Here is a 57,671-nt window from a genome sequence, read left to right on the forward strand (position 1 = left end):
TAGATGATGACTTTAATACCTGTGACAGTGTGACAAAAATGCTTATGAGGGTCGGAATGCGTTCGGAATGGACACTTTCCGGCAGGGAGGCGGTTCTCCGTGCACGGCAGTCAGTGGAACTGGGAGATGCGTTCCATGCTTATATCATTGACTGGCGTCTGCCGGATATGAATGGCATTGAAGTCACCCGCCAGATCCGCAGCCTTGGAGATGATACACCGATCATAATCCTGACGGCTTATGACTGGTCTGATATCGAAGCAGAAGCCAAGGCAGCAGGAGTGACTGCATTCTGCGCAAAGCCTTTGTTCATGTCAGATATCAGAGAGACTTTGATGACTGCTATCGGTCAGAGCCAGTTCGAGTCAGAGGATTCAATTCTTCCGGAAGCAGGTTCGGATTTCAGAGGCAGATGTATATTACTTGTGGAAGACAATGAACTGAACAGTGAAATTGCGGTGGAGCTCCTTAATGAATATGGCTTTCTGGTTGACACTGCCGAAAATGGAGCAGAGGCCGTGGAGAAAGTTAAGAATTCGAAGCCGGGGAATTATGATCTGGTGCTGATGGATGTGCAGATGCCGATAATGAATGGATACGAGGCCACCAGGCAGATCCGTGCGCTGGATGATCCGGCACTGGCGGGAATTACCATCCTTGCCATGACTGCCAATGCTTTTGATGAGGACAGAAAGGAAGCACTGGAATGTGGTATGGATGGGTTCTTATCCAAACCGATAGATATAGAGGAATTGATCAGTATCTTACACGCACATTTGCTGGATTAGGCAGCAGATGTGCGTTACAATAATGATTATTATCGGAGATGGATGAAAGTAGCTATTACCATGAAGTACAGAGACTTTCAAATTTTAAAGAGAGGGTAGCGTATGGATGATTTTAAAAAACTCACAGAACAACTTTTGAAAATATATATTAATGACGGATCAGTAAATAATCTTGGTATAGAAAATTATTTTGATGAAAATATCAGTCTGATTGGAACTGGGAAACATGAGTTATTCACGAATCTGCATGAGTTTTTAGAATCATTCAAATTTGATGTAAAACGAAGAGGAAAAATCAGACTCGAAGTAAGAAATTTACATCAGGAAGAAGAAAGACTTGATGATGACCATGTTCTTGCACATGGAACAGTAGATTTTACTGGTCTGTTTAAAGATGGTTCAATCTGTTTTAAAATGGAGACAAGATTTACGATTATCTATAAGTGGACGAATGGAAAATGGCTGGTTCAGCATCTGCATCATTCAACACCGGATCTGGAACAGATGGACGGTGAAGAGTTCCCTCTCGCATTGGGGAAGCAGGTCAAAAAAACCCGGCAGGCCCTTCATGCATTAGGTACTGCTTATTATCATATCTCAAGGCTGAACTTAAAAACAAAGAAGATAGAACTTGTCAAAAGATCTCGAGAAATGGATATGGGTATTAAAGAGAATACTGCAGATTGGGATCCTCAGTTCAAGATTATCGAAGATATTATAGCAGAACCATTTGTGCAGAAGTATATGGAATTTTTTGACATACAAACCATGGCGGTACGTCTTCATAATAAAGAATCTATGTCTTCCGAATTCAAAAAGAAGGATGGATCATGGTTTCTTTCCATGGTTGTTCCTCAGAGTTATGATAAAAATGGAAATGTGACATCCGTGTTGTTTGCAAATAGAGATGTGACAGATGAAAAATTGAGGGAATTAAAACAAGAGGAAGAATTGCGGGAAGCTAAATTAAAAGCGGAATGTGCAAACAAAGCAAAATCATCATTTCTGTTAAATATGTCTCATGATATCAGAACTCCTATGAATGCAATCATTGGTTATGCAGAACTGGCATCCAGACATTTGCAGGAAACAGATAAGCTTGGCAGATATCTTGAAGAAATCCAAATATGCGGAAAAGAACTTTTGTCGATGCTTGGTAATGTTTTAGATCTTGCAAGAATTGAGAATAATAAGGTTGAGATGGAATACACTGTTTCAAATGTCCATGAGTGCTTTGAAAATTGTGTCATTATGTTCCAACAACAGGCAGAAAGTAAAAATCAGACGATCTCTTTGACAGAACAAATCATGTATCCGTATGTGTATATGGATGAACCTCACTTGTCAGAAGTCTGTCTTAATATAATAAGCAATGCAATAAAGTATACAAATACAGGAGGTTGGATATCCTGTAATGTTGTACAGAAATCCTGTGAAAAAGAAGACTGGTGCAATATGATCATTAGTATTACCGATAATGGAATTGGTATGTCTGAAGAATTCCAAAAGCGTGTTTTTGAAACTTTTGAAAGAGAACGTAACACTACATCCAGTCATATTGAGGGCAGCGGCATCGGAATGGGCATTACAAAAAAGCTTGTAGAGCTCATGGATGGCACAATAGAAGTGAAAAGTAAGCAGGGTAAAGGTTCCACATTTACAGTAACTATTCCTTGCAGAAAAGCGTCAGAAGACGATTCTCTGGTAAAGAAAAACAGTAATTTGCGCAATAAGAATTGTTTGAACGGTGTTCGGATCTTACTGGTCGAAGATAATGAGATCAACACTGAAATCGCAACGGAATTATTGACGGAAGAAGGATGTATTGTTGAGACTGCCAATGATGGTGTTGCATGTATTGACATGATTGAAAAGGCTGATGCTGATTATTACAAGATGATCCTTATGGATATCCAGATGCCGGTTATGAATGGATATGATGCTACATTAGCTATCCGAAAGATGAAGGATACGAAAAAAGCCAGGATCCCTATTATTGCGATGACTGCCAATGCTTTCGCAGAAGATGCACAAAAGGGTCTTTCTGTTGGAATGAATGCTCATGTTGCAAAGCCTGTTGATATGAATATTCTTGTCCCAACCATGCTGAAATTTTTGGGTTTGTGACGTGTAATAATCTGGTGATTTAAGGAGAAAAGAACAATGTACAAAAGTAGAAAAAAATCAGACGTACTATTTGCAGGTATATTTGTGATTTTAGGAATGTGGATGATATTATCAGTACACTGCCGGGCCGCTGAAAAGAATAATGATGAAAAACAGTCACAGATCGTCCGTATCGGATCCTTTGAAGATACCTTTGATTATATCGATAAAAACGGTGTCAGACGAGGATATGGGTATGAACTCCTGCAGGCTCTGGCAGGCTATACCGGATGGAAATTTGAGTACGTGAAATGTGACTGGTCCAACTGCTTTGATAAGCTTGAAAATGGTGAGATTGATATCATGGGCGATATCTCTTATACCGATGAACGTGAACAAAGGATGCTTTTTTCAGATGAAGCGATGGGTGAAGAAAAATATATTCTTTATGCTGATTTGTCAAACATGGATCTGGGAATGTCCGATTTCAAATCTATGGACGGGAAACGAGTAGGTGTGCTCATGGATACAGAACCGGAAATTATGCTGACAGAATGGGAAAATAAGAATGGCATACATACAGAGCATGTAAATGTGAATAATAACGATGATGTCGAAAAGAAATTAGCGAATCATGAGATTGATGCTTTTGTATCTTTGGAGGAATCCGTCTGGTCTGAACAGGGAATATCATCTGTTACCACGATTGGCAAATCAGGCATATATTTTGCAATAAATAAAGAGCGCAGCGATATCAAGACGGAGCTGGACTGGGCAATGCGCAAGCTAGATCAAGATAGTCCATTTTTTAAGGCAGATTTGTATAAGAAGTATTTTACGCTTGAATATAGTCAGATTCTTACAGGTGAAGAAAAGTCCTGGGTGGAAGAACATGGTAACATCCGGATCGGATTTCAGAGCAATGATCCGGCGGTATTTTCCATGGACGAAGAAACTGGAAAACTTACCGGAATGCTGGCAGAATATGTATCCTATGCCAAAGGCTGTCTGGGGAATCAGATACTGGAATTTAATATACATGAATACAATGATTATGACGAAATGATTCAGGCTTTACAAGAGCATGAGATTGACATGATTTTTTATGCCGGCAGAAATCCCAGTTTTGCAGAAGAAAAAGGATATGCACTTACAAACACAGCTTGGACTTACAGTCTGATGGCGGTAACTGATGAGAAAAATTTTGATGAGTATAATGTGTATACAGTAGCTGTGCCAAAGGAAAAAGAAGCCTTAAAGCAGCATATTGCTTTCAGTTATCCACAATGGAAGCTGGTAGATTGTGATTCGCTTGATGATGCGGCAGATATGGTCTTGAATGAAAAGGCAGACTGTTTCCTCATGGGAGCAAGCCAGGCGATGATATATGATAACAGTCGAAATTTCAAGAGTGTTCCACTTACAAAAACAATGGAGGCATGCTTTGCAGTAAGAGGTGGAGAGGGTAGTCTTTTATCAATACTGAATAAAACCTTAAAGGCCATGCCGTCTGACATGCTTACAAGTGCACTTGCTATCTATGACAGTACGGCAGATAAGGTAAACTTTTCGGACTTTGTAAAAGACAATATGCTTGCTTTTTTTCTCGCCGCAGGATTCTCTGCATTTAGCATTATTGTTATTATCCTCGTACTTTTGCGGAAGGCAAGAAAAGCAGAAACTGTTGCAAAGCTTGCAGCAAATAATACACAAAAACTCAATAATAAACTGGAGATTGCTCTGGAAAAAGCAGAGGATGCCAGTCTCGCAAAGACTCGTTTCCTTAACAATATGTCACATGACATCCGTACTCCTATGAATGTAATTCTGGGCTATGCACAGCTTATGGAGAATGAACTGAAAGAAAAAGACATGCCTGAAACCTTAGAACATTTGGAAAAACTGCAGCAGTCGGGGAATCTTCTCCTGTCAATCATAAATAATGTACTGGATATGGCCCGGATCGAGAGTGGAAGGATGGAACTTGATGAGAATTACTGCCGGATTGAAGATGTCAGGAAGTCTTTGTTTGCAGTATTTGATGAGAAAGCAAGGAAAAAGAATATTGCGCTTCATTACACGATGAATGTAGAACATGAGCATGTACTGACAGATGTTACCAAGGTGAAAGAAATATTTGTCAACATCCTGAGCAATGCTATAAAATATACTCCGTCCGGTGGTTCTGTTATGATGAACGTAGATGAATTGCCATGCGACAAGCCAGGGTACATGATCGTGAGGAACAGAGTGAGTGATACAGGAATTGGCATGAGTCAGGATTATATGACGAAGATTTTCGACGCATTCACACGTGAACAGAACACTACAAAGAGCAAAATCGCAGGAACCGGACTGGGAATGTCGATAGTCCGGAAATATGTTGATCTGCTTGGTGGAACAATAGATGTAGAGAGTGAACTTGGAAAGGGCAGCACCATTACAGTTACACTTAAACATAAGATAGCCGATGAAAGCTATTATGTAAAAAAACATATTGAAGAGTCTGGAACAGGCAGCGAAATCCTTGAAGGCAGGAATATCCTTCTGGCAGAGGATAATGATCTGAATGCAGAGATCGCAGAAGCAATCCTTGAGCGTGCCGGCCTTAAAACAGAACGTGTGGAGGATGGCATTCAATGTGTAAATATGATAGAAAAGATGCCGGCAGGTACATATGATATGATCCTGATGGATATTCAGATGCCGAAAATGAACGGTTATAAAGCAACACAGGCAATCAGACGCCTGCCGGATAAGGATAAAGCATGCATACCTATCATTGCAATGACAGCAAATGCATTTGAAGAAGATAAGAGAGATGCTCTTGCGGTTGGTATGAATGGTCATATCGCAAAACCCATTGAGCTTGATAAACTGCTGTCGATGTTAGCGGAAGTAATAAGGCAACAAGAAAATTGCTAATTTCATGGCACGGGAGAAAGAAGGCAGATGAGGAATTATAGATGCAGAGAAACGACAGAAGCTCCATCCTCAAGGCTGCCGACTAAGATTTACCTTTTTCACCGGAGTAGCCGGATGCGATGAGGACGGAAGATTGTTGGGTTTATTTTTCAGTGCCGTAGAAGCTTTTGAGTTTGTCCATTCGGGCACTCATGTTGGTGAAGAGCAGATCGAGGATCGTGATTGCGGCCATGGATTCTACGACTACGACGGCGCGTGGGACGATGACCGGGTCGTGACGTCCTTTAATGATCATTTCGGTGTTTTCTCCATCTTTGGTGACGGTGGACTGTGGCTGTGAAATGGACGGAGTCGGCTTTACTGCCGCGCGGAAGATGATCTTGCTTCCGTCACTCATACCGCCGAGGACACCGCCTGCATGGTTGGTGTCTTTGGTGATCCTTCCATCTTTTGTATGGAAGGAATCATTGTTGATACTTCCTTTTGTATCTGCAGCTTTAAAGCCGTCACCGATCTCAAAGCCTTTGACTGCTCCGATGGACAGCATTGCTTTGGCAAGATTGGCGTCCAGTTTTTCAAATACGGTATCACCGATTCCTACCGGCATACCGGTAACAACACATTCAATGATGCCTCCTGAAGAATCCTGATTTTTAATACATTCTTCCAGATAGGCAGATGCTTTTTGGGCATATGCGTTGCTTGGCATATAAATCGGGTTCTGGAAAATCTCTTCCGGATGGTATTCATTTTCCGGAACAGATACCGGACCGATTGCTTTCGTATAAGCATGTACTTCAATGCCAAGTTCTTTCAAAATCTTAGCAGCAACTGCACCTGCTGCAACTCTGGCAGTAGTTTCTCTTCCGGAAGAGCGTCCCCCTCCTCTGTAATCACGGAAACCATACTTTTCATCAAATGTATAATCTGCGTGTCCCGGCCTGTATGTGTTCATAATATTTCCGTAATCACGGGAACGCTGATCCTGGTTCTGTACGAGAATTGAAATCGGAGTTCCGGTCGTCCGGCCTTCAAATACGCCGGACCAGATCTGTGCCATATCACTTTCCTTACGTCCGGTTGTAAACTGGCTTTGTCCGGGTTTTCTTCTATCCAGATAAACCTGGATATCCCCCTCTGAAAGAGAAAGCCCTGCCGGACACCCGTCGATCACAACACCGATCCCCTTTCCGTGCGATTCCCCCCATGTAGAAATCTGAAACAATCTTCCATAAATAGATCCTGCCATACTATATACCATCCTTTCTGTAAGCTTTTATTTATAAAGAATTAATTTGTGAATCAGTCAAAACGAAAAAACGAACAATAAAGCAGAAGAACACTTGCGCGATGGGATTTGAAACATTTCGTTTATTCTATTTGTCATCACAACGCAAATCATTCATTTCCCCAAAATCACCTCATTATTATAATAGAAGATTCTCATCCCAACAAGTGATAAAAATATGAAAGTTAAAGTTATGTATTGTATTTACACGCCCCTTCGTATTATAATGACTACATATTGAGTGAAAAAAGGAAGTCAATAGTATAAATGAGTGAAAAGAGTATGAATGAAAAAAACGAAAGAAATCTTGACAGCACAGTAGATGAAATCATGGAAGAGATCAGAGAGCAGACTGTAAGTGAGGTGAAGGACATCAATGAAAAAGAACAGAAAAGCGAAGAAAGACCGCGGAAAAAGAAAGTCACTAAAACAAAACGTCCTTCAGGCCATCACGTATCTGGCGATGGTGTGGATCATAAAGCAGCCTCAGGCGAAGATCGACCGGTTAAGAAAAAGGCTCCGCGCCGGAAAAAGAAAGTAGTTCGTGAAGAGACCGGGCTTCTGGATCTGGATGGAGCAGAAGAATGGCGGGATGAAGAAGAGACAGCAGTACCACCGGTTATTAAAAGTGCAGATATTTTAAGCAGTGGAGATGCAGAAGCATTCAATCCGGATGAGGAAGAAATTTTTGATGATTCTTTCTTTGATGAAGAAGAGGAAAAGCCGCATAGAAGAACTAAACGGAAGAAAAAGCAAGGCTCTGAAAAGTCCGGTAAAGTGGTTAAAATTATAGTTGGCGCTGTGGTTGGAGTGGCAGCGGTTGTTTATCTTGGATTTTCCGTATATTTCATGAATCATTTCTATTTTAATACGAAGATCAATGGTGTGAACTTTTCCGGAAAATCAGTTTCGGCAGTAGAGTCATACATGAAGAGTCAGGTAGATGGATATGTTCTCACGATGAAGGAATCAGACGGAACAGAAGAGAAGATTGCCGGAACAGATATTTCTCTTGCGTACAAAGCAGGAGATGAACTGCAGAAGCTCGTAAAAGAGCAGAATGCATTTCTGTGGCCGGTCTGCCTTGGAAAGACACAGACAATTACGGCATCAGTCGGTGTTACATATGACGAAAACCAGCTGGATACCCTGATTAACGGTCTCGAGTGTATGCAGGCAGATCAGCAGGTTGAACCGGTAAATGCACATCCGGAGTATGACGGCAATTCGTATGTAGTCAAAGCCGGGGAGACCGGAAGTAAGATTGATACCGAGAATTTCAAAAAGGTAGTGAAAGAATCAATCGAAGGTTTCAAAAGCGAGATTGATATGACCGCTGAAGACTGCTATGTAGAACCAAAATACACAATCGAGTCAGAAGAAGTGAAGAAAGCATGTGACGATATGAATAAGTATCTGAAGGCAAGTATCACTTATACCTTTGGTTCGAATACAGAAGTTGTAGATAAAGATCTGATTTCCCAGTGGGTAACGGTAGATGATAACATGGCAGTTACCTTTAACAGTGATGCAGTTGTAAAATATGTACAGCAGCTGGAGAGTAAGTATGACACTTACCAGACAAAGAGAACATTTACAACCGGAGGCGGCAACAGTGCAACGGTTGAAGGTGGAGACTATGGATGGATCATTGATGAAGCTGCCGAGATTGCAGCCCTTGAAGCGAATATCCGCAATGGAGAGACTGTAACGAGAGAGGCGAATTATTCACAGACTGCAGCAAGTCATGACGGAGCAGACTGGGGGAATACTTATGTTGAAGTCGATCTGACAAACCAGTATCTGTATCTTTTTGTAAATGGTGCAATTGTGACACAGGGACCGATCGTTACCGGTAAGCCAAGCAGAGGAGATGCTACACCGCAGGGAGTATATATTCTGAAATACAAAGAAAAAGATACAACCCTTCGTGGACCAAAGAAGGAAGATGGAAGTTACGAATGGGAATCACCGGTTACTTACTGGATGCCGTTTAACGGTGGAATCGGACTGCACGATGCACCGTGGCAGACGAATTTTGGCGGGGACTGGTACCTGGAACATGGGTCACGCGGATGTGTCAACTTGCAGTATGATGTTGCAGAGACGGTGTTCAACAATGTAGATTCCGGAACACCGGTTGTATGTCATTACTAAATTTATGAGAGAGGTTATTTTTATGTATGAACTGATAAAAAGGGACGGTCGCGCCAAGCGCGGCCGCTTCCATACCGTACACGGAGTGATCGAGACTCCTGTATTTATGAATGTAGGAACAATTGCAGCGATTAAAGGGGCTGTTTCTACCGCAGATCTTGAAGAAATCGGAACACAGGTGGAACTGTCTAATACTTATCATTTGCATGTGCGTCCGGGAGATCAGGTAGTGAAAAAGCTTGGCGGGCTGCACAAATTTATGGCCTGGGACAAGCCGATCCTTACTGATTCCGGTGGATTCCAGGTGTTTTCTCTTGCCGGACTCAGAAAGATTAAGGAAGAGGGTGTATACTTCAATTCCCATATTGACGGAAGAAAGATTTTTATGGGACCGGAAGAGAGTATGCAGATTCAGTCGAATCTGGCGTCTACGATCGCGATGGCATTTGATGAATGTCCGTCCAGTGTAGCAGAAAGGAAATATATGCAGGCATCGGTAGAGCGTACAACGAGATGGCTCGCAAGATGTAAAGAAGAGATGGCAAGACTCAATTCTCTTGATGATACGATCAACAAACATCAGATGCTTTTCGGAATCAATCAGGGGGGTGTCTATGAAGATATCCGTATAGAGCATGCACAGCAGATTGCAGAGATGGATCTGGATGGATACGCAGTCGGCGGACTCGCAGTTGGTGAGACACATGAAGAGATGTACCGGATCCTGGATGCAGTAGTTCCTTGTCTTCCGGTTGCCAAACCGACTTATCTGATGGGAGTCGGAACGCCGGCGAATATTCTGGAAGCGGTAGACAGAGGTGTGGATTTCTTTGACTGCGTATATCCAAGCCGTAACGGAAGACATGGTCATGTTTATACAAAGCATGGTAAGTTGAATCTGTTCAATGCAAAATTCGAACTGGATGAACGCCCGATCGAAGAAGGCTGTCAGTGCCCGGCCTGCCGCCGTTATTCAAGAGCTTATATCCGGCATCTGCTGAAAGCAAAAGAGATGCTTGGAATGCGGCTTTGCGTTCTCCACAATTTATATTATTATAATCATCTTATGGAAGATATCAGAGGAGCGATCGAAGAGGGAAGATATGCTCAGTTTAAGAAAGAGACACTGGCAAAAATGGAAGAAAAAGAAGATTAGGATAAAAAAATTCTAAAATGTCTTGATGAATGTCCTATTATTGTGTATGATGGTAACAGTGTCTATTTTAGCAGGAGGAAAGAAAAATGAATAATCCAATCGTACTTATTTTATTTTACGTTGTAATTATCGGAGGATTCTGGTGGTTACTGATGAGACCACAGAAAAAGGAACAGAAGAGAGTACAGCTTATGTTATCTGAACTGGCTGTAGGAGATACTGTTCTTACAACAAGCGGTTTTTATGGAGTTGTTATTGATATTACAGATGAAGACGTAATCGTTGAATTCGGAAGCAACAAGAATTGCCGTATCCCGATGCAGAAGTCTGCGATCATGCAGGTTGAAAAGCCGGAGAACAACTAAATCAATTTTTTTAAAAAAGTTGAAAAAAAGCATTGCATTTTATGTGCAATGCTTTTATAATACAATTATTGGAAACGTTACCGATACCGATACCGAAACCGTTACCGTAGAAAGATGTGAGGTGCATATTATGAGAACAAGCGGTGTATTACTGCCGGTGGCAAGTCTGCCATCAAAATATGGAATAGGTGCTTTTTCGAAAGAAGCATACGAGTTTGTAGATACACTTGAGAAGGCAGGTCAGAGCTACTGGCAGATCCTTCCGTTAGGTCCGACAGGGTATGGAGATTCGCCGTATCAGTCTTTCTCAACTTTTGCAGGAAATCCGTATTTTATAGACCTGGAAAAGCTGATAAAAAAGGGCTGGATTACAAAAGATGAATGTAAGGCATATGACTTTGGTGATAATGCGGGATATGTGGATTATGAAAAGATTTACAACTGCAGGTATGAGATCTTAAGAAAAGCATATGAAAGAAGCCGGATCGCAGATGATGCAGATTTTCAGAAGTTCTGTAAGGCGAATAAAGAATGGCTGGATGATTATGCGCTTTATACGGAGATCAAAGCTGCGAATGGTGGGAAAAGCTGGAGCGAATGGGAAGATGAATATCGTCTGAGAGATGAGCTTGCGCTGGAAAAATTCGCCAAAGAGAATCAGGAAGGGATCCTGTTCCAGAAGTTTATGCAGTATGAATTCGCAACACAGTGGAGTGCACTGAAAGCATATGCGAATGAAAAAGGGATTGAGATCATTGGTGATATCCCGATTTATGTAGCATTTGACAGCGCAGACAGCTGGTCGCATCCGGAACTGTTCCAGTTTGATGAGAACGGACTTCCGACTGGTGTTGCAGGGTGTCCGCCAGATGCATTTAGTGCAACCGGACAGCTTTGGGGCAATCCGCTTTATAAGTGGGAATATCATAAGGAGACCGGATATGCATGGTGGATGAAGAGAATCCGTCATTGTGTAGAACTTTATGACGTGATCCGAATTGATCATTTCCGTGGATTCGATGAATATTATTCCATTCCATACGGAGATCTGACAGCGGAATTCGGACATTGGGAAAAAGGACCGGGAATGGATATTTTCCGGACGGTAAAAGAGTCTCTGGGTGATGTGAAAATTATTGCAGAGGATCTTGGATTCCTGACAGACAGTGTGATCCGGATGGTGGAAGAGTCCGGATATCCGGGAATGAAAGTTCTGGAGTTTGCATTTGATTCCAGAGAGCCTAGCAATTATCTGCCGCACAATTATGATAAGAACTGCGTAGTATACACAGGAACCCATGACAATGAAACACTGGCAGGATGGTACAGAGAATTAAAAAAAGAAGATAAGAAGTTTGCGCTTCGCTATATGGGAAGAAAGAAACTCAGTATCAATGAAGCAGTATGGGAAATCATCCGTCTTGCGCAGTCGAGCGTGGCGGATACCTGTATCATTCCGATTCAGGATTATCTCTGCCTCGGTAATGAAGCGAGGATCAATCATCCGTCAACTCTTGGCGGCAACTGGATCTGGAGACTTCATAAGGATGAGATTTCAAAAAAACTCGTGAAGAAGATCCGTAGGATGACAGAACTTTATTGCAGAATCCCGGAGAAGACCGAAATGACCCTTAAGGCTGAAGATGCAGAGGACTTAGGAGAAGAAAAGAAATAAAATGGGAATGACGATTAAAGATATTGCGAAGAAGTGCGGGGTCGGAGTCAGCACCGTGTCCCGTGCGCTGAACAATCATCCGGATATCAATCCTGAAACCAAAAAGATGATTTTAAAGACGGTTGAAGAATCAAATTTTGTGCCAAATAACAGTGCAAGGAATCTGAAACGGACCGATTCGAAATCCATTGCGATTCTGGTAAAGGAGATTGATAATCCATTTTTCGCAACGATGATGCGGGTAATGGAAAAAAAGATCCGCAAACAGAAATATTCCTTTTTTATCCAGCATATGGGAAAGGATCAGGATGAGGTCGATACCGCACTGGAGCTGATCAAAGAAAAAAAGCTCAGAGGGATTATTTTCCTGGGTGGGGATTTCAGGAAGAACAAAGAGCGGATTGCAAAGATAAAGGTTCCGTTTGTTGTTAGTACGTCAGCATTTGATAAACTGCCGGAGAAATGTATCGCATCCTATGTATCGATCGACGACCGCGCGGAAAGCCGTAAGATTGTAGATCATCTGTGTGAGACCGGACACAAAAAGATTGCAATCCTTGCCTCGGATAAGAAAGATGAGAACATTGGAAAACTCAGACTGGAAGGTTACAGGGAAGCACTAAAAGCACATGGTCTGGAAGTCGATGAGGAAAGAATCTGTTATCTGGATGAAGAAGATACCACATATTCGATGGAAAACGGATATCGGATGATGAAAAAACTGCTGAAAAAAGAAACAGAATTTACCGCAGTATTTGCAATTTCCGATCTGATGGTGATTGGTGCATGCAAGGCGCTTCTGGAAGAAGGAAAAAGGATTCCGGAGGATGTGGCGGTTGCGGGATTTGACGGACTTGACTATACCGGATTTTATCAGCCGGCGATTACTACGATGGCGCAGCCGGTCGAAGAGATCGCGAGACAGTCTGTCGGGATTCTGTTTGACATGATAGAAACAAAGAAAAGCCAGGAAGGAAAATATCTTCCGGCAACACTGAAAGAAAGAGAATCAACTACAGGAGGTAGAAGAACATGGAAGCAAGACTGACAGAGATTTTACAGGAGAAATTCCAGACAGGACTTGAACAGGCAACGAATGAACAGGTATATTATGCGCTGCTTACACTGACAAAGGAACGGATCAAAGAAGGACCGAAGAACGAAGGAAAGAGAAAACTCTATTATATTTCCGCAGAATTCCTGATCGGAAAGCTTTTATCCAACAACCTGATCAACCTTGGAATTTATGATGAGACAGCAGAGGTGCTGAAAAAGCATGGGAAAAATCTTGCAGAGATCGAAGAAGTTGAACCGGAACCGTCTCTTGGAAATGGTGGACTTGGACGATTGGCAGCCTGCTTCCTGGATTCCATTGCAACACTCGGACTTCCGGGAGACGGAATCGGGCTGAACTATCATATGGGTCTGTTCAAACAGGTATTTACCGACCACAAACAGGATGAACAGAAGAATCCGTGGATTGAAAAAGACAGCTGGCTCAATGATACCGGTATTTCATTTGAAGTCCCGTTCAAGGATTTCAGTCTTCGTTCCCATCTGTATGATATTGATGTAACCGGATACGAAGGCGGAAGCAACAAACTTCATCTTTTTGATGTAGAGACGGTAAATGATGCAATCGTTGGAAACGGAATCAATTTTGATAAGAACGATATCCGTGAAAACCTGACGTTGTTCCTCTATCCGGATGACAGCGACAAGGCAGGAAATCTGCTCCGTATTTATCAGCAATATTTTATGGTCTCCAATGCAGCACAGTACATCATCCGCGAGTGTGAAGAAAAGGGATATGATCTCAGAAAGCTTCATGAGCATGTGGCGATTCAGATCAACGATACACATCCTTCTATGGTTATTCCGGAGCTGATCCGTCTTCTTGTTCAGAAACAGATCGACTTCAATGAGGCGATTGAGATCGTACAGAAGACCTGCGCGTATACCAATCACACCATCCTCGCAGAGGCACTGGAAAAATGGCCGGTTGATTATCTGGAGCAGGTTGCACCACAGATCGTTCCGATCATCCGTGATCTGGATGCAAGAATTAAGGGAAGATATAAAGATCCGAGAGTCCATATTATCGATGACCAGAATCGTGTACACATGGCTCATATGGACATCCATTATGGATACAGTGTCAACGGAGTTGCTTATCTTCATACAGAGATCCTGAAAAATGAAGAGCTGAAACCGTTCTACGACATTTACCCACAGAAATTCAACAACAAGACTAATGGTATTACGTTCAGAAGATGGCTGTTGCACTGCAACCATGAACTGACTGCATGGCTGGATGAGAAGATCGGACCGGATTACCGAAAAGATGCAACAAAGCTTGAAAAACTGCTTGATTATGTAAATGATGAGGAAACTTTAAAGAGCCTTCTTGTAGTAAAACAGAAAAAGAAAGAGGATCTGGCAGCTTACTTAAAAGAAACACAGGGACTGGAAATCAATCCAAATTCAATTTTTGATATTCAGGTAAAACGTCTGCATGAATACAAGCGTCAGCAGATGAATGCATTATATGTGATCTACAAATATCTGGAGATCAAGAGTGGAAAGAAACCGGAGACTCCGATCACGGTAATCTTTGGAGCCAAGGCTGCACCGGCTTATATTATTGCAAAGGATATCATTCATCTGATCCTCTGCCTGCAGGAACTGATTGATAACGATCCGGAAGTTGCACCGTATCTGAAAGTGGTTATGGTAGAAAACTACAATGTGACACTGGCAGAAAAGCTGATTCCGTCCTGTGATATTTCTGAACAGATTTCTCTTGCATCCAAAGAAGCAAGTGGAACAGGTAACATGAAATTCATGCTGAACGGGGCTGTGACAATGGGCACAGAAGATGGAGCCAACGTAGAAATCCATCAGTTTGTAGGGGATGAAAATATCTACATCTTCGGAGAATCCAGTGAACAGGTTATCGAGCATTACCGCAAGATGGATTATAATGCAGTTGATTACTATATCAATGATGAAGAGATCCGCAGATTGGTAGACTTTATCATCAGCCCGGAACTTCTCCGTATCGGAGATAAATACCTGCTTCTTGAACTGCATGCAGAACTGATCCGTAAAGATTGGTTCATGACACTTCTTGATGTGAAAGAATATATCCAGAAGAAAGAACAGGCTTACGCAGATTATGAAGACCGTATGGCATGGGCAAAGAAGATGGTTGTGAATATCGCTAAAGCAGGATATTTCTCATCTGACAGAACCATTGCTGAATACAACAAAGACATCTGGCATCTGTAAAATGTAACTGTAAGAAAACAGAAGTTTGTCTCGCAAAAACAGAGACAGACTTCTGTTTTTTGTGCAAAAGTGTATTTTTATACGGTTTCTTCGGGAACTTCCTGTATTTCCCCTATTGCGGGAAAAGAGAAGGATATGCTATGATAGGGAGAAATATTGCTGCCTGTTTTCCGGATATGGAAAAGTTTTGAGGAAGATCCGGGGAGCAATAGGAGCAGATGAGAGGTGAAAGTATGGAAAAAAGAAGAAAAAGTGCATCGCTTTTGCCGGTCGGTGTATTTCTGGTATTTTATCTGGGGCTGGGTATTTTATTTGAATACATAATGAAAATTCCAATGGGGTTTTATAATGTACCGATCGTGGTGGCGTTTCTGGCGGCGCTCCTGGTTGCGTGTCTGCAGAACAGAAAGGTTAGTTTTGATGAGAAGCTGGAGATCATGGGACGGGGAATCGGAGATAAGAATATTATCACAATGCTGCTGATCTTCCTGACTGCGGGAACTTTTGTGGGAGTGGTTGGAAGAAGCAGTGCAGAGAGTGTGGCGTATTTTATGCTATCGATCATCCCGGCACGGTTTGCGGTTGCCGTTCTGTTTGTGGTTGCATGTTTTGTTTCAACAGCAATGGGAACTTCGGTTGGGACGATCACCCTTCTGACTCCGATTGCGGCGGCAGTTTCGCAGACGTCCGGTTTTTCCCAGGCACTTTGCGTGGCATCGGTGATGGGAGGCTCCATGTTCGGGGACAATCTTTCTTTCATATCAGATACAACAATTGCTGCCTGCAACGGGCAGGGATGTGAGATGAAAGATAAATTCCGGGAAAATTTCTGGATCGCACTTCCGGCGGCGATCGTATCGCTGGTTCTGATCCTGATCAGCTCTTTCCGGGCAGAGATCGGAACGGCAGTTACGCACGAATACAATCTGACGCAGATCATTCCGTATGTGCTGGTGCTGGTCGGCGGGATCGCAGGGTTCAATGTCTTTCTGGTACTTTTGACAGGAATTGTGTCCGGTGCGGTGATCATGCTTGCAATGGGGCAGGTAACACCGTATGAAATGCTTGCTGCCATGGGATCAGGTGTATCCGGGATGTTTGAAACCTGTATGGTGGCGGTGCTGGTTGCTGCAATGTGTGCGCTGATCCGGGAAAATGGTGGCTTTGATGTATTGCTGGATGTGATCCACCGTGTCTTTAAGGGATCGAAAAGTGGTCAGCTGGGTGTTGGTATTTTGGTAGCGCTCCTGGATGTGGCAACAGCGAACAATACCGTAGCAATTGTGATGGCTAATCCAATTGCAAAGGAAATGGCAGACGATTATCAGATCACACCGAGAAAGACGGCCTCCCTTCTGGATACTTTTTCCTGTATTTCACAGGGGGTGATCCCGTATGGTGCGCAGATGTTGGTGGCAATTTCGGCAGTGCATGAGCTCGGCGGTGAGATTTCTGCATTTCAGATCATTCCGAAGCTTTTTTATCCGGGAATGCTGTTTGTCAGTTCGCTGATCTTTATCTTTGTGATTCCACAGAAAACAGGAAAATAAAACAGAGTTCACTCTGGATTTTTATACTTTTACAGATTAAAGGGTTGAAACCTGACGAAAAATACGGTATTATAGTGTTTAACAGATTTTTGGAACGAAAAATGGTACAAAAATCACAGATACATAGAAGGGAATGACAAAGATGAGCCTGAAAATCGGAGTAATTAAAGGTGACGGAATCGGTCCGGAGATTGTAACGGAAGCGATGAAAGTTCTTGATAAAGCAGGAGAGGTATACGGATTTGACTGTTCTTATGAACAGCTGCTTCTTGGGGGCGCATCCATTGATGTACATGGAGTCCCGCTTACAGATGAGACGGTAGCAAAAGCAAAAGCATGTGAAGCCGTACTGATGGGATCCATTGGAGGAGATGCAAAGACTTCCCCGTGGTATAAGCTGGAACCGTCAAAGAGACCGGAGGCCGGTCTTCTGAAGATCAGAAAAGAACTGAACCTGTTCGCAAATCTGCGTCCGGCAGTTTTGTATAATGAACTGAAGGGTGCATGCCCTCTGAAAGAAGAGATTACAGAAGGCGGATTTGATCTGATGATCATGCGTGAACTGACAGGCGGTCTTTATTTTGGAGAGAGGAAGACAGAAGAAGTGGATGGTGTGATGACTGCATTTGATTCACTTACCTATAATGAGGATGAGATCCGCCGGATTGCGATCCGCGCGTTTGACATTGCAATGAAGAGAAGAAAGAAAGTGACAAGCGTCGATAAGGCGAATGTACTGGATTCTTCAAGACTCTGGAGAAAAGTAGTAGAAGAAGTTGCGAAAGATTATCCGGAAGTTACACTGGAGCATATGCTGGTTGACAACTGTGCAATGCAGCTTGTAAGAGATCCGAAGCAGTTTGATGTCATTCTTACAGAGAATATGTTCGGAGACATCCTTTCTGATGAAGCAAGCATGGTAACCGGTTCGATCGGAATGCTGGCAAGTGCAAGTCTGAATGAAACCAGGTTCGGACTGTATGAACCAAGTGGCGGTTCGGCACCGGATATAGCAGGACAGGGAATTGCAAACCCGATAGCAACAATTCTTTCAGCAGCAATGATGCTTCGTTTCAGCCTGGATCAGGATAAAGCAGCAGATGCGATTGAAGCAGCAGTTTCCCAGGTGTTAAAAGATGGATACAGAACCGGGGATATTATGTCAGACGGATGTACAAAGGTTGGAACAGCCCGAATGGGAGATCTGATCTGCGAAAGAATTCGATAGTCAAGGATTGGGAAAGATACAGTTCCGTACTGCTATGGGGAAAGAGAAGCAGGACGGAACTGTAATAGAATAGAGCCAAAAGTTACAGGAGGATTATAAAATCATGAGAAGTGATAATGTAAAAACAGGTATGCAGCAGGCGCCGCACAGATCATTGTTCAATGCGCTTGGTCTTACAAAAGAAGAACTGGAGAGACCGCTTGTCGGAATCGTATGTTCTTATAACGAAATCGTTCCGGGACATATGAACCTGGATAAAATTGCAAATGCAGTAAAGATGGGAGTTGCCATGGCAGGTGGAACACCGATCATGTTCCCGGCGATCGCAGTCTGTGACGGTATTGCAATGGGACACATCGGTATGAAGTATTCTCTGGTAACGAGAGATCTGATCGCAGATTCGACAGAAGCAATGGCAATGGCGCATCAGTTTGACGCCCTTGTTATGATCCCGAACTGTGATAAAAATGTACCTGGGCTTTTGATGGCAGCAGCCCGTATTAATGTACCTACAGTGTTCGTCAGTGGCGGACCAATGCTTGCGGGACATGTAAAAGGACAGAAGAGAAGTCTTTCCAGCATGTTCGAGGCAGTTGGATCCTACGCAGCAGGAACAATGGACGAATGTGATGTATGTGAATTTGAAAATAAAGTATGTCCTACCTGCGGATCATGCTCCGGAATGTATACAGCCAACAGTATGAACTGTCTGACAGAAGTACTTGGTATGGGGCTTCAGGGAAATGGAACAATTCCGGCTGTATATTCAGAAAGAATCCGTCTTGCAAAACATGCAGGTATGCAGGTAATGGAAATGTACAGAAGAAATATCCGTCCGAGAGACATTATGACAAAAGAAGCCATCTTAAATGCTCTGACTGTTGATATGGCACTTGGATGCTCAACCAACAGTATGCTTCACCTTCCGGCAATCGCACATGAGATCGGTATGGATTTTGAAATTGATTTTGCAAACGGAATCAGCGAAAAGACTCCGAACCTCTGTCACCTTGCACCGGCAGGTCCTACATATATGGAAGACTTGAATGAAGCAGGCGGTGTATATGCAGTTATGAACGAGCTGAATAAGAAAGGCCTTCTGTACACAGACTGCATGACAGTAACCGGAAAGACAGTTGGAGAAAATATCGCAGGATGCGAAAATAAAAATCCGGAAGTAATCCGTCCGATCGACAATCCATACAGCCAGACTGGTGGACTTGCAGTCCTCAAAGGTAATATCGCACCGGATGGCAGTGTTGTAAAACGTTCTGCAGTTGTACCGGAAATGCTGGTACATGAAGGACCTGCAAGAGTATTTGAATGTGAAGATGATGCGATCAAGGCAATTAAAGGCGGAGATATCCATCCGGGAGATGTTGTAGTTATCCGTTACGTCGGACCAAAGGGTGGTCCTGGTATGCCGGAGATGCTGAATCCGACTTCTGCAATCGCAGGTATGGGACTGGGTTCATCGGTAGCACTTATTACAGACGGTCGTTTCAGCGGTGCATCCCGTGGAGCTTCTATCGGACACGTATCACCGGAAGCAGCAGTCGGCGGACCGGTAGCACTGATCGAGGAAGGCGATATCATCGAGATCGATATCCCGAACCTGAAATTAAATGCAAGAATTTCAGATGAAGAACTTGCAAGAAGAAAAGAAAAATGGCAGCCAAGAGAACCGGAAGTTACAACAGGATATCTTGCAAGATATGCAGCAATGGTAACTTCAGGAAACCGTGGAGCAGTTCTGGAAGTTCCACACAAATAAAATAAAATCTGGACAAGGGGAATGTACAATGCAGTTAAATGGTGCAGAGATACTGATAGAGTGTTTAAAAGAGCAGGGCGTGGATACCGTATTCGGATATCCGGGCGGCGCAATTTTAAATGTATATGATGAATTATATAAGCATAGTAATGAAATCAGACATATCCTTACATCGCATGAGCAGGGAGCTTCTCATGCGGCGGACGGATATGCGCGTGCCACTGGTAAGGTTGGGGTGTGTTTTGCAACCAGTGGACCTGGAGCAACAAATCTCGTAACAGGAATCGCGACCGCATTTATGGATTCTATTCCGATTGTTGCGATCACCTGTAATGTAGGGGTACCGCTTCTTGGAAAAGACAGTTTCCAGGAAATTGACATTACCGGTATTACGATGCCGATCACAAAGTATAATTTTATTGTGAAGAATGTCAATGATCTTGCAAGGACGATCCGCAAGGCGTTTGAGATCGCACAGTCCGGAAGACCGGGACCGGTGCTGATCGATATCCCGAAAGATGTGACAGGCAATAAAGCAGAGTATGAGCCTGTCAAAATCCAGCCAATCGTAAAATACAAAAAAGAAATCTGTATGGAAGATATTGACAAGGCAGTAGAGATGATCGAAGAAGCAAAGCGTCCATTCGTATTCGTCGGAGGTGGAGCTATATTATCTGATGCAAGTGAAGAACTCCGTGCATTCGTAGACAAGGTACAGTGTCCGGTATGTGATTCCCTGATGGGAAAAGGTGCATTTCCGGGAACTGATGAACTTTATACAGGAATGCTTGGTATGCATGGTACCAAGACATCGAACTTTGGAGTCAGTGAATGTGATCTTCTGATCGTAGTCGGTGCAAGATTCTCCGACCGTGTCACAGGTAATCCAAATAAATTTGCAAGTAATGCAAAGATTCTCCAGTTTGATATTGATGTGGCAGAGATGAACAAGAATGTCATCATCGATGAAGGTGTGGTTGGAGATATCAAGGAAGTGCTTGCGGCAGTTAATGAAAAACTGCCACAGCAGGAACACACCGAATGGATTAAAAAGATCCAGGAATATAAAGCGAAATACCCGCTTACCTATCATCCGGAAAGTCTGACTGGTCCGTATGTGATCGAAGAGATTTACAAACAGACAGAAGGTGATGCGATCATCGTCACAGAGGTTGGACAGCATCAGATGTGGGCAGCGCAGTATTATAAATTCACAAAACCGAGAACACTGCTTACGTCAGGTGGCCTTGGAACCATGGGATACGGTCTTGGAGCCGCAATCGGAGCCAAGATGGGCAGACCGGAGAAGACGGTAGTCAATATCGCCGGAGACGGATGTTTCCGTATGAATATGAATGAAGTTGCAACAGCGGCGCGTTATAACATTCCGATCATCCAGGTTGTAGTGAACAACCATGTGCTTGGTATGGTAAGACAGTGGCAGAATCTGTTTTACGGACAGCGCTATTCAGCAACTGTTCTGAATGATGCAGTAGATTTTGTGAAACTCGCAGAAGCGATGGGGGCGAAAGCGGTAAGAGCTACGACCAGAGAAGAATTCGCAGATGCATTTAAGTTTGCTTTAAATGCAGGCGGTCCGGTGGTGATTGACTGCCAGATTGACAGCGATGACAAGGTATGGCCGATGGTTGCTCCGGGTGCTCCGATCAGTGAAGTTTTTGACGAGAAGGATCTGCAGGAAAAACAGCAGACAAACTAGAAAAACATATGCAGCGACAGATACGTAGAGCAGGAATGGAGGAGTAATATGAAACGAGTTTACAATTTTTCAGCAGGACCGGCAGTACTGCCGGAAGAAGTTTTACGAGAAGCAGCAAATGAGATGCTGGATTACAAAGGATGTGGAATGTCCGTTATGGAGATGAGTCATCGCTCGAAAGCTTTTGCTGAAATCATTGAAACCGCTGAACAGGATCTTCGTGATTTGATGGGAATCCCGGATAATTACAAAGTACTGTTCCTTCAGGGTGGCGCAAGCCAGCAGTTTGCAATGATTCCAATGAATCTGATGAAGAACAAAGTAGCGGATTATATTGTTACCGGGCAGTGGGCCAAAAAGGCAGCTGCTGAAGCATCCAAATATGGGAAGGTGAATAAGATCGCATCGTCCGAGGATAAAACCTTTTCGTACATTCCTGACTGTTCGGATCTGCCGGTTGATGAAGATGCAGATTATGTATATATCTGCGAAAATAATACAATTTACGGAACCAAATTCAAGGAACTTCCGAACACGAAAGGCAAGACACTGGTAGCGGATGTATCATCCTGTTTCCTGTCCGAGCCTGTAGATGTGACAAAATATGGTCTCATCTATGGTGGAGTCCAGAAGAATGTCGGACCAGCGGGTGTTGTTATCGCGATCATCCGCGAAGATCTGATTACGGAGGATGTACTTCCGGGAACACCGACCATGCTTACATACAAGACACATGCAGACGCAGGTTCTCTTTACAATACACCGCCGGCATATGGAATTTATATCTGCGGTAAGGTATTTAAATGGCTGAAAAAGATGGGCGGACTGGAAGTTATGAAAGAACGCAACGAAAAGAAAGCCAAACTGCTCTATGACTACCTGGATCAGAGCAAACTGTTCAAAGGTACGGTAGAAAAGAAAGACCGTTCTCTTATGAATGTACCATTTGTGACAGGCAGTGACGAGCTGGATGCCAAATTTGTAAAAGAGGCAAAAGAAGCAGGTCTTGAGAACCTGAAAGGACACCGTACTGTTGGTGGTATGCGTGCAAGTATTTATAACGCAATGCCATACGAAGGCGTGGAAGCCCTGGTTGCATTTATGAAGAAGTTTGAGGAGGAGAATCTGTAATATGTATAAATATTTTTGCTTAAATCCGATTTCTCCTGTTGGACTAGAGAAATTCAGTGATGACTATGTACCTGCCGGTGAGATGGCAGGAGCAGATGCGGTACTTGTAAGAAGTGCCGGAATGCATGAACTGGAATTTGATAAAGATTTAAAAGCGATTGCCCGTGCCGGAGCCGGTGTAAATAATATTCCACTGGACAAATGTGCGGAGCAGGGAATCGTTGTATTTAATACACCAGGGGCAAATGCCAATGGTGTAAAAGAGCTGGTGATCGCCGGTATGCTGCTTGCATCCAGAGATATCCTTGGAGGTATCAACTGGGTACAGGAGAACGAAGAGGATGGCAATATTGCCAAAGATGCAGAAAAAGCGAAAAAAGCATTTGCAGGCTGTGAGATCCAGGGAAAGAAGCTTGGCGTGATCGGCCTTGGTGCAATCGGTGTCTTGGTTGCCAATGCGGCTACACATCTCGGGATGGAAGTGTATGGTTATGATCCATATGTTTCTGTAGATTCCGCATGGAGACTTTCAAGAAGCATCCATCACACTAAGAATGTAGATGAGATCTACAAGGAGTGCGATTATATCACAATCCATGTACCGGCACTGGAAGATACCAAGGGTATGATCAATAAGAATGCCATCAGTCTGATGAAAGAGGGCGTTGTGATCCTGAACTTTGCAAGAGATGTACTGGTGAACAGCGAAGACATTGTGGATGCACTTGTTGGAGGAAAAGTCGGACGCTATGTAACTGACTTCCCGACACCGGAGATCGCAGGAGTAAAGCATGCGATTGTCATTCCGCATCTGGGAGCGTCAACTGCTGAATCAGAAGATAATTGTGCAAAGATGGCAGTAGAAGAGCTGAAAGATTTCCTGGAAAATGGAAATATCCGTAATTCTGTCAATTTCCCGGCATGCGATATGGGGGTAAGGGATAAAACAAGAATTACGATTCTGCACAGAAATATTCCGAACATGATCGGTCAGTTTACTGCGCTTCTGGCAAAGGATAATGTCAATATCGATGATATGACGAATAAGAGCCGTGGCAGCTATGCATATACGATGATCGATGTGGATAATGATGTGGCAGAAGACGTGGTAAAAGGTCTGGAAATGATCGAGGGTGTTCTGAAAGTCAGAGTAATTGCATAAAAAATGACAGAGGGTGCGTTTGAAAAAGCGCATCCTTTTTTGTTAAAAAAATAGGAATCCTGTTAAAAAAATAAGAATCCTGTTAAATGATTAATTACTGCCATTTCGGTAGCATTTCAAAAAAAGTGTGTTACACTCGCAATAGATTGTGGCGGACTGTTATTGCAAGGGAAGAAGATACAAAGAGTATCAATATGTCATATACAGGGAGGTATTTAATATGGCAATAACAATCGGCATAAACGGATTTGGACGTATTGGAAGAGTTGCATTCCGCATTGCCATCAATCAGCCGGAAAAATTTAAAATTTGTGGGATCAATGTGAGAAACGCAGATCTGGATTATATGATTTATATGATCCGTTACGATTCGATCTTTGGACGTTTCCAGGGAAGTCTGGAAAAATATGAGGATGGAATTGTTGTAAATGGCGAGAAGATCCGAGTGTATTCAGAAAATGCTGCTGCTGACATTCCGTGGGGAGAGTGTGGAGCAGAATACATTATAGATGCGACAGGTGCTTACTGTACGACAGAAAAAGCAATGGCACATATCCGGGGTGGAGCAAAGAAAGTGATCATTTCTGCACCGGCTAAAGATCAGGACACACCGACATTTGTAATGGGCGTGAATCATGAACTTTATCAGTCATTTATGCAGGTCGTTTCAAATGCATCTTGCACAACAAACTGTCTTGCACCGATCTGTAAGGTATTGGAGGATAAATGGAATTTCTTATCGTGTACCGACTTCAGATGTATCCATTGTGGATCTGAATGTCGCTTTGAAGACAGAAACCACTTATGAAGATATCTGCAAGAAAATGAAAGAAGCTTCCGAAACAACTCTTAAGGAGATTCTGGATTATGTGGATGATGAAGTTGTTTCTTCCGATTTTATCGGAGATAATCACGCATCCTCTTTTGATGCAAGGGAAGGAATCCAGGTAAACGGTCATTTTTTCAAACTGATCAGTTTTTATGATAATGAATGGGGATATACCAGTCAGATCTTCCGCCTGATTTCGCATATGTACCAGGTGGACCATGGTGTAAAATAAAACAGATTGTAAATGAAAAAGTAAAACGTATATCAGCAGTAACAGTCAGAAGCCATAAAAGAAAGAGTATCACGTGAACAAAAAGAAACATGATACTCTTTTTGTTACATAGGATAATTCATTTCCTATGTAACAAAAAGCCTCCGGCAAGATGCGCACTGAACCATGCAATGTATATGACGTAAGCGACCGCCCAAGGCGCTAGAATATGCGAAGCATATTCTGTGTCCTCTGGTACTCAAATTTTTCAAAATGCTTTTTCAAAGGCAGGAAAATATCGTCTTTTTTATAACGATGCTTGCGTATTTTGAAAAATATGGTATGATAGAGGACAAAAGTAGCACTTTACAGTGTGAAAATGTAACGTAGGAGGAAGAGATAATGGCATACGAGATTACAGGACATACAGTCCTTACCGGATTACTGGGGAGTCCGGTAGCACACAGCATTTCCCCAATGATGCATAACGAGGCATTTCGCCAGCTGGAGCTGGATTACGCATATTTGGCATTTGATGTTGGAACAGATAACTTAAAGACAGCAGTAGATGGTCTGAAAGTCATGGGAGTCAGAGGATTTAACCTGACTATGCCTGACAAGAATCTGATGTGCTCACTGGTTGATAAACTTTCACCGGCATCTGAGATCGGTGGGGCGGTCAACACTGTTGTAAATGATAACGGTGTCCTGACAGGTTATACGACAGACGGAATTGGATTCATGCGTGCAGTCAGTGAGACAGGCGTTGATATCATTGGCAAGAAAATGACACTTCTTGGAGCGGGTGGAGCCGCAGCAGCGATTCTGATCCAGGCAGCACTTGACAAAGTAGCAGAGATTTCGGTATTCAACATCCGTGATGAATTCTTCACACGTGCGGAGAAGACAATCGAGAAACTTCATGAGAAGACAGACTGCAAGATCAACATCTATGACTTCTCTGACCCGGAAGTCCTCAAAAAGGAGATCGCAGAAAGTGCAATTCTGGTAAACGGAACTTCCATCGGTATGGCACCGAAGACAGACAGATGTATCATCACAGATGACAGTGTGTTCAGAAAAGATCTGTTTGTATTTGATGTAATCTACAATCCGGAAGAGACGTTATTCCTGAAGAAAGCAAAAGCAGCAGGATGCCAGACACTGAACGGTCTGAATATGCTGTTATATCAGGGTGCTGCATCATTTGAACTCTGGACAGGAAAAGAAATGCCGGTTGATATTATCAAAGAAAAATATTTCTCGCGTTAATATGCTGAAAATGATTGACAAAGCCTATTGATTCGTGTAACATAAGCTATAGATTTTGAAAATTACATATTCTACTATCAAAATACAATGAAAAGAAGTAGTAAATATAATAAGACGTCACAGAGAGTCCTTTATCGGTGGAAGAAGGATACCGAAGATTATATTGAATTCCTCTTGGAGTAGGATACTGAATGCATTCTTTTGAAGAATTGTTAATAGGTATTTCCGGTAGCAGCCGTTATCTGCAAGGGTATAACCGTTATGAACGACGTACCTGACGAGGCAGTTGTCGTGAGACAATTGTAAAATGAGGTGGAACCACGAAGTATATAATACTCTCGTCCTCTGTTTTTACAGAAGACGGGGGTTTTTTGTTTCATAGGAAATTCCGAAGGAACTTCTAAAAGACATGTTCGATGATTAGTAGAGAGAAGAGAAAGGGAAAAAGATTATGATTATCGTATTAAAACCAAGAACAAGTGATGAAAACGTAAAACGAGTTGAGAATATGGTCCGTGCAAAGGGACTGGAAGTACATACTGTAAAAGGTGAGGATCTTACAATTATCGGCTGTATCGGCGATACGGTCCGTGTGGATCCAAAGCTTTTCGAAGTAGACTCTTCTGTTGAGAAAGTTATGCATGTACAGGAACCTTATAAACTTGTAAACCGTGCATTCCATCCGGACGATACCATCGTAGATGTATCTGGTGTCAAAGTTGGTGGCGGACATCTGGCACTGATCGCCGGACCTTGTTCTGTGGAGTCAGAAGAGCAGGTGATCGAGATCGCAAAGGCTGTTAAGGCATCTGGTGCAAATATGCTCCGTGGTGGTGCATTCAAGCCGAGAACAAGCCCATATTCATTCCAGGGACTTGGCCTTGAAGGTCTGGAAATCTTATGTGCAGCAAGAGAAGAGACAGGGCTTCCGATCGTAACAGAACTGATGTCACCGGAATATCTGGAAATCTTCGATGAAAAGGTAGACCTGATCCAGATCGGTGCACGTAACATGCAAAACTATGACCTGTTAAAACAGCTCGGACAGACGAAGAGACCGATCCTTTTAAAGAGAGGACTTAATGCAACTTACGAAGAATGGATGATGTCAGCAGAATACATTATGGCATCCGGAAATCCAAATGTTATCCTCTGCGAAAGAGGAATCCGTACCTTCGAGACTTATACCAGAAATACACTGGATCTTCAGTCTATTCCGGTAGTGAGAAAGCTCAGCCATCTTCCGGTAGTTGTAGATCCGAGCCATGCAGGAGGAAAATGGTGGTTGGTTGATCCGATGGCAAAGGCATCAATTGCAGCAGGAGCGGACGGACTGATTATCGAAGTACATAACAGTCCGGAAACGGCACTTTGTGACGGAGCACAGTCGCTGAAACCGGAAAAATATGATACACTGTTAAAAGAGATTACCGGAATCGCAAAAGCAGTCGGTAAAGAAATGTAAAAAACAGCAGCCTGGGAGGAACAAAACGATGAAAATGACGGTAGATTTAAAGGAACACAGCTATCCGATTTATATTGAAAGAGGAATTTTGAAAGAAGCAGCAGAAAGAATAGCAGAAGTATATCGGGGATCAAAGATCATGATCATTTCCGATGACAGAGTTTATTCTTATTACGGAGAAGCGCTTAAGAAAAATCTTTCTGAAAAATATGAGTGTACGGAAACCGTGATTCCACATGGAGAACCGTCAAAAGCATTCGAAACCCTTCCGGGTGTATACAGCTCTCTTCTGAAAGCAAAGATTTCCAGAACAGACTTGATCGTTGCACTTGGCGGTGGAGTGGTAGGAGACCTTGCCGGATTTGTGGCAGCGACCTTTCTTAGAGGAATCAAGTTCGTACAGATTCCAACTTCCATTCTTGCACAGGTAGATTCTTCTGTTGGTGGAAAAGTTGCAGTCGATCTTCCGCAGGGGAAGAACCTGGTAGGTGCCTTTTACCAGCCGAAGATGGTACTGATCGATCCGGATGTACTGGAAACCCTGCCGGAGCGTTACGTGACGGACGGCATGGGGGAAGTTATCAAATACGGATGCATCAAGGATCGCAAGCTCTTTGAGCTTCTGGAGAAATGCGGATCCTATGAGAATCTGAAAGAGCATTTAACCGATGTGATCGCAACTTGTGTCGATATCAAACGCCGTGTTGTAGAAGAAGACGAGTTTGATACCGGAGAGAGGATTCTCCTGAACTTCGGACATACCCTTGCCCATACCATTGAGCAGCACTTCCACTATGAAAGAGAAAGCCACGGTGAAGCCGTAGCCATCGGAATGTACCAGATCACAAAGATTGCTGAAGAGAAAGGACTCACCAAAAAAGGCGAAGCCGAGCACATCCGGAAAGTCCTGGAAGCTTATAAACTTCCGGTAAAAGCCGATGTCCCACTCCCACAGCTTACCGAAGCAATCAAGCTGGATAAAAAAACACTGAATAATAAATTAAAAGTCGTCCTTCTCCATGAAATCGGAGATTCCTATACATACCCGACCGGACAGGAATTCTTTGATGGGGACAGGATGGTATAAGTAAATACGATAAATAAGAATGCCGTAAGACCATGAAAGATATTGGTTTTACGGCATTTGAGTTAATTTCTGCGCATATGCAATAGTTCTTTTTGTTATGTCATCATTTTTATTGATTTCTACCAGAAGATCGTATATAACCAATGGTTATTATATAACAAAAATAGAAAAGCGATAAGAGAAGAAAAGCAGGAAGCTGTCCTGTTTTATGGTTCTTTTGCGGTGTTTGTTCGCTAATATATCCTTACTTTCCCGCCAACAAAATTTATCTCATATTTCTCTTCGCAAGCAAATCATGAATCTTATCCGTCGGATTCATAACCGCACTAATAGATGTAGAATGATTCATCGAATCAATGATCAGTGCAAGGAACTTACTCATATCTGCTTCAATGAAATACGGTTTATCATGAAGCTGAGGAGGCAGATAGGTCAGATTGGTTGTGATCAGTCTGTCCAGATAGCCCTTTTCATAATATTCATCGAACTTGTCAAGACCTTCTGTGAAGAGACCAAAAGTAGTACATACAAATACACGCTCAGCTCCGCGGTCTTTTAACTGCCTGGTAACATCCAGCATACTTTCACCGGAAGAAATCATGTCATCGATGATGATAACGGTCTTTCCATGTACATCGTCACCTAAGAATTCATGTGCAACGATCGGATTTTTACCATTTACGATGGTAGAATAATCACGGCGTTTGTAGAACATACCCATATCAACACCGAGTACGTTGGAGAAGTATACGGCTCTTTGCATTGCACCTTCATCCGGGCTGATGATCATCAGATGATCTTTGTCTGCTTTCAGATCCGGTTCTGCTTTAAACAAAGCTTTGATGAACTGATACAGAGGGTTGAAGCTGTCGAAACCATTGAGTGGGATCGCATTCTGTACACGCGGATCGTGTGCGTCAAATGTCAGAATGTTAGATACACCCATTGCGGTTAATTCTTCCAGAGCCATTGCACAGTCCAGAGATTCGCGTTTGGTTCTCTTGTGTTGGCGGCTTTCGTAAAGGAATGGCATAATTACATTTACACGGTGTGCCTTTCCTGTAGAAGCGGAGATGATACGCTTCAGATCCTGATAGTGATCATCCGGTGACATATGATTGATATGTCCGTTTACTGTGTATGTCAGGCTGTAGTTGCAGACATCCACCATAATAAAGAGATCTTTTCCGCGGATACTTTCGCCAAACATTCCCTTTGCTTCCCCCGAACCAAAACGTGGGCAACTGTTCTTTGCAAGATAAGAATCTGCTTCATAAGATGAATAGATTGCAGGATCCAGAAAATCATGCAGAGAATTTTTGCGGAACGATACGATGTACTGATCCACTTTTTCTGCCAGGTCCTTGCAGCTTTCCAGGGCAGCAATTTTAAGTGGTGCTGTCGGAAGAGCTTTTTCCATAAGTTCGATATTTGTCATGAGTTCCTCCTTATAATAAGCGTTTTAAGTGCTTTTTATCTAATCTTACTTATCTTTTATACCATTATTTAAAAGCAATGACAAGAAAGAGGCGTTAAAAAATTGCATTTTTTGAAGAAATCTAGTATGATATAGAAGTAGAATTCCGAATAAATATCAGGAGGAAGAAAATATGAGTAAACCAGTTGTTGCCATTGTAGGGCGGCCGAACGTTGGAAAGTCGACGCTTTTTAATGCACTGGCAGGAGAAAAGATAGCAATCGTTAAAGATACGCCGGGTGTTACCCGCGACAGAATTTATGCAGAAGTGAATTGGCTCGATAAAGAATTTACGTTGATCGATACCGGTGGAATCGAGCCGGACAGCCGTGATGTGATCCTCTCCCAGATGAGAGAGCAGGCACAGATCGCCATTGACACTGCAGATGTGATCCTGTTTATGACAGATGTAAAGCAGGGACTTGTAGATTCCGATTCAAAAGTGGCAGATATGCTCCGCCGCTCCCACAAGCCAGTCATCCTTGTTGTCAATAAAGTGGACAATTTTAACAAGATGATGCCGGATGTGTATGAATTTTATAATCTGGGAATCGGAGATCCGGTTCCGATCTCAGCATCGGAACGAATTGGAATCGGAGATATGCTGGATAAGGTTCTGGCATATTTTCCGGAAGGGGCAGGCCAGGAAGAGGAAGATGACCGTCCGAGAGTTGCAATCGTTGGGAAACCGAACGTTGGGAAATCTTCGATCATCAACCGTCTGATCGGAAAAGACCGTGTGATCGTATCCGATATTGCCGGAACTACAAGAGATGCCATTGACACGGAAGTAGTGCACAATGGAAAAGAGTACGTATTCATTGATACAGCAGGACTTCGCCGTAAGAATAAGATCAAAGAGGAACTGGAGCGCTACAGTATTATCCGTACAGTTACGGCAGTAGAAAGAGCGGATGTGGTCCTGGTTGTGATCGATGCGGCAGAAGGAGTAACCGAGCAGGATGCCAAGATCGCAGGAATCGCACATGAGCGTGGAAAAGGTGTCATCATCGTTGTAAATAAATGGGATGCCATTGAAAAGAACGATAAGACCACGAGGGAATATGAGCATCAGATCCGGATGGTGCTGTCTTTCCTGCCTTACGCAGAGATCATGTATGTGTCTGCACTGACAGGTCAGAGACTTCCGAAGCTCTTTGACATGATCGACACCGTTATTGAGAACCAGACACTCCGTGTGGCTACGGGTGTCCTTAACGAGATCATGACCGAAGCTGTTGCAATGCAGCAGCCGCCGTCAGATAAGGGAAAACGGCTGAAACTTTACTATATTACCCAGGTAGCGGTCAAACCGCCGACATTTGTCATCTTTGTAAATGATAAAGAACTGATGCATTTCTCTTATACGAGATATCTGGAGAATAAGATCCGTGAAGCGTTTGGCTTCCGTGGAACGTCTCTTAAATTCTTTATCAGGGAGAGAAAGGAGAAGGACAAATAAGATGGAACGTCTTGTATGTTTGCTGATCGGCTATATATTTGGTCTGTTTCAGACCGGCTATTTCTATGGAAAAACTCAGGGAGTAGATATCCGCAAGATGGGAAGCGGAAATGCAGGTTCTACCAATGCACTTCGCACCATGGGAATCAAAGCCGGAATGATCACCCTGCTAGGTGACTGCTTCAAATGCGTGATCGCAGTTCTGGTGGTCCGCGGAATTTACGGACAGTCTCACGCAGATATTTTACCGCTCCTTTCGCTGTATACAGGTTTTGGGGCAGTGCTCGGACATAATTTTCCATTCTATCTGAAGTTCAAGGGCGGAAAGGGAATTGCAGTTACGGCAGGTATGATCTTATCTACAGATATTCGGATTGCGGCAGTATGTCTGATTGTGTTTATTGTAATTGTTGCCGTGACACGTTATGTATCACTGGGATCGCTGGTGATTTCCGTACTGTTCCTTGTCGGACTTGTTATTGACGGACAGATGGGAATGTTTGGAATGGCGCAGAAGTATCTGTTTGAACTGTATGGAATCGGAGTGCTTTTTGTTTTCTCTGCATTTATCCGCCACCGTGCGAATATCGGACGTCTGAGAAATGGTACAGAGAGCAAGATCAGTTTTTCAAAAAAGAAAAAATAAGAGGTAATAATTATGGCAGAAATCGGAGTTATCGGTTCAGGAAGCTGGGGAACGGCCCTGGCGCTGGTACTGAATAAAAACGGACATCATGTAACCATCTGGTCTTATTTAAAAGAAGAAGCAGATGAGATCAGAGAAAAGCGGGAAAATCCAAGTAAGCTTCCGGGCGTTCATATCCCGGAGGAGATCGAGATCACAACAGATCTGCAGGGAAGCGTGGAAGGAAAAGATGTGGTCGTTCTTGCAGTTCCGTCTATGGCAACCAGAGCTACGGCGAAGAAAATGTGCCCGTATGTAAAGGAAGAGCAGATTCTGGTCAATGTGGCAAAAGGAATTGAAGAGGGTACTTTAAAGACACTTTCCGAGCAGATTGAAGAAGAGATTCCGCAGGCAAATGTAGCTGTTCTTTCAGGTCCAAGTCATGCGGAAGAAGTAAGCCGCGAACTTCCGACAACGGTTGTAGTCGGAGCAGAGACAGAAGAAACCGCCATTTATCTGCAGAAAATTTTTATGAATGATGTGTTCCGTGTCTACACAAGCCCGGATATTAAAGGAATTGAGCTTGGCGGTTCCCTGAAAAATGTAATCGCACTTGCAGCCGGAGTTGCAGATGGACTCGGATACGGGGATAACACCAAAGCTGCACTGATCACCAGAGGAATTGCGGAGATCACAAGACTTGGTATAAAGATGGGTGGAAAGCTGGAATCCTTTACCGGACTTACCGGAATCGGCGATCTGATCGTCACCTGTGCAAGTAAGCACAGCCGTAACCGTAAGGCAGGTGTTCTGATCGGTGAGGGAATGACGATGGAAGAAGCGATGGCTGAGGTCAAGATGGTAGTCGAGGGCGTGTATTCAGCAAAAGCGGCAAGAGAGTTGGCTGAAAAATATGAGGTATCCATGCCGATCGTGGAAAAGGTCAACCAGGTACTTTTTGAAGGCAAACCTGCAAAGGAGGCGGTAAGCGAACTGATGATGCGTGACGGACGCAGCGAATACAGTAACCTTCCGTGGGATTAAAGTTTCAAAGAAATTTCATAAAGTCTTAATGGAAAATCCTTCCGTATAGGCGTATAATGACGTGTATACAGGAGGATTTTTTGTATGAAATTCGGAAAAAAAGAAAAAGAAACACAAGAGGAAGAAGTCGTTCGCGGCGAGATCCAGCGTGTGGTTCCAGACTACCGGGTAGGTCTTAATCCCGAGCAGATTCGGATAAGGGAAGAGAATGGCTGGACCAATGATGAGGTTGCTCCACCGGGACTTACGACAAAAGAGATTGTTCATAATAATATATTTACCTATTTCAACCTGATCTTTCTGATTCTGGCGATTCTGCTGTGCCTGGTAGGTTCTTTGCGAAATCTGACATTCCTGCCGGTCATCATCTGCAATACACTGATCGGGATCATTCAGGAGATCCGTTCCAAGAAAGTACTGGATAGGCTGACCATGCTGAATGCACCGCACGCAGAAGTAATCCGTGGAGGGGTATCGCTGAATCTGGAGGCGGATCAGCTGGTTGTGGACGACATTGTTGTATTTCGTGCAGGGAACCAGATCTGTGCAGATGCGGTTGTTGAGGCTGGCGAGGTTCAGGTCAATGAATCTTTACTTACCGGTGAATCTGATGAGATCACGAAAAAGCGTGGAGACCGTCTGATGTCAGGTAGTTTTGTGGTATCAGGAAGCTGTCATGCACGCCTGGACAAGGTTGGAGCGGATTCCTATATTTCACAGCTGACTCTGGAAGCAAAAGCCATGCAGCAGGGGGAACAGTCGGAGATGATTCGTTCCCTGGATAAGCTGGTAAAAATGGTCGGAATCGCACTGATCCCGATAGGAATCATTTTGTTTGTGCAGAGTTATTTCTATAATCACGACAGCTTCCGGCAGAGTATTATCTCCATGGTTGCTGCAGTGATCGGCATGATCCCGGAAGGATTGTATCTTCTTGCAAGCGTGGCACTTGCGGTAAGTGCAATGCGTCTTGCATCGAAAAAGGTATTGCTCCATGATATGAAGAGTATCGAGACTCTGGCGCGGGTTAATGTGCTTTGTGTTGACAAGACAGGTACGATCACAGAAGACAGTATGTGTGTCAGTGAAGTGGTGAAAGCCAAGGCCTATGACGAAGAAAAGATGCCGGATCTGAACCGGATGATCGGCGATTTTGTCAAAGGAATGGACGCGGATAACAGCACGATGCATGCGATGCAAGAACATTTTACAGAGCATTCAGATAAAGTGCCGGAAAAAGTGATTCCTTTTTCTTCCACGGTCAAATACAGCGGAGTAATTTTCAAAGATCAGGCATATGTGCTTGGTGCACCGGAATTTGTCCTGCGTGAGGATTATACAAAGTATCAGGGAAGAATAGAACAGTATACGTCCAGGGGGTTCCGTGTACTGGTATTTGGAAGCTATGATGGAGAGCCGGATGGTAAGCCGCTGACTGGAACGGTAACGCCGCTTGGTTATGTCCTCCTTCTCAATAAAGTCAGGGAAGAAGCGCCTGCGACTTTCAAATATTTTGCGGACCAGGGTGTTGCGATAAAAGTTATTTCGGGTGATAATCCGATCACCGTATCGGAGACTGCGAAGCAGGCCGGAATTGAAGGCGCAGAGAATTACGTGGATGCGGGAACATTAAAGACCGAAGAAGATATTGCCCTTGCGGTGAGCAAATATACGGTCTTCGGAAGGGTAATCCCGGAACAGAAAAGACAGTTTGTGCAGGCACTGAAAAAGCAGGGAATGACGGTCGCTATGACCGGTGATGGTGTTAATGATGTACTTGCCCTGAAGGATGCAGACTGTTCGGTGGCGATGGCATCAGGAAGCGATGCGGCGGTCCAGGCGTCCCAGGTGGTACTTCTGGAATCCGATTTTTCAAGGATGCCGGAGGTTGTTCTGGAAGGAAGAAGAGTTGTTAATAACATTCAGCGTTCAGCAAGTCTGTTTCTGGTGAAGAATATTTTTTCCTTCCTGCTTGCAATTTTCTCGGCAGTCTTTATGATTACCTATCCGCTGGAGCCATCCCAGGTATCGCTGATCAGCATGTATACGATCGGTATTCCGGCATTCTTCCTGGCACTGCAGCCGAACCGGGATATCATTAAGGGCCACTTCCTGACCAATGTGTTCTTAAAGGCACTTCCGGCAGGACTTACGGATGTACTTGCGGTTGGTGCGCTGGTTGTATTTGGACAGACGTTCGGAGTTGCATCCAAAGATATTTCTACGGCGGCGACGATGCTGCTTGCAATTGTCGGATTCATGATCCTTTACCGGATCTGCCAGCCGATGAATGCACTGCGTATGATCGTCTGGATCGGATGCGTGATCGGACTGTTAGGATGCAGTATCTTCCTGCCACAGTTATTTGCGATTACGGGAATGTCCAGAAAATGCATTATGCTTTTTGTAGTATTCTCTATCGCGACCGAGCCGGTACTTCGGTATCTGACGAAGCTGATCGAATGGCTGAGAAAGCAGTACATAAAATTTATCAAGAATCCAATCAAAGAATTTAAAGGAAAAGCTGCCGATTAAGGCAGCTTTTCTTGGAAAATGAGTATTTTTAAAGAATAAAGATCAGATAATTCAGTCTACAAATTTTGCATTCTGATCCACTTCTTCCGACTGGTTTACGATATGATTGGTCAATGCCTCATCATCCGTGGTAAACACAATATCCGGCAGAAGTTCAAAATAAAAATCCGTATATTTTTTCGCAAGAGCCTGGATACAGAAATTCTGTACGATCTTAAACCGGGTAATGGAAACCAGATCTTTGTCAAAGGTGATGTAAACACTGATCCAGAGCTTTCTTCCGGTACGGAGAATGTCATAGTAGAGTTTTTTGTAACCATAGGCATTTAGGACAGGTTCGATCGTTTCTTTAATTTCATCAACAGTCTCTTCCTCCGGCGGGATCAGGAACAGATCCCGAAGTCCGGTTATTACCGTCTTTATCGGCGTCGGCAGCATAAAGATGGACAGGGTGACGGTAATGATCTGGTCAAGATAAGGTGTTATGGGTCTGAACCATGGAAAAGGCAGCAGAACCGGAAGAAAGAAGGCAATTGCCATACCGAAAGAGGCAATACTGTCGATCTCCCAGCCTTCCATTTCCATTGTGATCAGTGGGGAATCCATCAGACGATTCTTATATTTGAGATAAATGGATACGGTAATTCCCAGAAAAAATGCAAATAATTCAAACCAGGCAATGGTATCAAAAGCGACTTTTCTGCCACCATGGATCATGATTTCTATATTGTTCAGGATCAGCCCGACGGTAACGCCAGTCATGGTAATGCCCTTGACAACGACAAACATAGATTCAATCTGCATATAACCGAACGGGTGCTTTTCATTGGATGGCTTGTAAAGTAGCGGAATCAGAAAAAGCGACGGCAGGAGCATGCAGAACTCGACTCCGTCATAGATTGCGTCCAGAAGAACTGCCTGGGAACTGGTGTAGATTGCCATGACGATCTCAACGATAACGAAAAACAGATTCCCGTACAGGGAGACAGACATGGCTTTTTTTTCTCTTTTTTGTGCTTTTCTTCCTACGTGCATAGGATACCTCCTTTTTTGACTGTAAGAAAATCCCGATAGGATTTTCTGATAAATGAAAGGCATTACGTGCCTGTAATACGCTTTTTTGTTACCATTTATCATACCCGATTTTGAAATTGATGGCAAGAAAGTAAAAGTGAACTGGCAGTATAGTTGTTCTAAACCGGGGAAAGCCCGCATACACTGTATCAGCAATCAAAGGGGGACAGTGTATGGATACATTTGATTTATACAAGGATATACAGTGCCGGACGAATGGAGAGATCTATCTGGGTGTGGTAGGACCGGTGCGGAGTGGCAAATCAACCTTTATCAAGCGTTTTATGGATGTGCTGGTGCTGCCGAAAATGACCGATGAGCATGCAAAAGAGCGGACGGTGGATGAGCTTCCGCAGTCTGCGTCAGGGAAGAGCATCATGACAACGGAGCCGAAATTTGTGCCAAAAGAAGCTGCCGAAATCCAGCTCGCAAAGGATGTGAGTGTGCTGGTGCGTCTGATCGATTGTGTGGGCTATATGGTGGAGGGAGCCGCCGGTCACATGGAAAATGGAGCAGAACGTCTGGTGAAAACGCCGTGGAACGAAAAAGAAATTCCGTTTACAAAGGCGGCAGAAATCGGGACGAAAAAGGTAATCCATGACCACTCCACGATCGGGATTGTTGTGACGACAGACGGAAGTATCGGAGAGCTTCCCAGAAACAGCTACCGGGCGGCAGAAAAGAAAACGATCCAGGAGCTGAAAAGCATTGGAAAGCCGTTCGTGGTCTTGGTCAATACCCGGAAACCGTACAGCGCAGAGGCAAAAAACGTGGCAGAAGAAATCCAGAAAGAATATCAGGTAACGGCACTTCCGGTCAACTGTGAACAGCTACGGGAAGAAGATATCCACCGGATCATGGAAAATGTGCTCTTTGCATTTCCGGTCACAGAAGTAAAATTTTTCCTTCCAAAATGGGTGGAAATACTTACAGCAGATCACAAGGTCCGGGAAGAGCTGGTATCTTATGCAAGAGAAGTCATGGGCAGAATCGGAGAAATCCGGGATGCGATGGAGATCCGGAAGCCGGAGCAGAGTACCTACATAAATGCAGTAAATGTAACAGGTGTGTCCATGGATACCGGTGAGATCTCGGTTGAAATCAAGGTAGAAGATGGCTGTTATTATGAAATGTTAAGTGATCTGACCGGAACGCAGATCAGCGGGGAATATGATCTGATCCATACAGTGCGTAATCTTGCCATGCTCCAGAAAGAATATGAAAGTGTCAAAGATGCTCTTGCTTCGGTTAAAATGAAAGGCTACGGTGTAGTCAGCGCGACGAGAGAAGAAATCCGGCTGGACGATCCAGTGGTAATCCGGCAGGGCAATAAATACGGAGTAAAGATCCGTTCGGAAGCACCTTCTATCCATATGATCCGAGCTAACATTGAGACCGAGATCGCGCCGATCGTGGGGAGTGAGCAGCAGGCAAAGGATCTGGTAAATTATATCAACGAGGCGGCAAAAAGCCCGGATGGAGTCTGGGGAACCAATATTTTCGGAAAATCGATTGAAGAGCTGGTGATGGATGGCGTGCGAAACAAGATCGCCATGATCGGAGATGAGAGTCAGGCAAAACTGCAGGACACCATGCAGAAGATCGTCAATGACAGCAACGGAGGTATGGTTTGCATCATTATCTAAAATTTTTCTTAAATCAATTCGATTGGCGGCAGGAAACTTGCATGGCAATCCGAGAGTATGTTATACTAAAGTCTATACGTTAGGGGATACATTTTCATGGAATGAATGGTCATATAAGATACCATGAAATCTATACGTGAGGAGAAAAGAAAAGAGGGACATCTATGAAAGTAGCAATTGTATCAGCAGACACCATGATATACAGAAAACAGAAGGATGATACGTGTTCGCCAATCGTGCGAAGAGTGCTCGATCAGGTCAGCTTCAAGACAGAGCTTGTACAGCCGGTACCAAATGACAGGGAGGTTATCCGCAAGATCCTTGCGAAGATCGCGGATGCACAGATGGCAGATCTGATCCTTACGATCGGTGGGATCGGATGCAGAGAAGAGGACTGTGTTCCGGAAGCGACAAAGGCAGTGGTCGATAAGGAGATTCCGGGGATTGGAGAGTCGATGCGTCTTTTTATGACACGGACCAGAAAAAGGGCAATGCTGACGAGAGGAACAGCAGGTATTCGGGGTAAATCCCTGATCGTCAATCTTCCAGGAAGTCCGAAGATCATTAAAGAGTGTCTGGAATATGTTCTTCCGGAGATTGTTTATGCGACAGAGACGGCAGTCGGTGAACATGATGATGTTGAGGAGTAGGCAGACAGATGAGGGTGACGTATATCGGACACAGCGGATTTTCAGTGGAACTGGAATCCCATATTCTATTATTTGACTATTATGAAGGAACGATGCCGGAGTTTGATCCAGCGAAGAAGCTGTTGGTGTTTGCCAGCCATTCCCATCCGGATCATTTTAACAGAGAGATCCTGAAGCTTGCGGATGTGTATCCGGATGTGGAATATATTTTCCCGAAGGATATCAGAATTGCGAAAAAGGAGCAGCGTGAATCGGAACATTTCATGCGAAAAAGGGATGAGATTACTGTCGGGGATACAAAGGTAAAAAGTCTGCGTTCAACCGATGAAGGGGTTGCCTTTCTGGTAAGATGCGAAGACAGGATCATTTATCATGCAGGGGATCTGAACTGGTGGCACTGGGAAGAGGAAGATGATGCGTATAACCGGATGATGCGCGGCGATTATCAAAAGGAGATTGAAACGCTGGCCGGTGAAAAGATCGATCTTGCATTTGTCGTGCTTGACCCGAGACAGGAAGAGCAGTTTTACTGGGGCTTTGACTGGTATATGCGGCATACGGATACGAAGATTGTATTTCCGATGCATATGTGGAAGCAGTACGAGGTGCAGGATCGGCTTATCGGAATGGAAGTATCAGAACCATACCGGGAGAAGATCATGCGGATCCGGGAAATGGGACAGGTATTTGAACTATAAGGAGACAAGTTATGAAAGTCAGTATTTATACAGATGGAGCGGCAAGAGGTAATCCGGACGGACCGGGCGGTTATGGAGTCGTTCTGGAATATGTAGACCCGAAGGGAGAACTTCACGTTAAAGAGCTTTCCGGCGGCTATGTGCGGACAACCAATAACCGGATGGAGCTGATGGCTGTCATCCGGGGGCTGGAAGCGCTCAACAGACCTTGCGAGGTAGAGCTTTATTCTGATTCTCAATATGTGGTCAATGCATTCAATCAGCACTGGATTGAGGGATGGATCAAAAAGGGCTGGAAGCGTGGGAAGAATGAGCCGGTCAAGAATACCGACCTGTGGAAGCGTCTTCTGGAAGCGAAAAAGCCGCACCAGGTGAACTTCAATTGGGTAAAAGGGCATGATGGACACCCGCAGAATGAACGTTGTGATACTCTTGCGACAACGGCCGCAGACGGAAATGAGCTGCAGGTTGATCCGGGAGTGTAGAAGAAATCCTTTACACTGATAAAAAAATGTGATAAAGTATCTAAGGCAAGTAAGACAGACGTTCGCGGATGCAGGTGCCGAAAGGCCGCAGACGAGGAAAGTCCGGGCTTCACAGGGCAGGATGCCGGATAACGTCCGGTAGAGGTGACTCTAAGGATAGTGCAACAGAAATATACCGCCTGCAGATGCAGGTAAGGTTGGAAGGGCAGTGTAAGAGACTACCGCCTGGGTGGTAACACACAGGGCATATGTAAACCCCATCCGAAGCAAGACCGAAAAGAAGTGGTATGGCGGCCCGTCATGCTTCAGGTTGGTCGCTTGAGTCTGCTGGCAACAGCAGAACTGGATAGATGAACGTCCACGACATAACCCGGCTTATCGTTTTGCTTGCTTTTTTATTTTTAATTGAGAAATTTTGAAAAGAATCTGTATTCATATTTATGAAGGATATAGATTCTTTTTTTGTTGCGGTGTCCTTTAAAAAGTTTTAATTTTTATGATATCGTAGTATTGTGTGAATGATTTTTTGAGTGGAATGAAAAATAAAAAAACGTGATAATCCGTTTGACAATCGTTTGAAAAATATGGTAGTTTTAGGAGGATTAAAGTTATGTAGGAGTGTCAAATGAGGAATAATCGTTTTCAAAGTCGGGAAAGAGGAAATGTAGCATATTACCATCTTCCGGGCTTGTTTGAATTTTATGAACTGTACAGACTTTTTTTGCCGCTGTTTTATACACACAGGGAGTATTTCTATGACTGGTGTGAGATTGGTTCCATTTATGGAGCCCCGGAAGACTGCCTGTGGGGCGGAGGACGTGTGGAAGCAGGAGAAGCTGAGCCGGAAGAAGTGCTTGCACTTATGCAGAAGTACGGGATTTCTGCCCGTCTGACCTTTAGTAATTCTCTGCTCAGGAAAGAGCACCTTGCGGATCAGAGATGCAATATGCTTTGTCAGTTATTTGAGAAAAGCACAGGTGTGAAAAACGGTGTGATCGTGCACTCAGAGCTGCTGGTGGATTATCTGAAAAAGAAGTATCCGGGGTTCTATCTGGTCTCATCTACCACGAAAGTGTTGACCGAATTTCAGGAGTGTTTGCGGGAAATCCAGAGAGAAGATTTTCAATATGTCGTGCCGGATTTCCGTCTGAATAAGATGTTGGATAAATGGAATACATTATCAGAAGGTCAGAAGGATAAAGTTGAATTCCTGTGTAATGAGTGTTGTTGGTTCGGCTGCAGGGACCGGAAAGCCTGTTATGAGGATGTGAGCCGGAAGAATCTCGGAGAAGATGGAGAGGAACACCGGTGTACTGCGCCAAATGCAAAGGAAGGCTATCGTTTTTCAAAAGCGATGAAAAATCCGGGATTTATCAGTGTAGATGATATCAAAAATATCTATTTGCCGATGGGATTTACAAATTTTAAGATCGAAGGCAGGGGACTTGGAAGTGCGCTGATCCTGGAATTTCTACTGTATTATATGACAAAGCCGGAATATCAGCTGCATGTAAGAGAGGAATTGTATCTGGATAATATGCTGGATTTGTTTTAAAATCAAGGGAAAGATTTTTATGGACAAATACCAGAAATTTCGAAGACATATTCGCTTTTGTTTTTCTGCGTCTATAGGAGGTATTTTTTATGTTATTAAGTATTGCGCTGATCCTGCTTGTTGGAATGTGTATGAGTTGGATCTGTCAGAAGATCAAATTGCCAGGTTTGCTTGGGATGTTGGCGACCGGTGTGGTTCTCGGACCGTATGTTTTGAATCTGCTGGACAGCAGTATTCTTGGAATTTCATCCGAACTCCGGAAAATTGCCCTGATTATCATTTTGACAAGGGCAGGGCTTGGGCTGGATCTGTCAGGGCTGAAGAAAATAGGAAGATCCGCAGTGATGATGTGCTTTGTCCCTGCAAGCTTTGAACTCCTTGGAATGCTTTTGATTGCACCGAAACTGATGGGAATCACCTTGCTGGAAGCTGCAATTATGGGAGCAGTGCTTGCGGCCGTTTCACCGGCGGTTGTGGTGCCGAGAATGGTAAAGCTGATGGAGGAAGGATATGGAGTAAAGGAAGGAGTCCCACAGCTTATCCTTGCCGGAGCATCGGTAGATGATGTCTATGTGATCGTATTATTTTCTACCTTTGTTGGAATGATGCAGGGAAAAGGGGCTTCGGTCATCAGCTTTGTAAATATCCCGGTATCGATCATTCTGGGAATTGCGATCGGACTGCTGATCGGAGTCCTGCTGGCATGCTTTTTTAAAAAAGTTCACATTCGGGATACCACAAAGGTTCTGATCATTTTGAGTATTTCGTTCCTGCTGGTTACGATCGAAGATAAAATGACAACTGCAATCACATTTTCTGCACTGATCGCAATTATGTTTATTGGAATTGGACTGCAGAAAAAACGGGAGGTTGTTACAAAAAGAATCTCTGTAAAATACGGGAAACTCTGGGTCGGAGCAGAGGTGTTCCTGTTTGTACTGGTGGGGGCAACGGTCAATATCGGGTATCTGGGAAAGGTTGGAATCAAGGCGGTGCTTTTGATCGCAGGCGCATTGGTGTTCCGGATGCTGGGTGTATTTGTATGTCTGCTTGGAGCCAGTCTTCGAGGAAAGGAAAAAGCCTTTGTGATGATGGCGTATACACCGAAAGCAACCGTGCAGGCAGCAATCGGAGGAATTCCGCTTTCGCTGGGATTTGCCTGTGGGGATATGGTACTTACGGTGGCAGTACTTGCAATCGTGCTGACAGCGCCACTTGGAGCGTTTGTGATTGATCTTTCTTATAAAAAGCTATTGGATAAAAGATAAGGATGGACGGAAAATCTATGACTGCATTCTGTCAATATCCACTGTATGCTGTGCCGGACAAACATACTGCAGAAAACAGGACGAGCAATACCAAGATCTCCTTTCTTACTGTACGAAGGAGACAAAAAATAAAGGACGCATGAAAAAATTTTCTTTTTTCATGCGTCCTTTGCGTGGCACCTGTCCGCCTAGTCCAACAAGCCGACGCTAGCCCCGCTTTCTGTTGTATTTCTCTTCACAGTATTTACATCTATACACTTCGTTCTCCGGATCAGTCAGTACAAACACATGATCCAGTCCCTGTTCAATCGAAGTAATACATCTCGGATTGTGGCATCTGATCACATTCTTGATTTCAGATGGTAGTTTCAGTTCTTTTTTCTCAACAATCTTGGAATCTTCGATAATGTTTACCGTGATATTATGATCGATAAAACCAAGGATATCCAGATCAATGATATCGATCGGGCATTCAATCTTGATGATATCCTTTTTACCCATCTTGTTACTTTTGGCATTCTTGATGATGGCTACGCAGCAGTCAAGCTGATCAAGTTTCAGATATTTGTAGATATCCATGCTTTTTCCTGCTTTGATGTGATCCAGTACGAAGCCCTCTGAAATTTTTCCAATATTCAGTGTATTTTCAACCATGTCTTTCGCCTCCCTTAATCTACATGAATATCCAAAAGTGTCAGGATCAGTGCCATACGGATATAGACACCATACTGTACCTGTTTGAAATAAACAGCTCTTGGATCATCATCAACTTCAACAGAAATTTCGTTGACACGCGGAAGTGGATGGAGAACCAGCATATCTTTTGGCGCAAGTTCCATTTTTCCTTTGTCCAGGATGTAGAAATCTTTCATACGGACATAATCTTCCTCGTTGAAGAAACGTTCCTTCTGAACACGTGTCATATAAAGGATATCGAGATCCGGAAGGGCATCCTCCAGGCGTTCTACTTCTGTATATGGGATATTTTTCTTATCCAGTACGTCTTTGCGTACATAACCTGGCAGACGGAGTTCCTCTGGTGAAATAAGTACAAACTCGATGTTCTCATAACGCACCAGGGCATTGATCAGAGAATGTACGGTACGACCGAATTTGAGGTCTCCACAGAGTCCGATCTTCAGATTATTCAGACGTCCTTTTAAAGAACGGATGGTTAAAAGGTCAGTCAGTGTCTGTGTAGGATGCTGATGTCCGCCATCACCTGCGTTGATCACCGGGATTGAAGAGTGCTGCGCTGCAACCATCGGTGCACCTTCTTTTGGATGTCTGATCGCACAGATATCTGCATAGCAGGAAACCATACGGATCGTATCTGCTACGCTTTCTCCTTTGGTAGCAGAGCTGGAAGCTGCCGAAGAAAAGCCAAGTACATTACCACCGAGATTCATCATTGCTGCTTCATGACTCAGTCGGGTACGGGTACTTGGCTCATAGAATAAAGTGGCAAGCTTTTTGCCTGCGCAAGCATGTGCATATTTTTCCGGATGAGCTTCGATATCACCTGCAAGATCCATAAGCTTATCGAGCTCTTCCACAGAAAAATCTAAAGGACTCATTAAATGTCTCATAAGAAACCTCCTTAAAAATAACCGCAGAAAATGTGCGGCTTCATATATTCTTTATCTATAATATAACAAAAACATGGGTATTTCAACAAAGTTTTACATGTTTTTTCTGATCGGGTTTGCGAAGAAATGTAGATTTTACAGAAAAAATATATTATAATGAAAAATTAGTAACGTCAGCGTAAGAAGACATAAGGATAAAACGATAAGGAGTGGGACAATGCAGAGTCTGGAAGAGATGAGAAAAGAGCTGGATGTGATCGATGACCAGATCACCACGCTTTATGAGAGACGTATGAAGGTCTGCGAAGGAGTTGCAGAATATAAGATAAAGAACGGACGAAAGGTATTTGATAAGACAAGAGAGAACGAGAAACTGGCAGCAGTAGCAGAAAAGGTGTCCACAGATTTTAACAAAAAAGGGATCCGGGAGCTTTTTGAACAGCTGATGAGCATGAGCAGAAAGCTGCAGTACCAGCGTCTTTCTGAGGAAGGAGTTCTGGGAAGACTTCCCTTTATCGGACTGGATCAGCTGGATCTTGATGGTGCACGTGTGGTCTTCCAGGGAGTGGAAGGAGCCAATAACCAGGCAGCTATGTTAAAATATTTTGGGAAAAATGTGAAAAACTTCCATGTACCGTCATTCCGTGATGCAATGGAAGCAATTGAAGAGGGAAGCGCAGATTATGCAGTCCTTCCAATTGAAAATTCTTCCGCAGGTCCGGTGACACAGGTGTATGACCTTCTGGTGGAATTTGAAAATTACATTGTAGGAGAGACGGTCCTTCCGATTAAGCATATGCTTGCCGGAGTGAAAGGAACTACACTTTCCAGCATTGAAAGAGTGTATTCACATCCACAAGGACTGATGCAGACATCCCATTTCCTGGATGAACACGGAACCTGGCAGCAGATCAGTGTTGCCAATACTTCCATGGCGGCCAAGAAGATGATGGAAGACCAGGATACCACGCAGGCAGCTGTCTGCAACGAATATGCAGCAGAGCTTTACGGATTGGATATCCTGGCAAGAGAGATCAATGACGAATCTGACAACAGTACAAGATTTATCATTGTCACGAACCAGAAGGTATTCCTGAAAAATGCATCCAAGATCAGTATTTGCTTTGAAATACCGCATGAGAGTGGATCGTTGTACCATCTGCTTTCCCATTTTATTTACAATGATCTGAACATGACAAAGATCGAATCCCGGCCGGTAGAAGGAAAAAGCTGGGAATATCGTTTCTTTGTGGACTTTGAAGGAAATCTGGCAGATGCCGCAGTGAAAAATGCGATCCGTGGACTGAGGGAAGAAGCACTGAACCTGAAAATCCTTGGAAATTATTAGACTGAAAAAGAGAGGACACGTCTATGAGAACAAATGAACTGATATTATATCGTTATATGGAACATGAAGATCTTCTTCGGGACATGACATTTCTGATTGACAATGCAGATAATGATTATTACAACAAAGAGGATTTGAAGAGCCTTCTTTTCGAAAATTTAAATGAGCTGATCGAGCTGGCTGCAAACTATGGATTCGAGGGGAACCTCTGGCATACCTTCCTGACGTTCCTGCTTGCCAACAGTGAGAATGCTTACAGCACAGCCTGTGAAGTGGTAGGAGAGGTAGAGGGAAGCGTCAATAAAGCAGCCCTTCATGATTTTCAGATTTTCAAAGAACTGTTCGAATATGATCTGAAAGAGATGGGTGAAAAGCTCGGTACAGACAGTCTGGAACTGATTGAGGACTATCATCCGGTCAATGCCAAGGGACATGTATTTAACAAGAGGATTCGCGACCGGATCTGCGACTTAAGCAAAGCTCTTGCGCAGACAGATGATGCAGAAGAATTTAAGACAACAGTAACCCAGTTCTACAAAGAATTCGGAGTGGGAACTTTCGGACTTCACAAGGCATTCCGTATTGAGCATACGGAAGAAGGAGCACAGATCGTGCCGATCACCAAGATTGCACACGTCCATCTGGACGATCTGGTGGGCTATGACATTGCCAAGAAGAAACTGATCGATAATACCGAGGCATTTGTAAAGGGTAAAAAAGCTAATAACTGTCTGCTTTTTGGTGATGCCGGAACCGGTAAATCTTCTTCGATCAAGGCAATCCTGAACCAGTATTATGACCAGGGACTTCGTATGATCGAAGTGTACAAGCATCAGTTCAAAGACCTGAATGATGTGATCGCACAGATCAAGAACCGGAATTACAAATTTATTATTTATATGGATGATCTTTCTTTTGAAGAATTCGAGATTGAGTACAAATATCTGAAAGCGGTGATCGAAGGCGGTCTGGAGAAGAAACCGGATAATATCCTGATCTATGCAACTTCCAACAGAAGACATCTGGTACGTGAGACATTCAAAGATAAAGCCGACAGAGATGAAGAACTGCACACCAATGATACCGTACAGGAGAAACTTTCGCTGGTAGCAAGATTCGGCGTGACCATCTATTTTGGAAAACCGGATAAAAAAGAATTCCAGAAGATTGTCACCACGCTTGCAGATCGTTACGGTGTCGAGATGGAAGAGGAAAAGCTTCTTCTGGAGGCAAACAAATGGGAATTGAGCCATGGTGGATTAAGCGGACGTACTGCACAGCAGTTTATTGATTATTTGCTTGGACAACAATAAAAGGAGAACCAATATGAAGTGGAATAAATTCAGATTAAAGACAACAACCGAGGCAGAAGACATTGTCAGTAGTATGCTGATGGACCTTGGTGTACAGGGAATCGAGATTGAGGATAAGATTCCGATGACACAGGCGGAAAAAGAGCAGATGTTTGTTGATATCCTTCCGGAGGCAGGAATCAATGACGGCATCGCATATATCAGTTTCTATCTGGAAGAAGATGAAGATAAAGAAAGTCTTCTGGAAGCTGTGAAAAATGAACTGGAAGATATGCGTGCCTATGTGGAAGTAGGTGAAGGAACGATAGAAGAATCCCAGACAGAGGATGTGGATTGGGTCAATAACTGGAAAAAATATTTTCACCAGTTCTATGTGGATGATATCCTGATCATTCCGTCCTGGGAAGAAGTAAAGCCGGAAGATGAAGGCAAGATGATCGTGCATATCGATCCGGGAACTGCATTCGGAACGGGAATGCATGAGACCACACAGCTCTGCATCCGTCAGCTCCGCAAATATGTGACAGAGGACACCAGAATTCTGGATGTAGGATGCGGAAGTGGAATTCTTGGAATGCTGGCGCTGATGTTCGGTGCAAAGTATTCTGTAGGAACAGACCTGGATCCGTGTGCGATTGATGCAACCTATGAAAATATGGAAGTCAACGGTATTTCAAAGGATAAATACGAAGTAATGATCGGAAATATCATTGATGATAAAGCGGTTCAGGATAAAGTTGGTTATGGATGCTATGATATCGTTGTGGCGAATATTCTTGCAGACGTACTGGTGCCGCTGACACCGGTGATCGTGAACCAGTTAAAAGACGGTGGTATCTACGTGACAAGTGGTATCATCGAAGATAAGGAGGAGACGGTAAAAGCAGCGGTAGAGGCAGCAGGTCTCACGGTTCTGGAGGTCCATCATCAGGGAGAATGGGTATCTGTAACAGCGAGAAAAGAAACGAAAGCGTAGGCAGAGAGGATCAGAAAAGATGCATCATTTTTTTGTAACACCACAGCAGATCTCCGGAGATAAGATCCGGATTGAAGGCGGAGATGTTAATCATATGAAGAATGTGCTCCGGATGAAGCTGCATGAAAAGGCTGAAATCAGTGACGGAGAAAGCAGAACCTATCTGTGCGAGGTGGAAGCCTATGAAGAAGATGTGGCGGTTTTGCATATTCTGGAAGAGATGGAAGCGGACACGGAACCGGCGTCAAAGCTGTATCTTTTCCAGGGGCTTCCCAAAAGCGACAAGATGGAGCTGATCGTGCAAAAAGCGGTGGAGCTTGGCGTGTATCAGGTGATTCCTGTAGCGATGAAGCGTTCTGTTGTTCGTCTGGATGATAAGAAAGCAGCGAAAAAAGCAGACCGTTGGAATTCCATCGCAGAAAGTGCGGCAAAGCAGGCCGGAAGAAGCCGGATCCCGGAAGTTACCATGCCGCTTTCTTATAAAGAAGCACTGAAAATGGCAGAAGAGCTTGATGTAACGTTGCTTCCGTATGAACTTGCAGGTGGTATGGAAGTGACAAGAGAAGTGATCCGCCAGATTAAAAGTGGACAGTCTGTTGGGATTTTTATCGGACCAGAGGGTGGATTTGAACCGGAAGAAGTTGATGCAGCAGTCAGTATGGGGGCGAAGGTCATCACCCTGGGCAGGCGGATCCTGCGGACAGAGACAGCCGGACTTGCAACGCTTGCTGTACTGATGTTTGAACTGGAACAGTAGACCGGCAGGCAAAGAACTGCATAAGATAAAGAGAAGAAGTGTTTGGGAGACAAAGAAAAATGGAAGTTTATCTGGATAATTCAGCAACAACGAGAGCCTATGAGTGTGTTCGGGATATAGTCGGAAAAGTGATGTGTGAGGATTACGGCAATCCATCCTCCATGCATAAAAAAGGTGTGGATGCAGAAGCGTATGTCCGTGAGGCGAAGGAGACACTTGCAAAGATTCTGAAGGTGCAGGAAAAGGAACTTTATTTCACATCCGGTGGAACAGAAAGTGACAACCTTGCATTGATCGGAGGTGCACGTGCCAATCACCGTGCCGGCAAGCATCTGATCACCAGTTCAATTGAACATCCGGCAATTCTCAATACCATGCGTTACCTGGAAGAGGAGGAGGGCTATCGTGTGACCTATCTTCCGGTTGATGAGTATGGACGGATCCGCCTGGATGCGTTAAAGGAAGCGCTCTGTGACGAGACGATCCTGGTATCGGTTATGTATGTGAATAACGAAGTGGGATCGGTTCAGCCGATTGCAGAAGCATCTGCGATCGTAAAGGCTTATAATAAAAATATCCTGTTCCATGTGGATGCAGTACAGGGATTTGGAAAATATAAGATTTACCCGAAAAAGATGGGAATCGATATGCTTTCTGTAAGCGGACATAAGATCCATGGACCGAAGGGAATCGGTTTTATCTATATCAATGAAAAAGCAAAAGTAAAACCGATCATTTTCGGAGGCGAGCAGCAGAAAAACATGCGTTCCGGAACAGAAAATGTACCGGGGATTGCAGGAATCGGGCTGGCAGCAAAGACGATTTACACAGACCTGGATGAAAAGGTGGCACATATGCGTGCCTTGAAACAGCACTTTATCGAAGGGGTACAGAAAATCGATCATACTGTGATCCACGGACTTTATGATGAAACAAGTGCACCACATATCATCAGTGTGGGATTTGCAGGAATCCGGAGTGAGGTTCTTCTTCATACACTGGAAGAGAAGGGGATTTATGTATCATCCGGTTCGGCATGTGCATCCAACCATCCGGCGATCAGCGGAGTGCTAAAGGGAATCGGAGCCGGAAAAGAATATCTGGACGCAACGCTCAGATTCAGTATGTCAGAATTTACTACAGAAGAAGAAATTGACTATACGCTGGAAACATTATATAATTGTGTACCGATGCTTAGAAAGTACACACGCCATTAGGAGGAAAGAATGAAGTTTCAGACTTATTTGATAAAATATGGAGAAATCGGAATCAAAGGAAAGAACCGCTATATGTTCGAGGATGCGCTGGTAAGACAGATCAAGCATTCATTAAAGGACCTGGACGGATTGTTCCATACTTATAAAGCACAGGGAAGAGTTTATGTGGACTGTGACGGAGATTATGACGGAGATGAAGTGGTAGAAGCTCTGAAAAGAGTATTCGGAATTGTAGGGATCTGTCCGGTTGTCCGCGTAGAGGATAAAGGATTTGAAGAACTGAAAAAAGATGTGATCGCATACATGGATGAGGTTTATCCGGATAAGAATATCACATTTAAGGTAGAGTCCCGTCGTGCAAAGAAAACCTATCCGAAGAAATCAATGGAGATCAATTATGACCTCGGAGAAGCTATTCTGTATGCATTCCCGGAAATCCGGGTAGATGTACACCATCCGGATGTACTGCTTCATGTAGAGGTAAGAGAAGAGATTTATATCTATTCCGAGATCATTCCGGGACCTGGCGGTATGCCGATCGGGACCAATGGAACCGCGATGCTTCTGCTTTCCGGTGGAATCGACAGTCCGGTTGCAGGTTATATGATCTCCAAACGTGGCGTCGGACTGGAGGCAACCTATTTCCATGCACCGCCGTACACCAGCGAGAGGGCCAAACAGAAGGTAGTGGATCTTGCAAAGCAGGTTTCCAAATATACAGGACCGATCAAGCTGCATGTAGTCAACTTTACCGATATCCAGCTTTATATCTATGAAAAATGCCCACATGATGAACTGACGATCATCATGCGCCGTTATATGATGCGGATTGCAGAGCATTTTGCAAAAGAAGACGGATGCCTGGGACTTATTACCGGTGAAAGTATCGGACAGGTGGCAAGCCAGACCATGCAGAGCCTGATGGCAACCAACGATGTATGTACATTGCCGGTATATCGGCCACTGATCGGGTTTGACAAGCAGGAGATCGTAGATATTTCAGAGAAGATCGGAACCTATGAGACTTCCATTCTTCCATACGAAGACTGTTGTACGATCTTCGTGGCAAAACATCCGGTAACCAAACCGAATGTAGAAGTGATCCGCAAATCAGAAGAAAACTTAAGTGAAAAGATTGATGAATTGTTTGCAGAAGCAGTGAATACTGTGGAGACGATCATCGTAAAATAATAAAAGAAAAAGGGGAGCTTTTTCAGGCTCTCCTCAAAAAAAGAAAGGACGCAGTACAGAAAATGTACTGCGTCCTGATACTTCGCATTCTATTATACTAAGTATGGTTTCAGAAGTTCGATGATGTTATCAGCATCCTGGTTCTCAGCATGGATGTTCAGATCGATCGGTTTAGAAAGATCAAGACTGAAGATACCCATGATAGATTTTGCATCAATCACATATCTTCCGGATACCAGGTCAAAATCGTAATCGTATTTTGTGATTTCGTTTACGAATGATTTTACTTTGTCGATAGAATTTAAAGAAATTTGTACGGTTTTCATTGAAAACACACCTCCTTGATTTCATTTTCTATAGTTATATTAAAAGTTATACATAAAAAAGTCAAGGAACAAAACGCCGAAGAATGAATGAAATTTTCGTTAAATGTTATAAATATTGAAAGTAGGATGAATTTATGAAAAAAGCAGCATTACACAACCTGGGCTGTAAGGTAAATGCTTATGAAACAGAAGCGATGCAGGAACTGCTGGAAAAGAACGGATATGAGATCGTACCGTTTCATGATCTGGCAGATGTCTATGTGATCAATACCTGCTCGGTGACGAATATGGCAGACCGCAAGTCCAGACAGATGATCCATCGTGCCCGAAAACAGAATCCTGATGCAGTGATCGTAGCGGCCGGCTGTTATGTGCAGGCGCAGGCGGATATGGGTGAGCTGGATGAGAATATAGATATTGTAATCGGGAATAATAAAAAAAAGGATCTGATCCGCCTTCTGGAAGAATATTTTAAAGAAGACATTCCGGAACAGATGCAGGAGGTCATTGACATTAACCATACCTTCGAGTATGAGAGCCTCCATCTTTCCCGGACAGCAGAGCATACAAGGGCATATCTGAAAGTACAGGATGGCTGCAACCAGTTCTGTACCTACTGCATCATTCCTTATGCGAGAGGACGTGTGCGCAGCAGGAAGAAGGAAGATGTAGTGGAAGAGGTGCGTACACTTGCGGAACATGGGTATCAGGAAGTGGTGCTTACCGGAATCCATCTCAGTTCTTACGGATTGGAATGGAAAGATGAAAATGGAAAGCAGACAGAAGGACTCCTGGATCTGATCCGCGCGGTACATGGAGTTGAAGGGATCAAAAGGATCCGTCTGGGTTCTCTGGAACCGCGTATCGTGACGGAAGAATTTGCAAAAGAACTGGCTTGCCTGCCGAAGATATGTCCGCATTTTCACCTGTCTCTGCAGAGCGGATGTGATGCAACCCTGAAACGGATGAACCGCAGATATGATGCGGCAGAATATCGGGAAAAATGTGAGCTTCTCCGGAAGTATTTTGAAAATCCGGCACTGACAACCGATGTGATCGTAGGATTCCCGCAGGAATCAGAGGAAGAATTTGAAGCCTCCCGGGACTTTGTAGACAGCATCAATTTTTATGAGACTCATATATTTAAGTATTCAAAGCGCCAGGGAACGAAGGCTGCGAAGATGGACGGGCAGATCCCGGAACATGAAAAAACGCGAAGAAGCAATATCATGCTGGAACTGAACCGCAAAAAAATGCAGCGCTATGAAGAAGGATGGCTTGGAAAAAAGGTGGAAGTTCTATTTGAAGAGATGACAGAGCGTGATGGAAAAAATTATGTCACAGGGCACACCAAGGAATATCTGCGGATTGGGGTTCCATGCGAACCGGAACAGGCAGACCGGTGGACCAATCAGTTAAAAGAGATAGAACTTACTTCACTTTCACAAATTATGCATTGAATTTTTGTATAGATTATATTAAAATGAATATGAAGTATTGGAGGTCGTAAGATGAAAGATATAACGAATACACAATTTTTTCAGGTAGAGACAGGACCACAGATCCAGGCAAAAGATATTCTGGAAATTGTATATAATGCTCTGGTGGAAAAAGGATATAATCCGGTGAATCAGATTGTAGGATACATTATGTCCGGTGATCCTACATACATTACCAGCTATAACGGAGCAAGAAGCCTTGTGATGAAGGTTGAACGGGATGAGATAGTAGAAGAATTATTAAAAGCTTATATCAGACATGAACTGTAGGTTGAAGATATGATGCGGATAATGGGACTTGATTATGGTACGAAGACCGTAGGTGTTGCTGTAAGTGATCCTCTGGGGATTACGGCACAGGCAGTGGAGACAGTTACGAGGAAGGACGAGAACAAGCTTCGGAAGACACTGGCAAGGATTGAGAGCCTTGCAACCGAATATGGAGTAGAGAAGTTTGTGATCGGTTTTCCGAAACATATGAATAATGATATCGGAGAACGGGCAGAGAAGGCACTGGAATTTGGAGAGATGCTGAAGCGGCGTACCGGCATTGAGATCGTGATGTGGGATGAGCGCCTTACAACGGTGGAAGCGGAACGGACACTTATGGAATCCGGTGTAAGACGGGAGAACCGCAAGCAGTATGTGGATCAGATCGCGGCTGTATTTATATTGCAGGGATATCTGGACTCTCTGGGTATGCAAAAGTAACAGGCTTTGGAATACAATCAGACGATAAGGGGAAAGTATATGAAGAATGAAAAATTAACGTTTACATGCGGAGAAGGCGGCGAAGCAGAAGAATTTTTTGTTGTGGAGCAGACCAGACTGAATGGAGTGACTTACCTTCTGGTTGCAGATTCAGAAGAGGATGATGCAGAGTGCCTGATCTTGAAGGATACAAGTGCGCCGGAAGAGAAGGACAGCGTTTATGAGATGGTAGAAGAGGAAGTAGAGCTTAATGCCGTACTCAAGGTGTTCGAAGAGCTTCTGGAGGATGTGGAGATTGAAGTGTAGACGGAACTGTCAAAAGAATATTTCTGACAGATAAGAACGGGGTTCGCACACAGAGGCGGACTCCGAATTTTACGATAATTAAATGTACGGATGAGATACATAAAATATATGGAGGTGTGAGATTGAAGAAAAAAAGCAACTCAAAACTTAAGATCATTCCGCTTGGAGGCCTTGAAAAGATCGGAATGAATATCACTGCCTTTGAATATGAAGACAGTATTATTGTAGTAGATTGCGGATTGTCGTTCCCGGAAGATGATATGCTCGGAATCGATCTTGTAATCCCGGATATCAGTTACCTTAAGAGCAATGCGGATAAGGTGAAGGGTTTTGTGATCACACATGGACATGAGGATCACATTGGAGCGCTTCCTTATGTGCTTAAAGAGATTAATCTGCCGATTTATACAACAAAGCTGACTATGGGAATTATCGAGAAAAAGCTCACAGAGCACAATCTTCTCCGCTCAACTAAAAGAAAAGTAGTGCGCCATGGACAGTCGATCAATCTTGGAAAATTCAGAATTGAATTTATCAAGACGAACCACAGTATCCAGGATGCATCGGCACTGGCAATCTATTCGCCGGCAGGTATTGTTGTGCATACCGGAGACTTTAAGGTAGATTATACACCGGTATTTGGTGATGCGATTGATCTGCAGCGTTTTGCAGAAATTGGCAAGAAAGGGGTACTGGCATTGATGTCAGACAGTACCAATGCGGAGAGACCTGGTTTTACACAGTCAGAAAGGACAGTGGGAGCTACATTTGACCGGCTTTTTGCCGAACACTCCAATACAAGAATTATTGTAGCAACCTTCGCTTCGAATGTAGACCGTGTACAGCAGATCATCAATACGTCTTACAAGTATGGACGTAAAGTAGTTGTAGAAGGCCGCAGTATGGTAAATATCATTTCGGTTGCATCAGAGCTTGGCTATTTGAATGTGCCGGAGAATACGCTGATCGAGACAGATCAGTTGAAAAACTATCCAAGAGAGAAGACAACGATCATCACAACCGGAAGCCAGGGAGAATCTATGGCGGCTCTGTCACGTATGGCAGCAGATATCCATAAGAAGATATCGATCATGCCGGGTGACACGATCATTTTAAGCTCTAATCCGATCCCGGGTAATGAAAAAGCGGTATCGAATATCATTAATGAACTCTCTGAAAAGGGAGCGAATGTTATTTTCCAGGATACGCACGTATCCGGACATGCGTGCCAGGAAGAGCTGAAGCTGATCTATTCACTGGTAAAACCAAAATATGCAATTCCGGTTCACGGAGAATACCGTCATCTGAAAGCGAACGCAGGTATTGCCAAATCTCTTGGGATTCCGAAGGACAACATTTTCATCCTCAAGTCAGGCGATGTACTTGCACTGGATGATGAAAGCGCAGAAGTTGTAGATAAGGTACACACAGGAGAAATTCTGGTAGATGGACTCGGTGTTGGCGATGTCGGTAATATTGTTCTGCGTGATCGTCAGCATCTGGCAGAAGACGGAATCCTGATTGTCGTTCTGACACTGGAAAAGCGTACCAACCAGCTTCTTGCCGGACCGGATATCGTATCCCGTGGATTTGTTTATGTACGTGAATCTGAAAGCCTGATGGAAGAGGCACGGAAGGTTGTTACGGAAGCGGTTGAAAAATGTCTGATGAGCCGTCATGCTGACTGGAGCAAGATTAAGCTTGTGATCCGCGACACAATGAATGACTTTATCTGGAAAAGAACCAAGAGAAAACCAATGATCCTTCCGATCATTATGGATGTATAATATAAAGATGCCTGTGGCATTTTTATGAAAATAAGCAGATGCGAAGATATCTGCATAAAGAAGCGCAGTCAGAGTTGAAAAGAAAATAAACTTTGTCTGCGCTTCTATGATAAATGTATAGGATAAGAATTCCCTTGGAAGAAAAGAGGAAGATATGATAGTAGAAGAACGACTGACGACTTACCTCCATTCTCTGGAAAGTGCGGACATTCCCGTTCTCGATGAGATCGAACAGGAAGCCCTTGCGGACATGGTTCCGATCATCCGCAAAGAGACAAAAAGTTTTCTGAAAGTAATGCTGGAGATCAAACGTCCGGTAAAGATTCTTGAAATTGGGACAGCAGTTGGATTTTCGGCAATTCTGATGGGAAAATATTCTCCGGAGGAATGTCACATTACAACAATCGAAAATTACGAAAAAAGGATTCCAATTGCCAGAGCCAATTTTGCCAGGGCAGGTATGGAACAGAAAATTACGCTGCTTGAAGGTGATGCACTGGAGATTATGAAAGGCATGCCGGATGATGCAGGATTTGATTTTGTGTTTATGGATGCCGCAAAGGGACAATATCCGGCATATTTAGAACAGGTGATGCGTTTCCTTGTGCCGGGAGGGATCCTGATCACGGATAATGTGTTGCAGGACGGAGATATTATTGAGTCACGGTTTGCGGTGGAAAGAAGAGACCGCACGATCCATAGCCGGATGAGGGAGTATCTGTATACTCTGAAACATCATCCTGAGCTTGAGACGTCTATTCTTCCGCTGGGAGATGGAGTGGCACTGAGCGTGCGAAAATAAAAACAGGAGATAACAGTAACAGAAAGGAAAAAAATAATGGCAAGACATCCTGAATTATTGATACCGGCAAGCAGCCTGGAAGTGTTGAAGACTGCAGTCGTATTTGGAGCAGATGCAGTTTATATTGGAGGAGAAGCATTTGGACTTCGT

At 43.7% G+C, this 57,671-nt stretch carries 49 protein-coding genes, 1 other RNA gene and 1 other annotated feature (2 of these 51 running past the window's edge); of the genes, 44 read left to right on the top strand and 6 right to left on the bottom strand.

Translation table 11 applies throughout. The annotated features are described in order from the left end of the window. From PG840_RS03045 to PG840_RS03055, 3 genes are all read left to right on the top strand, one after another. Positions 1–788, top strand: the 3' portion of a protein-coding gene (locus tag PG840_RS03045) for a hybrid sensor histidine kinase/response regulator (RefSeq protein ID WP_270205229.1). 2,164 nt of this gene lie to the left of the window's left edge; only the last 788 of its 2,952 coding nucleotides appear in the window; its start codon lies off the left edge, out of view; the stop codon is at positions 786–788. A 102-nt stretch (positions 789–890) separates the two neighbouring features. After that, positions 891–2,915, top strand: a complete 2,025-nt coding sequence (locus PG840_RS03050; protein ID WP_270205230.1) for an ATP-binding protein — start codon at positions 891–893, stop codon at positions 2,913–2,915. A 36-nt stretch (positions 2,916–2,951) separates the two neighbouring features. After that, the gene (locus tag PG840_RS03055) at positions 2,952–5,819 is read left to right on the top strand and encodes a transporter substrate-binding domain-containing protein (RefSeq protein WP_270205231.1); all 2,868 of its coding nucleotides are present in this window, start codon (positions 2,952–2,954) and stop codon (positions 5,817–5,819) included. A 142-nt stretch (positions 5,820–5,961) separates the two neighbouring features. Here the strand turns inward: PG840_RS03055 and aroC are convergent, their stop codons facing one another. Then, a complete protein-coding gene (gene aroC, locus PG840_RS03060; RefSeq protein WP_270205232.1) occupies positions 5,962–7,068 on the bottom strand; it encodes a chorismate synthase in 1,107 nt (368 codons plus the stop codon). Between the two features lie 306 nt (positions 7,069–7,374). On the opposite strand from aroC, the gene PG840_RS03065 reads away from it, so the two are divergent. From PG840_RS03065 to aroB, 17 genes are all read left to right on the top strand, one after another. Further along, positions 7,375–9,264, top strand: a complete 1,890-nt coding sequence (locus PG840_RS03065) for a L,D-transpeptidase family protein (RefSeq protein WP_270205233.1) — start codon at positions 7,375–7,377, stop codon at positions 9,262–9,264. Between the two features lie 22 nt (positions 9,265–9,286). Then, positions 9,287–10,420, top strand: a complete 1,134-nt coding sequence (tgt, locus tag PG840_RS03070; protein ID WP_117834022.1) for a tRNA guanosine(34) transglycosylase Tgt — start codon at positions 9,287–9,289, stop codon at positions 10,418–10,420. Positions 10,421–10,506: 86 nt separating this feature from the next. Beyond that, positions 10,507–10,785, top strand: a complete 279-nt coding sequence (gene yajC, locus PG840_RS03075) for a preprotein translocase subunit YajC (protein ID WP_008374927.1) — start codon at positions 10,507–10,509, stop codon at positions 10,783–10,785. Positions 10,786–10,915: 130 nt separating this feature from the next. Beyond that, positions 10,916–12,460 carry a 4-alpha-glucanotransferase gene (gene malQ, locus PG840_RS03080; RefSeq protein ID WP_270205234.1) on the top strand — a complete coding sequence of 515 codons (1,545 nt, stop codon included), beginning with the start codon at positions 10,916–10,918 and terminating at the stop codon, positions 12,458–12,460. Between the two features lies 1 nt (position 12,461). After that, positions 12,462–13,508: a LacI family DNA-binding transcriptional regulator gene (locus tag PG840_RS03085; protein WP_117823117.1), complete on the top strand. Its 1,047-nt coding sequence runs from the start codon at positions 12,462–12,464 to the stop codon at positions 13,506–13,508. Continuing rightward, positions 13,493–15,751: a glycogen/starch/alpha-glucan phosphorylase gene (locus tag PG840_RS03090; protein WP_270205235.1), complete on the top strand. Its 2,259-nt coding sequence runs from the start codon at positions 13,493–13,495 to the stop codon at positions 15,749–15,751. Before PG840_RS03085 ends, PG840_RS03090 begins: the two co-directional genes overlap by 16 nt. A 233-nt stretch (positions 15,752–15,984) precedes the next feature. Beyond that, the gene (locus PG840_RS03095) at positions 15,985–17,301 is read left to right on the top strand and encodes a Na+/H+ antiporter NhaC family protein (RefSeq protein WP_270205236.1); all 1,317 of its coding nucleotides are present in this window, start codon (positions 15,985–15,987) and stop codon (positions 17,299–17,301) included. Between the two features lie 142 nt (positions 17,302–17,443). Continuing rightward, positions 17,444–18,529 (top strand): 3-isopropylmalate dehydrogenase, encoded by a 1,086-nt coding sequence (gene leuB, locus PG840_RS03100; protein WP_270205237.1) that lies wholly within the window; start codon positions 17,444–17,446, stop codon positions 18,527–18,529. Between the two features lie 103 nt (positions 18,530–18,632). Next, positions 18,633–20,303, top strand: a complete 1,671-nt coding sequence (gene ilvD, locus PG840_RS03105; protein ID WP_008374941.1) for a dihydroxy-acid dehydratase — start codon at positions 18,633–18,635, stop codon at positions 20,301–20,303. Between the two features lie 28 nt (positions 20,304–20,331). Next, positions 20,332–22,023, top strand: coding sequence for a biosynthetic-type acetolactate synthase large subunit (gene ilvB, locus PG840_RS03110; RefSeq protein WP_117556166.1), 1,692 nt, complete (start codon positions 20,332–20,334; stop codon positions 22,021–22,023). 48 nt (positions 22,024–22,071) lie between these two features. Continuing rightward, positions 22,072–23,154 (top strand): 3-phosphoserine/phosphohydroxythreonine transaminase, encoded by a 1,083-nt coding sequence (gene serC, locus PG840_RS03115; protein WP_117556164.1) that lies wholly within the window; start codon positions 22,072–22,074, stop codon positions 23,152–23,154. 1 nt (position 23,155) lies between these two features. Beyond that, complete coding sequence (locus tag PG840_RS03120) at positions 23,156–24,316, top strand: phosphoglycerate dehydrogenase (protein ID WP_008374946.1); 1,161 nt, start codon at positions 23,156–23,158, stop codon at positions 24,314–24,316. 220 nt (positions 24,317–24,536) lie between these two features. Then, positions 24,537–25,124: a glyceraldehyde 3-phosphate dehydrogenase NAD-binding domain-containing protein gene (locus tag PG840_RS03125; RefSeq protein WP_330663221.1), complete on the top strand. Its 588-nt coding sequence runs from the start codon at positions 24,537–24,539 to the stop codon at positions 25,122–25,124. Beyond that, the gene (locus PG840_RS16800) at positions 25,084–25,377 is read left to right on the top strand and encodes a hypothetical protein (protein WP_330663222.1); all 294 of its coding nucleotides are present in this window, start codon (positions 25,084–25,086) and stop codon (positions 25,375–25,377) included. Before PG840_RS03125 ends, PG840_RS16800 begins: the two co-directional genes overlap by 41 nt. A 381-nt stretch (positions 25,378–25,758) precedes the next feature. Further along, positions 25,759–26,628 (top strand): shikimate dehydrogenase, encoded by an 870-nt coding sequence (locus PG840_RS03130; RefSeq protein WP_270205238.1) that lies wholly within the window; start codon positions 25,759–25,761, stop codon positions 26,626–26,628. Positions 26,629–26,706: 78 nt separating this feature from the next. Further along, positions 26,707–26,977, top strand: a binding site (T-box leader). Between the two features lie 102 nt (positions 26,978–27,079). Next, the gene (gene aroF, locus PG840_RS03135; protein WP_117556157.1) at positions 27,080–28,093 is read left to right on the top strand and encodes a 3-deoxy-7-phosphoheptulonate synthase; all 1,014 of its coding nucleotides are present in this window, start codon (positions 27,080–27,082) and stop codon (positions 28,091–28,093) included. Positions 28,094–28,121: 28 nt separating this feature from the next. After that, positions 28,122–29,180 (top strand): 3-dehydroquinate synthase, encoded by a 1,059-nt coding sequence (gene aroB / locus PG840_RS03140; RefSeq protein WP_270205239.1) that lies wholly within the window; start codon positions 28,122–28,124, stop codon positions 29,178–29,180. A gap of 265 nt (positions 29,181–29,445) precedes the next feature. Here the strand turns inward: aroB and PG840_RS03145 are convergent, their stop codons facing one another. Then, complete coding sequence (locus tag PG840_RS03145) at positions 29,446–30,618, bottom strand: ribose-phosphate pyrophosphokinase (protein ID WP_008374954.1); 1,173 nt, start codon at positions 30,616–30,618, stop codon at positions 29,446–29,448. 172 nt (positions 30,619–30,790) lie between these two features. On the opposite strand from PG840_RS03145, the gene der reads away from it, so the two are divergent. From der to PG840_RS03165, 4 genes are all read left to right on the top strand, one after another. Next, positions 30,791–32,119 (top strand): ribosome biogenesis GTPase Der, encoded by a 1,329-nt coding sequence (gene der, locus PG840_RS03150; RefSeq protein ID WP_008374955.1) that lies wholly within the window; start codon positions 30,791–30,793, stop codon positions 32,117–32,119. A gap of 1 nt (position 32,120) precedes the next feature. Then, complete coding sequence (gene plsY, locus PG840_RS03155) at positions 32,121–32,765, top strand: glycerol-3-phosphate 1-O-acyltransferase PlsY (RefSeq protein ID WP_195501749.1); 645 nt, start codon at positions 32,121–32,123, stop codon at positions 32,763–32,765. Positions 32,766–32,777: 12 nt separating this feature from the next. Continuing rightward, a complete protein-coding gene (locus PG840_RS03160; protein ID WP_270205240.1) occupies positions 32,778–33,788 on the top strand; it encodes an NAD(P)H-dependent glycerol-3-phosphate dehydrogenase in 1,011 nt (336 codons plus the stop codon). A gap of 84 nt (positions 33,789–33,872) precedes the next feature. Then, a complete protein-coding gene (locus tag PG840_RS03165) occupies positions 33,873–36,323 on the top strand; it encodes a cation-translocating P-type ATPase (RefSeq protein WP_270205241.1) in 2,451 nt (816 codons plus the stop codon). A 51-nt stretch (positions 36,324–36,374) separates the two neighbouring features. On the opposite strand, the gene PG840_RS03170 is transcribed toward PG840_RS03165, so the two are convergent. Beyond that, positions 36,375–37,358 carry a cation diffusion facilitator family transporter gene (locus PG840_RS03170; protein ID WP_195250116.1) on the bottom strand — a complete coding sequence of 328 codons (984 nt, stop codon included), beginning with the start codon at positions 37,356–37,358 and terminating at the stop codon, positions 36,375–36,377. A 212-nt stretch (positions 37,359–37,570) separates the two neighbouring features. Here PG840_RS03170 and spoIVA point away from each other — a divergent pair, with 212 nt between their 5' ends. The 7 genes from spoIVA (at position 37,571) to PG840_RS03205 (ending at position 43,699) form a co-directional block, all read left to right on the top strand. After that, the gene (spoIVA, locus tag PG840_RS03175) at positions 37,571–39,043 is read left to right on the top strand and encodes a stage IV sporulation protein A (protein WP_055155641.1); all 1,473 of its coding nucleotides are present in this window, start codon (positions 37,571–37,573) and stop codon (positions 39,041–39,043) included. A gap of 164 nt (positions 39,044–39,207) precedes the next feature. Next, positions 39,208–39,693: a MogA/MoaB family molybdenum cofactor biosynthesis protein gene (locus PG840_RS03180; protein ID WP_117834041.1), complete on the top strand. Its 486-nt coding sequence runs from the start codon at positions 39,208–39,210 to the stop codon at positions 39,691–39,693. A gap of 8 nt (positions 39,694–39,701) precedes the next feature. Continuing rightward, positions 39,702–40,391, top strand: a complete 690-nt coding sequence (locus tag PG840_RS03185; RefSeq protein WP_055246903.1) for an MBL fold metallo-hydrolase — start codon at positions 39,702–39,704, stop codon at positions 40,389–40,391. Positions 40,392–40,402: 11 nt separating this feature from the next. After that, positions 40,403–40,876 (top strand): ribonuclease HI, encoded by a 474-nt coding sequence (rnhA, locus tag PG840_RS03190; RefSeq protein ID WP_008374972.1) that lies wholly within the window; start codon positions 40,403–40,405, stop codon positions 40,874–40,876. A gap of 46 nt (positions 40,877–40,922) precedes the next feature. Then, an RNA gene (rnpB, locus tag PG840_RS03195) (RNase P RNA component class A) lies at positions 40,923–41,270 on the top strand. Positions 41,271–41,501: 231 nt separating this feature from the next. Beyond that, on the top strand, positions 41,502–42,431 hold the full coding sequence (locus PG840_RS03200; protein WP_173689837.1) for a hypothetical protein: 930 nt from the start codon (positions 41,502–41,504) through the stop codon (positions 42,429–42,431). 89 nt (positions 42,432–42,520) lie between these two features. After that, the gene (locus PG840_RS03205; RefSeq protein ID WP_270205242.1) at positions 42,521–43,699 is read left to right on the top strand and encodes a cation:proton antiporter; all 1,179 of its coding nucleotides are present in this window, start codon (positions 42,521–42,523) and stop codon (positions 43,697–43,699) included. A 207-nt stretch (positions 43,700–43,906) separates the two neighbouring features. Here the strand turns inward: PG840_RS03205 and PG840_RS03210 are convergent, their stop codons facing one another. Beyond that, on the bottom strand, positions 43,907–44,353 hold the full coding sequence (locus PG840_RS03210) for an aspartate carbamoyltransferase regulatory subunit (protein ID WP_008374977.1): 447 nt from the start codon (positions 44,351–44,353) through the stop codon (positions 43,907–43,909). A 14-nt stretch (positions 44,354–44,367) separates the two neighbouring features. Then, positions 44,368–45,288 (bottom strand): aspartate carbamoyltransferase, encoded by a 921-nt coding sequence (pyrB, locus tag PG840_RS03215; protein WP_117823146.1) that lies wholly within the window; start codon positions 45,286–45,288, stop codon positions 44,368–44,370. 217 nt (positions 45,289–45,505) lie between these two features. On the opposite strand from pyrB, the gene pheA reads away from it, so the two are divergent. The 6 genes from pheA to thiI are packed head-to-tail and all read left to right on the top strand — an operon-like array spanning position 45,506 to position 52,090. Continuing rightward, entirely contained in the window at positions 45,506–46,636 is a 1,131-nt protein-coding gene (gene pheA / locus PG840_RS03220) for a prephenate dehydratase (RefSeq protein ID WP_055155638.1), read from the top strand. A gap of 23 nt (positions 46,637–46,659) precedes the next feature. Next, entirely contained in the window at positions 46,660–47,949 is a 1,290-nt protein-coding gene (locus tag PG840_RS03225; RefSeq protein ID WP_022220371.1) for an ATP-binding protein, read from the top strand. 13 nt (positions 47,950–47,962) lie between these two features. Beyond that, a complete protein-coding gene (prmA, locus tag PG840_RS03230; protein ID WP_270205243.1) occupies positions 47,963–48,925 on the top strand; it encodes a 50S ribosomal protein L11 methyltransferase in 963 nt (320 codons plus the stop codon). 19 nt (positions 48,926–48,944) lie between these two features. Continuing rightward, positions 48,945–49,682 carry a 16S rRNA (uracil(1498)-N(3))-methyltransferase gene (locus PG840_RS03235; protein WP_117823152.1) on the top strand — a complete coding sequence of 246 codons (738 nt, stop codon included), beginning with the start codon at positions 48,945–48,947 and terminating at the stop codon, positions 49,680–49,682. Between the two features lie 59 nt (positions 49,683–49,741). Beyond that, complete coding sequence (locus PG840_RS03240; RefSeq protein ID WP_008374989.1) at positions 49,742–50,899, top strand: cysteine desulfurase family protein; 1,158 nt, start codon at positions 49,742–49,744, stop codon at positions 50,897–50,899. 9 nt (positions 50,900–50,908) lie between these two features. After that, positions 50,909–52,090 carry a tRNA uracil 4-sulfurtransferase ThiI gene (gene thiI / locus PG840_RS03245; protein ID WP_008374992.1) on the top strand — a complete coding sequence of 394 codons (1,182 nt, stop codon included), beginning with the start codon at positions 50,909–50,911 and terminating at the stop codon, positions 52,088–52,090. 92 nt (positions 52,091–52,182) lie between these two features. Here thiI and PG840_RS03250 read toward each other — a convergent pair whose 3' ends face one another. Next, positions 52,183–52,416, bottom strand: coding sequence for an HPr family phosphocarrier protein (locus tag PG840_RS03250; protein ID WP_008374994.1), 234 nt, complete (start codon positions 52,414–52,416; stop codon positions 52,183–52,185). A gap of 134 nt (positions 52,417–52,550) precedes the next feature. Here PG840_RS03250 and mtaB point away from each other — a divergent pair, with 134 nt between their 5' ends. The 7 genes from mtaB to PG840_RS03285 all read left to right on the top strand — a co-directional run. Continuing rightward, positions 52,551–53,876: a tRNA (N(6)-L-threonylcarbamoyladenosine(37)-C(2))-methylthiotransferase MtaB gene (gene mtaB, locus PG840_RS03255; RefSeq protein WP_008374996.1), complete on the top strand. Its 1,326-nt coding sequence runs from the start codon at positions 52,551–52,553 to the stop codon at positions 53,874–53,876. A 51-nt stretch (positions 53,877–53,927) separates the two neighbouring features. Further along, positions 53,928–54,185, top strand: a complete 258-nt coding sequence (locus PG840_RS03260; protein WP_008374998.1) for an IreB family regulatory phosphoprotein — start codon at positions 53,928–53,930, stop codon at positions 54,183–54,185. Between the two features lie 12 nt (positions 54,186–54,197). Further along, entirely contained in the window at positions 54,198–54,626 is a 429-nt protein-coding gene (gene ruvX, locus PG840_RS03265; protein WP_044999233.1) for a Holliday junction resolvase RuvX, read from the top strand. A gap of 39 nt (positions 54,627–54,665) precedes the next feature. Beyond that, the gene (locus PG840_RS03270; protein WP_008375002.1) at positions 54,666–54,932 is read left to right on the top strand and encodes a DUF1292 domain-containing protein; all 267 of its coding nucleotides are present in this window, start codon (positions 54,666–54,668) and stop codon (positions 54,930–54,932) included. Positions 54,933–55,054: 122 nt separating this feature from the next. Continuing rightward, positions 55,055–56,719: a ribonuclease J gene (locus PG840_RS03275; RefSeq protein WP_117556117.1), complete on the top strand. Its 1,665-nt coding sequence runs from the start codon at positions 55,055–55,057 to the stop codon at positions 56,717–56,719. A gap of 154 nt (positions 56,720–56,873) precedes the next feature. Continuing rightward, positions 56,874–57,521, top strand: coding sequence for an O-methyltransferase (locus PG840_RS03280; protein ID WP_008375007.1), 648 nt, complete (start codon positions 56,874–56,876; stop codon positions 57,519–57,521). Between the two features lie 36 nt (positions 57,522–57,557). Beyond that, positions 57,558–57,671, top strand: the 5' end (the start) of a protein-coding gene (locus PG840_RS03285) for a peptidase U32 family protein (RefSeq protein ID WP_008375008.1). 1,122 nt of this gene lie beyond the right edge of the window; the window shows 114 of its 1,236 coding nt (coding positions 1–114); it begins with the start codon at positions 57,558–57,560; its stop codon lies off the right edge, out of view.

Origin of the sequence: Coprococcus sp. AM97-35 (genome assembly GCF_027697525.1) — a bacterium.
Classification (GTDB): domain Bacteria; phylum Bacillota; class Clostridia; order Lachnospirales; family Lachnospiraceae; genus Allocoprococcus; species Allocoprococcus comes.

Bases quoted from the DNA above. Each gene is read 5' to 3' on its own strand.
- PG840_RS03050 (WP_270205230.1), top strand. From the start codon at position 891: ATGGATGATTTTAAAAAACTCACAGAACAACTTTTGAAAATATATATT.
- PG840_RS03055 (WP_270205231.1), top strand. From the start codon at position 2,952: ATGTACAAAAGTAGAAAAAAATCAGACGTACTATTTGCAGGTATATTT.
- aroC (WP_270205232.1), bottom strand. From the start codon at position 7,068: ATGGCAGGATCTATTTATGGAAGATTGTTTCAGATTTCTACATGGGGG.
- PG840_RS03065 (WP_270205233.1), top strand. From the start codon at position 7,375: ATGAGTGAAAAGAGTATGAATGAAAAAAACGAAAGAAATCTTGACAGC.
- tgt (WP_117834022.1), top strand. From the start codon at position 9,287: ATGTATGAACTGATAAAAAGGGACGGTCGCGCCAAGCGCGGCCGCTTC.
- yajC (WP_008374927.1), top strand. From the start codon at position 10,507: ATGAATAATCCAATCGTACTTATTTTATTTTACGTTGTAATTATCGGA.
- malQ (WP_270205234.1), top strand. From the start codon at position 10,916: ATGAGAACAAGCGGTGTATTACTGCCGGTGGCAAGTCTGCCATCAAAA.
- PG840_RS03085 (WP_117823117.1), top strand. From the start codon at position 12,462: ATGGGAATGACGATTAAAGATATTGCGAAGAAGTGCGGGGTCGGAGTC.
- PG840_RS03090 (WP_270205235.1), top strand. From the start codon at position 13,493: ATGGAAGCAAGACTGACAGAGATTTTACAGGAGAAATTCCAGACAGGA.
- PG840_RS03095 (WP_270205236.1), top strand. From the start codon at position 15,985: ATGGAAAAAAGAAGAAAAAGTGCATCGCTTTTGCCGGTCGGTGTATTT.
- leuB (WP_270205237.1), top strand. From the start codon at position 17,444: ATGAGCCTGAAAATCGGAGTAATTAAAGGTGACGGAATCGGTCCGGAG.
- ilvD (WP_008374941.1), top strand. From the start codon at position 18,633: ATGAGAAGTGATAATGTAAAAACAGGTATGCAGCAGGCGCCGCACAGA.
- ilvB (WP_117556166.1), top strand. From the start codon at position 20,332: ATGCAGTTAAATGGTGCAGAGATACTGATAGAGTGTTTAAAAGAGCAG.
- serC (WP_117556164.1), top strand. From the start codon at position 22,072: ATGAAACGAGTTTACAATTTTTCAGCAGGACCGGCAGTACTGCCGGAA.
- PG840_RS03120 (WP_008374946.1), top strand. From the start codon at position 23,156: ATGTATAAATATTTTTGCTTAAATCCGATTTCTCCTGTTGGACTAGAG.
- PG840_RS03125 (WP_330663221.1), top strand. From the start codon at position 24,537: ATGGCAATAACAATCGGCATAAACGGATTTGGACGTATTGGAAGAGTT.
- PG840_RS03130 (WP_270205238.1), top strand. From the start codon at position 25,759: ATGGCATACGAGATTACAGGACATACAGTCCTTACCGGATTACTGGGG.
- aroF (WP_117556157.1), top strand. From the start codon at position 27,080: ATGATTATCGTATTAAAACCAAGAACAAGTGATGAAAACGTAAAACGA.
- aroB (WP_270205239.1), top strand. From the start codon at position 28,122: ATGAAAATGACGGTAGATTTAAAGGAACACAGCTATCCGATTTATATT.
- PG840_RS03145 (WP_008374954.1), bottom strand. From the start codon at position 30,618: ATGACAAATATCGAACTTATGGAAAAAGCTCTTCCGACAGCACCACTT.
- der (WP_008374955.1), top strand. From the start codon at position 30,791: ATGAGTAAACCAGTTGTTGCCATTGTAGGGCGGCCGAACGTTGGAAAG.
- plsY (WP_195501749.1), top strand. From the start codon at position 32,121: ATGGAACGTCTTGTATGTTTGCTGATCGGCTATATATTTGGTCTGTTT.
- PG840_RS03160 (WP_270205240.1), top strand. From the start codon at position 32,778: ATGGCAGAAATCGGAGTTATCGGTTCAGGAAGCTGGGGAACGGCCCTG.
- PG840_RS03165 (WP_270205241.1), top strand. From the start codon at position 33,873: ATGAAATTCGGAAAAAAAGAAAAAGAAACACAAGAGGAAGAAGTCGTT.
- PG840_RS03170 (WP_195250116.1), bottom strand. From the start codon at position 37,358: ATGCACGTAGGAAGAAAAGCACAAAAAAGAGAAAAAAAAGCCATGTCT.
- spoIVA (WP_055155641.1), top strand. From the start codon at position 37,571: ATGGATACATTTGATTTATACAAGGATATACAGTGCCGGACGAATGGA.
- PG840_RS03180 (WP_117834041.1), top strand. From the start codon at position 39,208: ATGAAAGTAGCAATTGTATCAGCAGACACCATGATATACAGAAAACAG.
- PG840_RS03185 (WP_055246903.1), top strand. From the start codon at position 39,702: ATGAGGGTGACGTATATCGGACACAGCGGATTTTCAGTGGAACTGGAA.
- rnhA (WP_008374972.1), top strand. From the start codon at position 40,403: ATGAAAGTCAGTATTTATACAGATGGAGCGGCAAGAGGTAATCCGGAC.
- PG840_RS03200 (WP_173689837.1), top strand. From the start codon at position 41,502: ATGAGGAATAATCGTTTTCAAAGTCGGGAAAGAGGAAATGTAGCATAT.
- PG840_RS03205 (WP_270205242.1), top strand. From the start codon at position 42,521: ATGTTATTAAGTATTGCGCTGATCCTGCTTGTTGGAATGTGTATGAGT.
- PG840_RS03210 (WP_008374977.1), bottom strand. From the start codon at position 44,353: ATGGTTGAAAATACACTGAATATTGGAAAAATTTCAGAGGGCTTCGTA.
- pyrB (WP_117823146.1), bottom strand. From the start codon at position 45,288: ATGAGACATTTAATGAGTCCTTTAGATTTTTCTGTGGAAGAGCTCGAT.
- pheA (WP_055155638.1), top strand. From the start codon at position 45,506: ATGCAGAGTCTGGAAGAGATGAGAAAAGAGCTGGATGTGATCGATGAC.
- PG840_RS03225 (WP_022220371.1), top strand. From the start codon at position 46,660: ATGAGAACAAATGAACTGATATTATATCGTTATATGGAACATGAAGAT.
- prmA (WP_270205243.1), top strand. From the start codon at position 47,963: ATGAAGTGGAATAAATTCAGATTAAAGACAACAACCGAGGCAGAAGAC.
- PG840_RS03235 (WP_117823152.1), top strand. From the start codon at position 48,945: ATGCATCATTTTTTTGTAACACCACAGCAGATCTCCGGAGATAAGATC.
- PG840_RS03240 (WP_008374989.1), top strand. From the start codon at position 49,742: ATGGAAGTTTATCTGGATAATTCAGCAACAACGAGAGCCTATGAGTGT.
- thiI (WP_008374992.1), top strand. From the start codon at position 50,909: ATGAAGTTTCAGACTTATTTGATAAAATATGGAGAAATCGGAATCAAA.
- PG840_RS03250 (WP_008374994.1), bottom strand. From the start codon at position 52,416: ATGAAAACCGTACAAATTTCTTTAAATTCTATCGACAAAGTAAAATCA.
- mtaB (WP_008374996.1), top strand. From the start codon at position 52,551: ATGAAAAAAGCAGCATTACACAACCTGGGCTGTAAGGTAAATGCTTAT.
- PG840_RS03260 (WP_008374998.1), top strand. From the start codon at position 53,928: ATGAAAGATATAACGAATACACAATTTTTTCAGGTAGAGACAGGACCA.
- ruvX (WP_044999233.1), top strand. From the start codon at position 54,198: ATGCGGATAATGGGACTTGATTATGGTACGAAGACCGTAGGTGTTGCT.
- PG840_RS03270 (WP_008375002.1), top strand. From the start codon at position 54,666: ATGAAGAATGAAAAATTAACGTTTACATGCGGAGAAGGCGGCGAAGCA.
- PG840_RS03280 (WP_008375007.1), top strand. From the start codon at position 56,874: ATGATAGTAGAAGAACGACTGACGACTTACCTCCATTCTCTGGAAAGT.